Genomic DNA, 57671 nt, shown 5'->3' with positions numbered 1-57671 from the left:
TTCGCACTGGAAATTTCGCGCAGCCTTCCCATATCTAATCGTGGAATAAGGATTGCCGACATCGGCACCGGAACCGGAGCGATCCTGCTGGCGCTGTTGCACGAAATTCCCCGTGCATTCGGCACAGGCACCGACGTCAGCCCGGAAGCGTTGCGAACAGCGAAGCAGAACGCCATGGGTCTCGGCCTGACGGACCGCGCGACGTTTGTCGCCTGCAACTTTGCAGCGGCCCTCTCGGGGAAGTTCAACCTGATCGTGTCGAACCCGCCCTACATCCGTTCGGCGGACATAAAGAACCTCGCGACCGAGGTTCGAGATCACGATCCGCACCTTGCGCTGGACGGCGGCAGCGACGGTCTTGATGCCTATCGCGCCCTGATCCCGCAGGCCGCACAGCTGCTCGATCCGGGCGGGATGCTCGTCGTGGAAGCCGGCCAGGGCCAGGTTCACGATATTGAAACTTTGATGACGGCTTCGGAGTTAACGGTGGAAAGACCGGCAAAAGCCGATCTATCGGGCATTCTGAGGGCTGTAGCAGCCCGAAAAAGGCCCCCATAAAAGCTCGATTGGTCTGCAAAAAACCACTTGGAATATCCCGTGGGAACGACTACGTTCCCGGCACGACATCGGTGCAGGGCCCCGTAGGTACCACGGGCGAAAGCCGAGCTCTCTAACGTGAGAGCCGCGCCGGGTCAACGGTTCCAAGAGGCAGGTCCAGTTAAGCGCGATGGCCGGTGGAGCTGCGCTGCTTTCCGACCGCAACGTGAACGAAAGCGTGGTATTGCGCGCAACGATTTACGCAAGAGAACAGGGCTTGTTTCGGCAGGCTACATGAGGAGTTCGCCGGCGATGAACGCTGGCGGGTGGGGAGCGCGTCTTTGTGGAACGCGGCGGCTGACGACATCGACGCAATCAGGAGCGGCATCGCCATACGGTGCACGCGGCGTTGGGCCGGGCGATCTGGGCATTCTGAAGCAACGGCAATTCAACATCTCTAACTTTCAGGGCTGGAATAAAGGCAGGACATGAGAAACGGTCAGAACAAGCAGCGGATGCGCAACCGGAATAATCAGAACCGGCGCGGCCAAAATCCGATGACCCGGGTCTACGAATCGAACGGACCCGACATCAAGATCCGCGGCACCGCCTCTCATATCGCCGAAAAATATCTCCAGCTTGCGCGCGACGCGCGGTCGTCCGGAGATCCGGTTGCCGCCGAGAACTATTATCAGCACGCCGAACACTATTTCCGCCTCATCGCTGCCGCACAGGAGCAATTCCGGCAGAACCAGCCGCAGCAGCAGCAACCACAGCAGCAGCGCAGCGACGAGTCGATGGGCGATTACGGCGAGGAGGACGTTGATGGGTTCTCCTCCAGCTTCGGCCAAGAGCCCGGCTTCGTCCCGGTGCAGCAGCAGCCACAGCCTTACGTGCGTGACAACGTTCAGCGCGATCAACAGCAACCGCGCGAACATCGCGAGCGCGAGCACCGTCCGCAACCGCAGTACCAGCCCCAGTCGCCGCAACCGCAGCCCGCGGTTGCAGATACCGGCAGCGTCGATCGCCTGCCTTCCTTCATCACCGGCGCGCAGCCGCAGGTGAACGGCGGATCGGCCGGCTTCGAAGGCGGCGGCGAGCGCGAGCCGCGCGACCGCTATCCTCGCCGCCGGCGGCGGCCGCACGGCCAGCGTCCCGAGCGCGAAGCTGCGCCGGCCGCACAAGGCGATGATTTCTCGCCGGGCGAATAGCTCCCAACAGTCTCTGGATGAAACGCCCCGGCCCCTCGCCGGGGCGTTTCCTGTCTTATCCCCGCGTCGCCGTCGATGACGGCACCAGCACCGGGTCCAGCGCCGGCATCAGGCGCGCGCGCTTCTGATTGGCAGGGATTACGCGATAGACCTGCTTGGTTGCTTCCACGATGTGGACACCCGCGAACGGCAGCGACAACGCGGCACCGACGCGTTCCCAGGCCATCGCCGAGCGCAGGAACAAGCCGACCGGCGGCATGAACAGCGCTTCGCGCCATGCGGTCGGCGTGAACCAGGTCTGGCGCAACAGGTCCGTGATCTGCGAGCGCGAATAGGGCCGGCCGTGTCCGAACGGGGTATTGTCGGTACGGGTCCATACACCGCGCCGATTTGGAATCACGGCGATGACGCGGCCCGACGGGGCCAGCACACGCCACACCTCGCGCAGGAGCCCCGCGGGGTCATCCGACATTTCCAGCGCATGGACCAGGAGGATGCGGTCGACCGCCGCATCCTGCAGCGGCAGCGAGAATTGATCGACGAGCGAGGCTAGCGCCGGTCGCCCCGTCGGCCATTTCAACACCCCCTGCGCCGCCGGCATGAAGGCGAGGCAGCGCTCCGCGTCCTCCCGGAACAGGCCCAGATAGGGGGTGGGATAGCCGATACCAAGCACCCGCTGGCCCTCGGCGCTCGGCCAGCGCGCCTTGATCCCGCGATTGATCAGGCGCCGCGCCACGATCCCGAGGCGCTGCGAGTAGAAGTCGCGCAGGTCGATGACGTCGATGCTCATGACGCCAATGTAACACGCCCAAGCCGCGTCAGGGGCGCGGAATATTGCGTTGCTTGCGCAGCGTTAACGCCATATCTCTCAGGCGGGGCTGCTCGCGATGGAGATGTCATGGCCGCCGAAATTCGCACTTTCACCTGCCTGACCGACAATTTCGGATATCTCGTTCACGATCCGGCAACGAAGGCGACCGCCTCGATCGACGCGCCCGAAGCCGCGCCCATCATCACGGCGCTGGAGCGCGAAGGCTGGACGCTCACCGACATCCTGATCACCCACCATCACGGCGATCATGTCGGGGGGGCCGTTGAGCTGACGCGGAAGTATGGCTGCCGGGTGGTCGCCCCTCGCGACAAGTCGGGCAAGATCGCCAATGTCGATCTTCGAATCGCCAACGGCGACATCGTGCAGGTCGGCAATCTGCTCGCGCGCGTATTGGAAACGCCCGGCCATACGCTCGAGCACGTCGCCTACGTGTTTGACTCCGAAAAGGCGGTGTTTGCCGGAGACACGCTGTTCTCGATCGGCTGCGGGCGCGTGTTCGAGGGCACCTATCCGATGATGTGGGATTCGCTTCTGAAGCTGCGTGCGCTGCCCGACGATTTCAGGCTGTATTGCGGCCATGAATACACGGCCTCCAACGTCAAATTCGCCCTGACCATTGAACCCGACAATCCGGCCCTGCAGGCGCGCGCGGCGGAAGTAGCGAAATTGCGCGGCGAGAACAAGCCGACGATCCCCGCGCTGCTCGGCGAGGAGAAGCAGGCCAACGTGTTCCTGCGCGCCGACGATCCGTCGGTAGCCGCCAAGCTGCACATGAAGGGCGCCGATGCGGCTTCCGTATTCGGCGAATTGCGCGAACGCAAGAACAAGTCCTGAAGTCCGGCGATGCGCACCGCAGCCGAAATCATCGCGCACCTCGAACTCAGGCCGCATCCGGAAGGCGGCCATTACCGAGAAACCTTTCGCGATGCGGGCCTCGATGCCCACGGGCGCTCGCGTTCGACCGCAATCTATTTCCTGTTGGCGCGCGGCGAGCGCTCGCACTGGCACCGCATCGATGCGGCCGAGATCTGGCACTACTATGCCGGTCATCCGCTGACCTTGCGTATAGCCCATGGCGGCGGCGCGGAGCACATGGTGCGCCTCGGCCCCGATGTCGCGGGCGGCGAGCACCCGCAGGCGATCGTGCCGGCGCATGCCTGGCAGGCGGCCGAGTCGACCGGCGACTGGACCCTCGTCGGTTGCACCGTCGCGCCGGCGTTCCAATTTACAAGCTTCGAGCTCGCGCCCCGCGACTGGGAACCGTGAGCTTTCAGAGCTCGAAACGCGACCGCGCTATTTCTTTCTCCACACCATGTCCTTCGCCGCGATCAGGCCGCCGCCGGCGATCAGGATGGCGGCAAGCACGATGTTGGCGCTCGGTCTGGCAAAGCCGGCCAGGATCAGGAACGAGGTCGACAGCAGCGGCGTCGCATACGAAGCCGCGCCGAGCACGCGGATGTCGCCGCGCTTCATGCCGATGTCCCAGGCGTAGAACGCCGCGCCGACCGGGAACACGCCGAGCGCCAGGACGGACAGCCACTGCACGGCGCCGTCCGGCCATACGGTGGTTTCGATGGCCGCATGCACCAGCCCCGCCAGTACCGCGGTGACCAGGCAGAAGCCCGCGACCGCATCGGTCGGCACCGACTTCAGCCGGCGCGACAGCACCGAATAGGTCGCCCAGACGAACGCCGCGATGAAGGCGGCGAGAAGTCCCGGCAATTGGCTGGGGGCGAAACCGGCCCCGCTGCCGACGAACAGCAGCACGGTGCCGACAAGACCGAGCGTCGCGCCGATGAGGTGGTGCGGGGCCAATCGCTCGCCGGGCAGGAACGAGGAGAACAGCACGATCAGGAGCGGCCAGAGGTAGTTCAACAGGCCGGCTTCCGCCGGCGGCGCGTAACGGAGCGCGAGGAAATACAGCGCGTGATAGCCAAACAGCCCGCCGATGCCGACGATCCATACCACAGGCGGCTGCGAGAGGCTTCGCGCCGCCCTCTTTCGTCCGATCCAGGTCAATAGTCCGACCAGACCGCCGATCGCGAACGTCATCGCAGCAAGCTGGAACGCCGGGATCCTGCCGGTCGCGACCGTCATCACCGCGAGCAGCGACCACATCAGGATCGCCGTCAATCCGATCAGGGTGGCACTGCGGGAGGTCATGGATTGAGGATGCCAGGCGACGGCCGGCGATGCCCGGCCCGATGATGGGCTGTACAGAAGCAATCCATCTAGCAACTGGATTGCTTCGTAGCGCTCCTTGCAATGACGCGATGTAACAATCACACCATGTACTGGCCGCCGTTGATCGTCAGCGTCGCGCCGGTGATGGCGCCGGCCTCGTCGGCGGCGAGAAATACGACCCCGCGCGCGATCTCCTCCGGCTCGCCCAGGCGGCCGATCGGGATCTGTGGCAGGACCGATTTTTCCAGCACGTCCTTCGGGACTGCCTGCACCATCTCGGTGTTGATGTAGCCCGGGCAGATCGCGTTCACGGTGACGCCGGCCTTGGCGTTCTCGAGCGCCAGGGCCTTGGTGAAGCCGAGCTCACCGGCCTTCGCGGCCGAGTAGTTGACCTGGCCGAACTGTCCCTTCTGGCCGTTGATCGAGGAGATGTTGATGATGCGGCCGAACTTGCGCGCCCGCATGCCCTCGATCACCTGGCGCGACATGTTGAACAGCGATCCGAGATTGGTGCCTATCACCGCATTCCACTGCTCCAGCGTCATCTTGTGGAAGGCGCCGTCGCGTGTGATGCCGGCATTGTTGACCAGGACATCGATCGGGCCGAGTTCGGTCTCGATCTTCTTGACGCCCTCTGCGCAGGCGTCGAACGAACTCACGTCCCACTTGTAGACGGCGATGCCGGTCTCGCTCTTGAACTTCTCCGCCGCCGCATCGTTGCCCGCGTAGCTCGCGGCGACCTTGTAGCCCGCCGCCTTCAGCGCCTTGCTGATCGCGGCACCAATGCCCCGCGTACCTCCCGTCACCAACGCAACACGTGCCATGTCGTATTCCTTCCCTTGGACGCTTGTGCCGCCGTGAAGTTTTTAGAGTCGAATTATGCGGTCCGTTTGACGGTTATCAAGAATAAAACGCCCGGCACAGCCGGGCGTTTTCTTTAGTTCAATGCGGTCCGGCTGCGAAGAATATTCTATTTGCAACCGCCGCCTTTTTGGTCGTGTGCAATGCACATCTCAATCGCGTGCAATGCACATCGCGATACCCATGCCGCCGCCGATGCACAGCGTGGCAAGCCCCTTCTTGGCGTCGCGCTTCTGCATTTCATGCAACAGCGTCACCAGCACGCGGGCTCCGGAGGCGCCGATCGTATGCCCGATCGCGATCGCGCCGCCATTGACGTTGACCTTGGACGTATCCCAGCCGAGGTCCTTGTTGACGGCGCAGGCCTGCGCGGCGAACGCCTCGTTGGCCTCGATGAGATCGAGATCGCCGATGTTCCAGCCGGCCTTCTTCAGCGCCGCGCGCGAGGCGGGGATCGGGCCGGTACCCATGATCTTCGGATCGACGCCGGCGTGCGCCCAGGAAACGATCCGGGCCAACGGCTTCTTGCCTTCCTTGGCCGCCTGCTTGGCGGTCATCAGCACCACCGCGGCAGCACCGTCATTGATGCCCGAGGCGTTGCCTGCGGTCACCGTGCCATCTTTCTCGAAGGCCGGCCTCAGCTTGCCCATTCCGTCCAGCGTAGCGCCATGGCGCGGATATTCGTCGGTATCGACCACGACGTCGCCCTTGCGCGTCTTGATGATGACCGGGACGATCTCGTCCTTGAACTTGCCCGCCTTCTGCGCCGCCTCGGCCTTCTGCTGCGAGGACACCGCGAACTCGTCCTGCTGGGCGCGCGTGATCTGATATTGCTTGGCCACGTTCTCGGCGGTGTTACCCATGTGATAGCCGTTGAAGGCATCCCACAGGCCGTCCTTGATCATGGTGTCGACGAGCTCGAGCGGGCCCATCTTGACGCCGCCGCGCAGATATTGGGCGTGCTGGGCCGTGCTCATGGATTCCTGGCCGCCGGCAACCACGATGTCGGAATCACCGTTGAGCAGGGCCTGATAGCCGAGCGCCACCGAGCGCAGGCCCGAACCGCACAGCTGGTTGACGCCCCAAGCCGGGCTCTCCACCGGAATGCCGGCGGCGATCGAGGCCTGGCGGGCTGGGTTCTGGCCTTGGCCGGCGGTAAGGATCTGGCCCAGGATCACCTCGGAGACACGGCCCGGCTCGAGGCCGGCGCGCTCCATGGCGGCCTTGATGGCGACCGCACCGAGCTCATGGGCAGGCATGGTGGCGAACGCGCCGTTGAAGCTTCCGACCGGGGTGCGGGCGGCGCTGACGATGACGACATCGTCTGACATGGGAATCTCCTGGGGCTTGAGGATCTTGAAAACGAGGATCGGCGTGCGCCGGAAACGGCGGCCAGTCTCGCCTGCATCCTGTTAACCTCGCCGCGGCATGTCAATTGTCCAGAGGCCGGATTTTTGCCGCAGCGCACTCAAAATGACGTTCTCGGCTATTTCGGATGCAGCCTTATTGCTGCCGAATTAACCGTGGCGCACAAAACGGTAGCCGAAGCTCATTGAAAATGCTTATTTTGTTGCGTTGCGCAGCTCGTCCCGCCCTGCGGCAAAGCCGTCGGGTTCCCGTTCTCCGTGTTTTTCAAGTGAGAGCTCATGGCGAAATCAGACCAACCGACCACCATCAAGAAGTACGCGAACCGACGGCTCTACAACACCGGAACGAGCACCTACGTGACCCTGGAAGACCTCGCGGCGATGGTAAAGGAAGGCGAGGATTTCCTGGTTTATGACGCCAAGACCGGCGAGGACATCACACGCTCGGTGCTGGCTCAGATCATCTTCGAGCAGGAGAACAAGGCCGGCCAGAACCTGTTGCCGACCACCTTCCTGCGGCAGCTGATCCGATTCTACGGAGACAGCATGCAGATGGTGGTCCCGAAATTCCTCGAACAATCCATCGATACGCTGACGCGCGAGCAGGAGAAATTCCGCAAGCAGCTCGCGAACACGCTGAGCGGCACTCCCTTTGCGCCGCTTGAGGAACAGGTCCGCCGCAACATGGAGCTGTTCCAGCAGACCTTCTCGATGTTCAAGCCGTTCACGACGCGCGTTGGCGCATCGGAGCCTGAGCCGGCGAAGACGTCGGAGACCCCGCTGGAAGACACCAATATCGACGACCTGCGCCGCCAGATGAAGGAAATGCAGGAGCGGCTCGAGCGCATGTCGAAGAAGGAAGAAACGTCGAAAAAGGAAGAAGCGTCGAAAAAGGAAGAGTAGGCGCTTCTTTTGGATTGTCGTGATGCCCCGCGAAGGCACGGCATCCAGTACGCTATGCTTCTCGGCTACGCACTGCATCTGGGGTACTGGATCGTCCGCTTTCGCGGACGATGACAGTGAGTCCGCGGCACCGATTCAATCTTTCAAAACACCAGATGCGGCGATGCATTCTCGCGGCGCGTGGCGCCCGAGTTTTGCTAAACTTCCACACCCTCTTCAAGGGAGCTTCAAGACAGAGGGCGCAGGGAAGACCGGGTGCCCGCTGGCACCCGTGGCCCGCTGTGCGCAGGCTCTGCGCAAAATGCACAGCGGGAAAACCACAGGTACAGCCGGAGCAGCCCGGCCTTCCCTGCGCAGTGGTCTGACGGCTTATGCCGTGCTCTCCCCGGAGACGAATTCGTCTTGCCTCCGTCGCCCGCGAATTGACGGCTGATCAATCCGGTTGGATCGACTTCGCCTCCGCAAGCTTGACACCAGCAACGGGTGCCAGGACCACACGGTTTTGCCGTACGCGGAATTCCGCCTTCGCTGAAGCTTCGGCGCGAAAAGTCGCATCGAAGCCTCGCAAGACAAAATCTTCAGCGTCGTTCGTCCTACGCGCCGGTCGATCGCTCACGGGTCCCGGCTCAAGGCCAAGGAGCACCGCCCTGCAATTCCTTCCGCGCCGACGCTGCCGCGTCCACCGCATCCCAGCCCGCGTTTCGTGACGACTCGCGATCCGCCCCTCGTGCCGGGCGGGACGAAGCAACCATAAGCTGATTTTCGTTTCGGGAAAAGCGAAATATTTTTGCGAGCTCGGCTTGACAGGTTTTCCGCCTGATTTGCCCGTCGAGCTCGAGAAACAAGGGCCGCTCGAACGCGGTGAGCCCGATCGGCCGCCCTGAATGAATAGCAACCCCGGTCGCGCAACAGGCGCGCGGGCCCGAAATGCGCTTTTCTTCTCCGGAGTTTTCAGGGAAGATCCCACAACAACGGAATAACGCCGGTCCGCATACCAACGAGACCGCGAGGGAGGATTTGCAATGTCGCAATGCCGACGGACGATCATGCTTGCCGCCATTGGCGTACTGCTATCTGTGGCCGCCGGCGCACAGGAATACCCCACCAAGCCGATCACGCTGATCGTGCCGTGGCCAGCGGGCGGGTCGACCGACATCTCGATGCGCGCGATCGCCGACAGCGCGTCAAAGGTGCTCGGCCAGCCGATCGTGATCGACAACAAGGCGGGCGGCAGCGGCACGGTCGGCCCGGCCACCATGGCTGCGGCAGCGAAACCGGACGGCTACACCATCGCGCAGATCCCGATCACCGTATTTCGCCTGCCGCTGATGCAGGAGGTGTCCTGGGATCCGGCGAAGGATTTCACCTATATCATCCATCTCACCGGCTATACGTTCGGCGTGACCACCAGCGCCGAGTCCCAGTTCAAGACCTGGAAGGACGTGGTGGATTTCGCCAAGCAGAACCCGGGCAAGGTGACCTATGCGACACCGGGCGCGGGAACCTCGTTGCATATCGGCATGGAGCAGATCGCGGCCATGGCCGGGATCAAGCTGACGCAGGTGCCGTTCAAGGGCGGCGCCGAGACCAACGCCGCCGTGCTGGGCCAGCACACGATGCTGCAGGCCGATTCGACGGGCTGGCGGCCTCTGGTCGATGCCGGCAAGTTGCGGCTCTTGATGGTGTGGACCGCGGCACGGTCGCCGAACTACCCCGATGTTCCGACCCTGAAGGAGCTCGGCTATCCCATGGTCTATGACTCCCCGTTCGGCGTTGCCGGGCCGAAGGGCATGGATCCCAAGATCGTCGCCAAGCTGCACGACGCCTTCAAGAAGGCGATCGAAGACCCGGCCGTGGTCGCGACGCTCGCCAAATACGACATGGTGCCGAACTACAGGAATACGGAAGACTACAAGAAATTAGTCGTCGAGATCACCGAGTCCGAGCGCAAGATCATCGAGCGGCTTGGGCTTGCGAAGAAGACGAACTAAGCCGTGCGCAGCGGTGGGAACGCAAAACCCCGCCTCAACAACTCCGAACTCTGGGGCGGGCTCATCGGCCTTGCGCTTGGCGGCTTCGTGATCTGGTCGGGATTGAAGCTCAAGCTCGGCACCATCAACGATCCCGGCTCCGGCTATGTGCTGTTCTATACGGGCATCCTGATGTGCGTGTTCGCGACCGCCATCATCGTGGCGGCGATCGCCGAGGGCGGCCCGACCCTCGCCTCTCGCTGGGAGAACGCGCGCTGGACCAAGCCGGCCCTGATCATCGCCTGCCTCATCGCGTTCTCCTTGGCCCTCGAACCGCTGGGATTTCTGCTGTCGTCCATTCCGTTGATGTTGCTGTTGCTGCGCCTGATCGATCCCGTACGCTGGTCGCTCGCCATTCCGATTGCCGTGCTCGTTCCGCTCGGCATGTGGTGGGTGCTCAAACGCCTGCTTCTGATCCAGCTACCTTCGGGCGCGTTTGGCATAGGGTGATCGCGCAATGGATACCCTTGCCAATGTCGCGCATGGTTTCGGCGTCGCACTTATGCCGATCAATCTCCTGTATTGCTTCATCGGCGTCTTTATCGGCACGCTGGTCGGCGTCTTGCCCGGAATCGGGCCGATCTCGGCGATGTCGCTGCTCCTGCCCGTGACGCTGTCGGGCACGCCGGAGTCCGGCATCATCATGATGGCCGGGATCTACTACGGCTCCATGTATGGCGGCTCGACCACCTCGATCCTGGTCAACATCCCCGGCGAAGCAGCCTCTGTCGTCACCTGTATCGACGGGCACCAGATGGCGAAGCAAGGGCGCGCCGGGCCGGCGCTCGGAATCGCCGCCTTCGGCTCCTTCATCGCCGGCACCTTCGCGCTGGTCGCCTTGATGCTGGTCGCGCCGAAGCTCGCCAGCATTGCAATCGCATTCGGTCCGGCAGAATATTTCAGCCTGATGGTGCTCGGGCTCGTGGTGCTTACCTTTCTTACCCAGGGCTCGATGGCGAAGGCGCTGCTGATGGCCTGCATCGGCGTCGTGCTCGGCCTCGTCGGGCTCGACAGCATCACGGCCCAGCCGCGATTGACCTTCGGCCGCATGGAACTGATCGACGGCATCGGTCTCGTCCCTGTGGTGATGGGCCTGTTCGGCGTTGCCGAGGTCCTGCTCAACACCGAGCAGGTGATCAGGCGCGACATCATCAACACGAAGATCACGCATCTGTTGCCGAACCGGGCCGACTGGCAGGCCAGCGCGGGACCGCTGACGCGCGGGACGATGCTTGGTTTTCTGCTCGGCATTCTGCCGGGTGGTGGCGCAGTGATTTCCTCTTTTGCCTCCTACGCGCTGGAAAAGCGCCTGTCCAAGACGCCCGAGCGGTTCGGCAATGGGGCGATCGAAGGCGTTGCCGGACCGGAAGCTGCCAACAACGCCGCGGCTGGCGGCGCGTTCATCCCGCTGATGACGCTGGGCATTCCGCCGAATGTGGTGATGGCGCTCTTGCTCGGCGCGTTCGTCATTCATGGACTGCAGCCCGGTCCGCTTCTGATCACGCAGAACCCCGGCCTGTTCTGGGGCATCGTCGCCAGCATGTATATCGGCAACGTCATGCTGCTGGTGCTCAACCTGCCGATGATCGGCATGTGGGTTCAACTTCTGAAGCTGCCGTACAACGTCCTCTTCCCGCTGATCATCCTCTTCACCATCCTCGGCGTCTACTGTTCCAGCAACAACGTGTTCGATGTCTACGTCATGATCGCGTTCGGCGTGGTGGGCTATTTCATGCGCAAGCTCGGCTATGAGCCTGCCCCGCTGGTACTGGCCTTCGTGCTCGGTCCGATGCTCGAGAACAACTTGCGCAAGTCGCTGATCCTCTCGCACGGCGACCTCTGGACCTTCGTCCAGCGGCCGATCTCGGCCGCTTGTCTCGCGCTCGCGCTTGCGCTGCTGATCGCGCCGCTGTTGCCGGCGCTGCGCAAGAAGCGCGAGCTGGTCGCGCTGGATGAGGAAGCCTAGATTATCGGCTAACCCGCCGCCGGCAGCGTCGCATCGGGCAGCGTGGCCCAGGGACGTTTCGTCGAGGCCAGTCCGGTCAGGCGACCCTGGATGTAATCGCAGCCCCAGTCGCACAACAGGCGCGCGGACTCCTCGTCCTGAACCCATTCGGCCACGGTCTCGATGTCGAGCCGACGCGCCAGGTCGATCAACGTCTGCACGAAGGCACGATCGTCCGCCGAGCTAGCGATGTTCTGCACGAACGCGCCGTCGATCTTGACGATGTCGACGCCGAGCTTGCGCAGGTTCCGGAACGAGGTGTAGCCGGCGCCGAAATCGTCGATCGCGATCCGGCTGCCGAGCTTCTTGAGCCGCGTGACGAAGCTTCGCACATCCTCGATGTCCTGGATCGCAACCGTCTCGGTGATTTCCACGATCAGCCGTTCGGCCACGCCTGGGTGCGCCCGCATCAGGGATTCGATCGAGGCCCACCAGTCCGGATCGGTCGTCGTATCCGGCGAAATGTTCAGGCTGAGCCGCACGGCGGGAGATGCCGCAAGCTCGGCCACCACAAGCTCAAGCACGCGATGATCGACCAGGCGGATCAGCCCGAGCCGCTCCGCCACCGGAACGATGTCGGGCGCAAGCAGCACCTGTCCGCCGTCCTGCTGCATGCGGACCAGGCACTCATGGAAGGCCTGCTCCCTGCCGCGCACCCCGACCACCGGCTCGAACGCCAGCGCGATGCGCCGCTCGTTCAGCGCGGTGACGATCTCGTCGGTGACGCGGATGTTGACCCGGCGCTGCGCGTCGCGCGCGGCATCGGGACGCCACATCGCAAACGACCCGGCGCGGCGACGCTTGGCATGGTCGAGCGTCTCATGGGCGCGGTTAATCGCGTCGTCCGTGCTGCGGGCATGGCGCGGCGCGCTGACCGCGCCGATCGAAGCCGTCACCGACACGGGCCCGGATTTGGTCGGCACCACCTCGTCGCGGATGGCGGCGAGAAAACGCTCGGCGGCGATGCTGACGTCGTCATTGGTGCAGTTTTTCAGGATCAGGCCGAGCTTGTTGCCCGAGAAGCGGCCGAGCACGTCGCCGCCGCGCAGCCGTGCGCGAATCCGCCGCGCCACTTCCGAGATCACTCCGTCCGCCACGTCGAAGCCGAAGGCGTCGTTGATGCGCGACAGATGATCGACACCTATCAGCATGAAGGCAAAGGACGAGCGGAAGCGCAATGATTCCTCGATCGCTTCCGCCAGCGCCGCGACCAGATGGGTGCGGTTGAGTTCGCCCGTCAACGGGTCGAGCCGCGCCAGCTTGGAAAGCTCCTCGTCTCTCGCGTGGCGCTCATTGTTGATGCGGATGACGCCCTGCGCCCGCACCGGCCTGCCGTCGGGGCCCGCGAACCAGCGCCCGGTCTCCTCGACCCACAGCACCGGCGTCGAGGTGCTCGCGCGCACGCCGTATTCGATACGATACGGCGTGCCGTCGACGCCGTGGACTGCCGGGGATTGGGACAGCGCGGCGATGCGGACCGATTGCGACGGTTCGATCAGCTTGGCGAACTCACCGCCGTTGGCCAGCTTCTCCGGCGGAACGTCGGAGAATACCGCCCCGACCTCGTCGCTCCACGCGATCGAGTCGGTGGCGATGTCCCACACGAAAATGGCCTGGCCGAGCGAAGCCAGAATGTCGGACGCCTGCGGCAATGCTGATGTCAAAATCGCCTCGTTTCGGGACAGCGCCGTGATTCTAACTTGGCTGAGGATAGTTCCAATTCGGGATGTCACCCTAGGCGAAGTTCATAAATAATCTGGAAACCACGTCTCTAACCTTGTCGGAACGAAAATACCGGCGAACGGCATAAGCCTTGCGAATCCAGGGCCAGCAGAGGGTGTCGCGTCCCAAAATGCGACAGTTCAGCCGAGGCTCGGTGAGCGATGTCAGATTTCGATAGGCCAGAGCAGGCGGAAAGCGTTGGCGGCTCGCTGGTGCCGGTCACCCCGACCGTGCAATGGGTGCACAAGAACACGCTGCCGCGGCCCGACCCGACCTTCGTCACCCAGTTGATCGCCAACGCCGAGGAGGTTCCGCAGGCCCGGCGGCTACGGCGCGCAACACCCGCCGACGCGAAAACAGCGTACGCCGCGCGGCGTGAGCCCGCACGAACAGGCTTCAAGACACGCCAGCTGATATGAGCCCAGGCTAATCCTTCTCCCCATTGGGAGAGGTTTACCGCCGACATGTCGCAACTCAACCCGTCTTAAGCGATACCGTCAGCGCTGCGAGCCGTCCGGCTCGGCCGGCCTGGTCCCGTTCGGCTGCAATTGAGACGAGGGCGCTTCCGGCGAGGCTGGGGGCGGCGCGGCCTGTGCCGGCGCGGGATGATCCATCAATACCGATTCGGCGATCGACTGCGCGGTCGCTGGCCGCGGCGCAGGCTGGGCCGCTGCTGGTTGCGTTGCCGGCTGCGGGGCGGCGGCAGGCTGGGAAGGCGCCGGCTGCGGCAAAGGCGCGGGATCGAATTGCGGCTCGGCCGCGGGCACCTCGACCTGTTGCCGCCTCCGGGGCGAGACCGGCGCCGCATCGGCAACGACCGCGCGCCGCCGCGTCCGCAGTGCAACGCCGGAGAAGAAGTCGACCATCGCCAGCAGCGTCAGCAGGAAGAAGGTGGAGTTGGCGAATTTCGGCCACAGCGCGAATTCCGCCGCGGCCGCGCCGAAAACAATAAAGGATAGCAGGTGGTCGGTAAGGTATTTGGCGCCCGGTCGTGCGCCCTTGATGACCTCGAACAGCAACAGGACGATGCCGATCGCGATCAGCACATCGCTCAGCGTCACCGGCCATTCCTCGCCGGACAGCATCGGCATCTTGAACAGCGTGTCCGTGAAGGAAACGCCGGGCATGAGAAATACGATGATGTTGTAGACGGCCACCGGAATGAGAAGCAGCGGGAAACCGACCATCGCGGGTGCTCCAAACAGGAAATCCCCGGCAAAGACCGATGCTCTGCCGGGGGAACCGTGTTAACTCACTGGTTGGCCGAATTCGGGCAGCGAGCGCCGCCCACGGCTCCCCTGCCCGTCTTTACGACTCTTTTTTCTTCAGGACCTGCCGGCCCTTGTACATGCCGGTCTTGAGGTCGAGATGGTGCGGGCGGCGAAGCTCGCCGGAATCCTTGTCCTCGACATAGGTCGGCTTCTTCAGCGCATCCGCCGAACGGCGCATGCCACGCCGGGACGGCGATGTTTTTCTTCTCGGAACGGCCATATCGGTGTCCTCTAGGGGGTCTTTCGGGGGCATCCGTCCGAACCGGACGGCTCAGCACCAAAGGCGCGAGCGGGATGCCGATCAAGGCCGCGCTTATAGAGGATGGACCGCCGCAAAGCTAGGGTCGGGACACGCAAAATCCGCCCAAAAACGGCTCACTGGACCCGATTTTCGCGCCAGCAGCGCGATAAATCCGCAGCCTGCGCCCGCGCCACATAGATCGCAGCCAGGCGCCGCACCCCCGGACCGGGACTACGGGCGCTGCGCCTGACCGGATTGGGCAGGATCGCCGTGAGCAGCGCGGCCTCGCGCGGCGACACATGCGAGGCGGGCTTGCCGAAGGCGTAGGCGCTGCCCGCCTCGACGCCAAACTGGCCGCCGGGTCCGAGCTCGGCGATGTTGAGGTAGATCTCCAGTATCCGCTGCTTGGGCAACACCAGGTCGATCCACAGGGCCAGGGGAAACTCCAGCATCTTGCGGACGGGGTCGCGGCCCTGCCAGAGAAACAGGTTCTTCGCCAGCTGCTGGGTGATGGTCGAGGCGCCGCGGCTCACCGCGCCTTCCTCCTGCGCGTCGTCGATCACCTCGCGCAGCGCCCCCCAATCGATGCCATGGTGCTTGCAGAAATGCGCGTCCTCGGCAGCGATGACCGACCGCGGCAGAGACGGCGACATCTCGGACAGATCCACCCATTGCCGCGCAACCGGCGCACCGCGCAGCCAGCGCCAGGCCATCAGCGTCGAGGCCGGATGGCCTTGGCGATAGAACGGCGTGACGACATAGGGCACGAGCAGCGCGGCGAAGAGCAGGAGCAACAGGATTCGGATGAAGCGCAAATCGGGCCTTCCGGCTCAACAATACGGGGCTCAACAATCGGATCGATCGACTAAGCGTGAATTAAGCCTGTGATAATTCGGGCCTTTTTCAGCCCTTTTAAGGCACCGAAAATGCGGAAGGCGCAATTGACGAAGGCTGGCGCATAAAGGATTGTCCGGGCCGTTTTGTTCTTTGGAGCCTTGATTGGAGCCCCATTTGATGACCGGTATTCAACCGTCCGACTTTGTCAAACGCCTGGATAAGACCGCGGAGGACACCGAAGTCCTGCTCGGCAAGCTGTTGTCGGACGAGGTGCTCTCCGACGAGATCTTCCGCCCGAAGCGGCTGATCGAAGCGATGCGCTATTCGAGCCTCAACGGAGGAAAGCGGCTGCGGCCGTTCCTGGTGGTCGAAAGCGCGGCCGTGTTCGGCGTGGCGCGGCAGTCCGCACTGCTCGCGGGCGCGGCGCTCGAATGCATTCACTGCTATTCCCTTATCCACGACGATCTGCCGGCGATGGACAATTCCGACTTAAGGCGCGGCCGGCCCACGCTGCACAAGGCTTATGACGACGCCACCGCTATTCTGGCCGGCGACGCGCTGCTCACCATCGCCTTCGACATCATCACTCGCGACGAGATCCACCCCGAGGCGGGAGTGCGCCTCGCCCTCACCCGGGCGCTGGCGCGCGCCTCGGGCGTCGGCGGCATGGCCGGCGGGCAGATCCTGGACCTTGCCGGCGAAGGCCGCTTCGGCGACCGCGAGCCGGTCGATGTCGCCCGCCTGCAGCAGATGAAGACCGGGGCGCTGCTCCGCTTCGGCTGCATCGCCGGCGCCATTCTCGGCAAGGGTTCGCAGAAGGAATGCCAGGCGCTGGACGATTACGGCCGCGCGCTCGGCGAGGCGTTCCAGATCGCCGACGATCTATTGGACGTCGAGGGCGACGCCGCCGCGCTCGGCAAGCAGACCGGCCAGGACGCAGCCCTCGGCAAGACCACCTTCGTCACCCAGCTCGGCATCGAAGGCGCCAGGCAGCGCGTCCGCGATCTCCTTGCCAAGGGAGATTCCGCGCTGTCGATCTTCGGCAACCGGGCCGACGTGCTCAGGGCCGCGGCGCGCTTCGTCGCCGAGCGCAAGAATTGAACGCGTGAAGGGTAACGGAAGCTGACGATCCAGCCGTTATCCGCTTCCACAGGATGTCGCGGCCGCTAGCCGTGCTCTATGCGCGGCCGCCCACGTTCATCACTTTGGCGGCCAGCGCGTTCGCGAACTGAGCCATCAATTGCAGACCTCGGCGTTCGGGCTGGCACCGGGGCCACCGCCGCCGCGGTACACGAGACGGCACCCGGGGTGAACCTTGCGACAAATATGGTCATCGCAAATGACCTGACCGCCTGACGCGCCTCCGCCATAAGCTCCGCCATAACCGGCGCGCGCGTTCGGCTGGGGACGCGGCGAGGGCGCGCGGCCCGCGCGTTCGCCTGCGCCGTCGTCGCGCCTGGCCGTATTGGCCCGCTTGACGCGCTTCTTCTCGCACGCATTGTCGTCATTAAGGAGATACCCGTCGCCGCAAACGATCCTTGTGCAGCTGTCGCCATCGGCCTTGTAGCCGCGCTCGCAAACGAGCGGACAGACCCGCGACGGCTTCAGCTTGATGGCGTCGAGCGCATCGGTCGAGGCGACCTTGACGTCGAGCCTCGTTCCCGCATGGCGATTGAACAGCGACAGCGAGCGCCGCGAAGCCGCATTCCAGCTGCCGTCGGCCTCGCCGGTGAGACAGCCGACCCGGCGCAGCTCGGTCTGGATCGATTTGGTCAAATCGGCCTGGGAGAGCGTGGGGCTCAGCGCCGCGACCGCCGTTCCCTTGTCGGGCGTCGGCTGGGAAGTCGAGGTGCGCGCTGCGGAATTGTCAGGCCCCGGCGCAGCAGCAGCCAGATTGATGCGCTGCCGCTCGGCTTCGGTCGCCTGCTGTTGCGCCTGCGCTTGCGCCTTTTCCGCCGCGACGCGCGCCTGCTCGGCGGCCCTGGCGTCGGCGTCGGCCTTAACCTGCGCCTCCTTCTTCGCACCCTCAGCCGCAAGGCGTGCCCGCTCCTGTTCGGCCTCCCGCGCCTTTTCGACCGCAGCGGCATGCACCCGATCGGCGGCGATCTTGTCGAGCTGGAGCTTGGCAAGGTTGGCGTAGAAGCCATCCGGATGCTGCGCCAGGAAGGCGTCCCAGGCCGCCTTGTTGCCGAGCTGCTGCGCGAGCTCGTAGTCGCGGCGGGTATCGGCCTGCGGATTGACAGCTGGCGCTGTCGGCGCGGCCTTGACCGGCACCAGCGGCACGTCCTCGCCGCCAAGCGAGCCGTAGACGAAAGGCTCCTGCTTGTTGCCGGTGCTCTTGAGCACGTCATCGCGCACGAAGCCGAAGGCCCTGCGCACGTCGAGCCCGGGCGTGGTCAGGTGCCTGGACAAGGCGACCGTGAACGGGCTGTTCTTGCCGTCACCGTCGAGCGCAGCCATGCCGGCCTTGGCCGAATAGGCGATCAGCGTGTTCGGGCTGGTCGGTTCGACCTGGGCAAGGCCCCTGCTGATGGCGCGCGAGGCCACCGTGCGTTTCATGGTCTTGGCGAACGGATTGTCGCGGCAGGCGTCCAGGATCACCAGCCGAAGCTGCTTGGCGGGCTCGACCGCGACCAGGATGCGATCCAACGAAAAGGCTTCGTCGTACACGTCGGTGTCGCGCTCGAGCCTGGCGTCGACGGGGATCAGGTAGTTCGAGCCGTCGACCTCCATGCCGTGGCCGGCGTAGTAAACGACCGCGATGTCCGCAAAGCGCGCCTTGTCGGCAAAGTCGCGCAACGCGCGCCGCGTCTCCAGTGCCGGCAGATCGTGTCGGGAGTCGACAACCTCGAAACCGGCATCCTTCAATGTCTGCGCGATCGTCGCGCCGTCATTGGCGGGATTGGGCAGCGGCGGCGCGTTCTGGTACGCCGAATTGGCGAGCACCAGCGCCACGCGCTTGCCCGCGAGCGCGGGCTCAGCTGTCAGCAGCAGCGCTGCAGCGAAGAGGAAGGAACAGAGCTTCAAAAATCTTGTCATGACGGCATTTCCGGAGCTGACGGATTCGACACCCTGTTTACTGCCTAGCAAGATCGGGGGGCGATGCGTGTGAATTGGGTCACGTATCCCGCAGTGCACCCGCCGATCGGTATCGGAACCCATTTCATTAGTTTTGCCAAGCCCGCCGAGGTTCGCCCTAACCGATCCCTTGCCGATCACGTTTTTCCGGTCATGATCGGGGCCGGGAAAAGATAGGGTAAAATCGCATGGGTTATGATCGATCGAGCGTCGAGGCCGTGGTGCAGAACTATTTCGATGCCCTCTACGAGGGCGACGCGGAAAAGCTGGGGGCGATGTTCCACCGCTCCGCCGACCTGCGCTGGCTGGAAAGCGGCGAATTGCAGGTCCTGACCGTGCCGGACTGGCTGGAGCGCGTGCGCAAGCGGCCTTCGGCCAAGGCGCAAGGCCAGCCGCGCGAGGACTTCATCGTCACCATCGACCGCTCCGACGACAACACCGCCTTCATCAAGGTGCGCTGCCAGTTGCCGCCGCGCTATTTCACCGACTACCTGATCGCGATGAAGCTGAAGGACGGCTGGCAGATCGTCTCGAAGTCCTATCGCTACGATCTGCGGGAGTGAGGTTCGCTACTCCGCCGCGCTGACCGTCTCGGACGGCTTCTTGGCGCCGCTTCCGTAGCGCTGGTCGATGTAGTCGATCACCAGCGCCTTGAACTCCTCGGCGATCGTCGGGCCGCGCAGGGTGCGGAATTTCTTGCCGTCGACGAACACGGGCGCGGCCGGCGCTTCGCCGGTGCCCGGCAGCGAGATGCCGATATTGGCATGCTTGGATTCGCCGGGGCCGTTGACGATACAGCCCATGACCGCGACGTTGAGCGTCTCGACGCCCGGATACTTCGTCTTCCAGTTCGGCATCTCGTCGCGGATGAACTCCTGGATCGAGCGGGCGAGCTCCTGGAAGGTGGTCGACGTGGTGCGGCCGCAGCCCGGGCAGGCCGCAACCAGCGGCACGAAGGTGCGGAAGCCCATGGTCTGCAACAATTCCTGCGCGACCTGCACTTCCTTGGTGCGGTCGCCGCCGGGCTCGGGCGTGAGCGAGATGCGGATGGTGTCGCCGATGCCCTGCTGCAGCAGGATGCCGAGCGCGGCGGAGGAAGCGACGATGCCCTTCGAGCCCATGCCGGCCTCGGTGAGGCCGAGATGGATAGCGTAATCAGAACGGCTCGCGAGATCCTGGTAGACCGCGATCAGGTCCTGCACGGCCGAGACCTTCGCCGACAGGATGATCCGGTCCTTGGGCATGCCGAGTTCGATGGCACGCGCGGCCGACATCAACGCCGACTGCACCATCGCCTCGCGCGTCACGGCGCGGGCATCGCGCGGGTTCGGCGACGACGCGTTTTCTTCCATCAGCTTGGTGAGCAGCTCCTGGTCGAGCGAGCCCCAATTGGCGCCGATGCGCACCGGCTTGTTGTTCTTGTTGGCGATCTCGATGATGTCGGCGAACTGCGTGTCGCGCTTGTTCTTGAAGCCGACATTGCCGGGATTGATGCGGTACTTATCGAGCGCTTCCGCACAGGCCGGATATTCGGCGAGCAGCTTGTGGCCGATATAGTGGAAGTCGCCGATCAACGGCGTGTTGATGCCGCGCTTGCGCAGGCCGTCGCGTATGTGGGGCACGGCCGCCGCCGCCTCCTCGCGATCCACGGTGATACGCACCAGTTCCGAGCCGGCACGCGTCAACGCCGCGACTTGGGCGACGGTGCTTTCGACGTCGGCGGTGTCGGTATTGGTCATCGACTGCACGACAATCGGCGCGCCGCCGCCGACCGCAACATGGCCGACCATGACCTGGGTGGTCTGGTGCCGGGGCGCGGGCCCCGCAACGTCGAATTCAGGGGTCTTTTCGGGCTTGTTCATGGGTCATCGAATATCAGGTTTTGGTGACTTTCAGCAATGCGTCGCCGGCAACCGCGGCGGCCGGAGAGGGTCGGTTAACCAGGAAAAGGCCTGCAATTACAAGCAGGGCGGCGGCGCCGAACGCCAGGGTCAAGCTATCGTGCAGGATGAAATAGCTAGCCACCACGCCAAACAAAGGGGTGACGAAGGTAAAAGCGGACAATTTGCTGGCCGAATAGATCTTCACCAGCGCGAACCACAAAGTGAACGTCGTTCCGACCACCCAGATCGCCTGGAACGCCATCAGGGACAGCGCAAGGGGACCTGGAACCCTGGCGATGGTTTCGCCCGTAAGCCACGCCGCCGCCCCCAGGATCGGGACCGAGATCGCCACCTGATAGCCAAGCGCCTTTTCCGGCGGGGCAAAGCGCAGCCGCGTCGCCTTGGCGAGCAGGGTCGTCGCGGCCCACAACGCGCCGCCGCCGACGACCATCAAGTCGCCGAGCAGAACCTTGGCATCGACATCCGGTTGCGGCACGCCGATCGCGAGCGCCACGCCGGTAAAGCTCAAGCCGAGCCCCAGCCATTGCAGCGCGCCCAGCCGCTCTCCGAGCAACTGGTAGGCCCCGAGCGCGACAAAGAACGGCGCGACATAGAGAAACACCACCGCACGCGAGGCCGAGGTAAAGCGCAGGCCCTGGTAGATCAGCACGAATTCGATTCCGAACATGATCCCGGCCACAAGCCCGGGGCCCAGCGTGCCGTCGCGCTCGAAGAACTTCACGCCGCGCAGCCAGCCGATGAGGAACAGCACCGGCAAGGCCCCTGACGAGCGGATCATCGCCTGCAGCATCGCCGGAATTTCCGGCAGCACCAGCTTGACCGCGATCTGATTGAATCCCCAAGTGAAGCACAGCATGAGCATAACTGCGATGGCGCCCGCATTTAGCGGGCGCCCGGCGGACAATACGACTTTATCTGACGACATTTCTCCCCAAGCCCGGCTTGCTGCCGTTGTTTTTCTAAAGCGCGATGAGACTGGATTGATCTGAAGCCACGACGGAACTGCGCTCCCTCTCCCGCTTGCGGGGGAGGGCCGGGGTGGGGGTGCCGCTACAGACTCGGTGTTCGAGTGGATGAAGTTTTCCCCCACCCGCTGCGCTCTTCGAGCACAGCGACCTCCCCCGCAAGCGGGAGAGGTAAAACGAGCTCGGGGCCGGATAGTGCAAGCCTAAACTCATCATCCCCTACGATGCTCTCTGACAATGACCGCAGATGCCCGTGATCTCGACCACAGACAGCTTCGGCAGGAAACCGGAGGCGCGCGCCGCGGCGCTCAGGTCCTGAGCGATGGGCGTTGCCGGAATCTCGCCGACCAGGCCGCAACGCTCGCAGATCAGGAAGGCTACGGTGGCGGTCGTGTCGTGATCGTGCGCGCAGGCGAGGTAGGCATTGCGGCTCTCTATGCGATGAACGAGGCCGTTGGCCATCAGAAAATCCAGCGCGCGATAGATGGTAATGGGCGCTGGCCGCGGCATCGACTTCGCCAGTTCCTCGATCACCTCATAGGCGCCGAGCGGGCGATGGCTCGCGAGCAGCGCCTCCAGCACCTGACGCCGGATCGGAGTAAATTTCTGCGCCCGCCGTTCGCAGACCTGCTCGGCGTGCAAGAGCGCTTCCGCGGTGCAACGGCCGTGATCATGGTCGGGCGCGGGGAATGCCGATTTTGCGACGGTCATCGGCCGGTTTTCTAGCACTTAGACCCCAAATCCCAAAGCCCGGCCGGTTCCATGCCGGACAGTCATGCCCTGGGGGCAGGGCAGCCCACCGACCCGGCCGGCGTGAATAAAGTCATAAGCTTGCTTATTATGTAGAAAGCTTATTGGAGATGAAGCTTATGTCCCGTTCCGTGGAGGCGAATTTTCTGTTCACGCTCGGCGAGCTGACGCGGCTGGTGCGGGCCCACGCCGACAAGGAGGCGCGGCGCTTCGGCATCACGCGCGCGCAATGGGCCGTGCTTGCCAAGGTGGAACGCCACGAAGGCATGAAGCAGTCCGAACTGGCCGAACTTCTGGAAATGCAGCCGATCACGTTGACGCGACTGATCGACAAGCTTTGCGAAAACGACTGGCTCGAGCGCCGCAGCGACTCCGCCGACCGCCGTATCAATCGCCTCTACTTGCGGAAAGCGGGTCGCCAGCTGCTCGGAAAGCTGAGCGGATTGCGCTCGGAGCTCACGGCGACCGCGCTCGACGGCATTCATCCGGCCGACGCGCATCGCCTGCTGGCGCAGCTCGAAACGATGAAGGAAAACGTGCGCAACGCCATACAAAATACGTCGGGGGAACCGCCGCGGAGGGAACAGCGCTATGGCTGATCAGGTACTGAAGTTTCCCCCCGAGGCGAAGGACGCGCCCACCGCAAAGCCCCGCAGCAAGCTCGCCGCGGAGCCGCGCCGCCGCCTGCTGGCCGGCCTGCGGCGCTATCGCCGTTTCCTGCTGCTCGTCGTGCTGCCGCTCGCGGCCGCGATCGGCGGACTGATTTTCTATCTCGAAGGCGGCCGTTATGTCGGGACCGACGACGCCTATGTCGGCGCCCAGAAGGTTCTCATCACGACGGACATTTCCGGCAAGATCGACAAGGTCGTGGTCAAGGAAGGCCAGTTGGTCAAGCAAGGCGACGTGCTGTTCGAGATCGACCCCGTCCCGTTCCGCCTCGCGGTGGACCAGGCCAAGGCCACGCTCGATCAGGCCCGCACGACCTATGACAGCCTGAAGGCCAACATCAAGATCTACGGCCAGATGCTCGATCTGACGGAGCAGGGCATCGGGCTCAAGCAGCGCGACGTCGAACGCAAGCAGGCGCTGGTGAAGAACAATTTCGGCTCGCAGCTTGATCTCGACAATGCGGCGACCGCGCTGGTGACCGCCGGCGCGCAGGCGCAATTCGTCAAGCAGAACCTCTCGAATGCCAAGACGCAGCTGCTCGGCAATCCCGATCTGCCGTTGGAGCAATTCCCGCCCTATGCTCTGGCCAAGGCGAAGCTTGAGGAGGCCGAGCGCAATCTCGATCACACGGTGGTGCGCGCGCCGATGCCGGGCGTGGCGACCCAGGTCGAACAGATCCAGCTCGGTCGTTACATCACCGCCGGCACGCCGGTGTTCTCGATCATCGACGTGGCCCATCCCTGGGTCGATGCCAATCCGAAGGAATCCGACTTCACCTATGTCGCCGTCGGCCAGCCCGTGACGCTTGAGGTCGATGCCTTTCCGAACCACGTGTTCAAGGGCAAGATCGGCTCGCTGTCGCCAGGCACCGGCGCGCAATTTGCGATCCTGCCGCCGCAGAACGCCACCGGCAATTTTGTCAAGATCGTGCAGCGCGTGCCGGTGCGGATCTATTTCGACGAGAACGACGAACACGTGCGAAAGCTGAAGGCCGGCATGAGCGTCTATGCCACCATCGATACCGGACATCGCCGGACGCTGGCGGGCCTTTTGGGCCTTTCGTCGACGGCAAAGAAGGACTGATCCCCCGTGTCCGGTCCGCTGCCGCCCGGCCTGCGCCGCAACATGTTGACGATCTGCGCCATGACCGCGACCATCATGCAGGCGCTGGACACCACGATCGCCAATGTCGCCCTGCCCTATATGCAGGGCACGCTGTCGGCGTCACAGGACCAGATCAACTGGGTGCTGACCTCCTATATCGTCGCCGCGGCGATCATGACCGCTCCGGTGGGATGGATCTCCGACCGCTTCGGGCGCAAGCGCATCTTCATTCTCTGTTCCGCCGGCTTCACCGTGACCTCGGTGCTGTGCGGGCTCGCGCAGGACATCACCCAGATGGTGCTGTTCCGCCTGCTGCAGGGCGTATTCGGCGCGGCGCTGGTGCCGCTGTCGCAGGCGGTGATGCTCGATTCCTACACCTTGCAGGAGCGGGCGAAGGCGATGGCGATCTGGGGCATGGGCGTGATGATGGGACCGATCATGGGCCCCTCGCTGGGCGCCTGGCTGACCGAGACCTATTCCTGGCACTGGGTGTTCTTCGTCAACCTGCCGTTCGGCGCCATCACCGTGATCGGCCTCATCGTCTTCATGGATGAGACCAAAAAGGATCTCAGTCTCCGCTTCGACTGGTTAGGCTTCACGGCGTTGGCGGTCGCCATCGGGGCGCTGCAGCTCGCGCTCGATCGCGGCGAGCAATTGGACTGGCTGGAATCCAACGAAATCATCGCCGAGTTCATTATCTCGGCCGTCGGCTTCTATTATTTCTTCGCCCACTCGTTCACGACGTCGAGCCCGTTCATCCGGTTCGCGCTGTTCAAGGACAGGAATTTCGTTACCGGCTGCATCTTCATGATCGTGATGGGACTGGTGCTGTTCTCGACCATGGCGCTTGCCTCGCCTTACCTGCAGAACGTGATCGGGTACCCCATCATCACCGCGGGCTGGCTATTGGCGAGCCGCGGCTTCGGCACATTCCTTTCCATGATGATGGTCGGCCGCCTGATGCGCCATATCGAAGCCCGCACCCTGATCATCGCGGGGCTCTCCATCACCGCGGGCACGCTGTACTATATGACCTTCTGGACCGACCAGACCCAGGCGCCAGAGATTCTCGCCATCAGCATTATCCAGGGCTTCGGCTTCGGGCTGGTGTTCGTGCCGCTCTCGACGGTGGCGTTCCTGACAGTGTCGCCTCAGCTGCGCACCGACGGCGCGTCAATGCTGACCCTCATGCGCAATGTCGCAAGCTCGGTCGGCATTTCCATCGTCATCGCACAGCTCACGCAGGGGTCACGGTCGAACTACGCGATTCTTTCGCAGCATATCAATCCGTTCAACCCCGCGCTCCAGATGCCGGGCGTAACCGGCTTGATCAATCTCTCAACCGACGTGGGGCGTGCCATGGCGGACAAGATGGTGGCAGCCCAGGCGCAGATCATCGCCTTCTCGCAGGACTACCAGCTTGTGATGATCTTCATCCTGTGCACGCTTCCGCTCGCGATCATGATCGGCTCGACCAAGGCCGCGCTACGCAAGCAGGCGGCAGGCCCCGAGCATGCGGTGATGGAGTAGCGGCTTCGCGCTCCCTCGCCCCGCTTGCGGGACCGGGACGAGCATGGCTCGCCCTTTGAGGGTTGGGGTGAGTGTGGCGAGGTAAGAAGTGCCCCGCACGCTCGAGTTTGCCTTCGTGTTCGTCGCGCTCGATCATGCCGCCGCGGTGCGGCCACCGAAATTCCGGGCGATCCAGGCCGAGAGCGCTTCCTTCTGTTGGTCGTCGAGCTCGAAAGCGACATGCATCGCGTCCGCACCCTGGCCCCGCACGCGGAAGGGCAGCGCCGTTGCAAAGCTCTGGATCCGGAACGAGCCGCTGGCGCCGACCGGTATCTCGGGCTTGCAGTTCAGCCAGGCTCCGCCCACGGAGATATCGGACAGGGTCCCCTCGCGTACCGCATGCGCAGGATCGGTCACCGTGACCTTGACGTCGATGGGGTAGCGCTGGTCGTGGCGGCGATCGACTTCCGTGGTCGAGCCGCGCACGGTGCGAACCAGCGTCGACTTCAACGACGCGAGATTCGAGGACACACTGGCGATGGCCCTGCGGACTTCGGCGGCGCGTTCATTGACGGAATTGGCGTCCCGGCTCACATGGGCGATCTTGGTGGAGACCTCCTGGGCGGCCGCGGCCGATTCGGAGATTGAACGCGCGATCTCGCGCGTGGCGGCGTCCTGTTCTTCCATCGCGGCTGCAACTGACGTCGCAACGCCATCGATTTCGGTGATCCGGCCGCCCATCTCCTCCACGGCGTTCACGGCAGCTTGCGTCGAGCTCTGAATCTCCGCGATCAGGCGCGCGATCTCGTCGGTCGATTTCGCGGTCTGGTTTGAGAGCGACTTGACCTCGGCGGCGACCACGGCGAAACCACGACCGGCTTCGCCGGCGCGCGCCGCCTCGATCGTCGCGTTCAACGCCAACAGGTTTGTCTGACCCGCGATGCCGCCGATGAGGTCGCTGACCTCCGCGATCTTCCGCACCGAATCCGACAGCGCCTGGATGGTAGACCGCGCCTGCTCCCGATCGGCCACGGCCGATTTCGTCACTGTGCTCGCCCGCTCGACCTGGGTCGCGATCTCGCGGATCGAGGCCGTCAGCTCTTCCGCCGCAGCGGAGACGGTCTGCGAATTGGACAGCGCTTGCTGCGAGGCCGTGGTGACGGCCTGCGACTCCGCCGACAGCGCGTGGGCGATGTCGGAGAGACTCGAAGCCACGTGCTCGACCTCCTGTGCGGCGCTCGCCGCCATTTCCACCGAGGCCCCGGTCTCGCGTTCGACGGTGTCGGCCATGCCGAGCAGAGCCTGGCGCTTGGCCGCCGCGGCTGCTATCTCGCCGCGCTGCTGCTCCTCGCGCATGCGCGCGTTTTCGACCGCGGCCTGCTTGAAAACGGTCATGGCGCCGGCCATCGAGCCGATCTCGTCATGCCGGTCGGCAAAGGGAACGTCGGAGGCGAGATCGCCCTTCGCAAGTTTCTGCATCGCGCCTGTCATCCGGACGATCGGACGAACCACCCCGAACATCAAGCCCATGATGCCGGCGACGATAAGCGCGAGCACCACGGCCGAAACGCTCCAGACGATGTAGGAAATCGTGTTGTCGCGCCCGGCAGCCAGCTTCTCGACATCGGAATTCTGCCTGGTCGCGCGTTCGACGATCTGGTCGATGATCGCGCGATGGGCGGCGTAGACCTCCTTAAGCTGGGCATAGGCGCGCTCGGCCGCGGCGGCATCCTTGCGTGTCAAGGCCGGCAGGAGTTGATCCGCGACCAGCGTCCAGAACTTCTGCACCTCGGCATCGGATTTGGTGACCAGCGTGGTCTTCAGCTCCGGCGCGAGCGCGGACGCGCTCCAGTACGCCTTGCGATCCTCGTAATCCTTGCGCAGCTGGACCAGGCGGTCGCCATGGGCGGTCAGCTTGTCAGGTTCGCGCAAGGCGAGCGTCGCCTCGAGATAGGCTTCCAGGACGTAGGCCGGAGGCGGCAGGATATCGGCCACCAGATCGTTGCCGAGCTTGATCTCGGAATAGAGCGGCCCGCCGACCTTGAGCTCGCGCAGAGCATAGACCCCGGTCGAGACGACGGCGGTAAAGCCGATCACCAGAAGCAGGCCGAACGCAATGATTGCTGAGGAAATGGAAAGACGCAATTTCATGGGCGATCCGCACCGAGGAGCATCGATCCCCCAGATTACTGCCTAGTAGTCAACAGACGCTAAATGGGCCTGTCGGAATTCGGCAAAGGCAGTCAGATACAGACCATCGCGGCTTCGATCTGCGCAGTGCGTAGCCTGCCCATCAGTAGATTTACGAGCAAGCCAGCGCTCAGGGAGGCAGCCGATTGGCTGCTCATTTAATCGGCGCACGCGGCAGTACGGCCTCGCCCGTTTCCAGATGCCAGACGTGATCGAGCGAGTGCCAGGGTGCTCCGACCCCGGCCTCCGTCGGATGCGGAGCGTCATGGCGCACGAAATCGGCGATCAGCGGCTTTGTCACCCCGAACTGGACATCGCTGTCGAGATGCGGGTCGGCGGGATCGTAAACCTGCGAAATCAGCACCTTGAATCCCGGCTTGAAGATCAGCGTATGCAAATGCGCCGGCCGGTAGGGATGGCGGCCCTGTGCTTTCAGGAGACGGCCGACGACACCGTCGGTCGGAACCGGGTAGCCGACCATCATCACCGAGCGAAAGGAGAAGCGGCCGTCGGAGTCGGTCGTGAACTTGCCGCGCAGGTTCATCTCGGCCTGCTCCGGATCCTGGTTTTCGTAGAGCCCGACCGGCGAGGCATGCCAGACGTCGACCTCCGCGCCCGCGACCGGACGACCGTCTCTGTCGACCACGCGGCCGCTGACGAACAGCGGAGCGCCCGGCGTGTTCGAGCGCACGATCGAACCGCCGTTCTCGACCCGCGGCGAGTTCAGGCGCCAGAACGGGCCGAGCAGCGACTGGTCTGTCTCGACATTGCCCTGGTCGCCATTGTTGAGGAGGCAAACGAGGGAGGAGACGCCAAGCGAGCCCGCCATCAGCACGACTTCGTTGTGAGTGTCGGTCGTCAGCCGGCCCATTTCGGCCAGGATCGCGGTGGCCTCACGAAATTCCGCTTCGGTCAGGCGGACGTCGCGGATGAAGTCATGCAGGTGGCTCACAAGTGAAACCATGATCTGGCGCAGCCGCGGGTCGGACGTCCGCTCCATCACGGCGAGGGCCGCGACTGTGACGTCCTGCTCACGCTCGATGATCATGCGGGGGCTCCCATGCGATCCTCATGGTGAGGAGCGCCGTAGGCGCGTCTCGAAACCATGAGGCCAAAGTGGGGCCTCACCCTTCGAGACGCGCTTCGCGCTCCTCAGAGGGTCGAACGCTCAGTTCAGCTTCTCGATCGCGACCGCAACGCCCTGGCCGACGCCGACGCACATGGTGGCGAGCGCAAGCTTGCCGCCACGCTTCTCCATGCCGTGCACGGCGGTAAGCGCAAGGCGCGCTCCGCTCATGCCGAGCGGATGGCCGAGCGCAATGGCCCCGCCATGCGGATTGACGAAATCGGCATCGTCGGCAACGCCGAGCTGGCGCAGGCAGGCGATGCCCTGCGAGGCGAATGCCTCATTCAGTTCGATCAGGTCGAAATCGGTGATCTTCCGGCCGAGACGCTCCATCAGCTTGCGCGTCGCCGGCACCGGGCCGATGCCCATGATGCGCGGTGGCACGGCGGCCGAGGCAAGGCCGAGGATGCGGGCGCGCGGGGTCAAGCCGTGCTTCTTCACCGCGGCTTCGGACGCGAGGATCATGGCGGCTGCACCGTCGTTGACGCCCGAGGCATTGCCGGCGGTCACGGTGCCGGGATTGCGCACGATCGGCTTGAGCTTGCCAAGACCCTCCAGCGTGGTCTCGGGACGCGGATGCTCGTCCTTGTCCACGACGATCGGACCGGCCTTGCCGCCGGGCACCGAGACCGGCGTGATCTCTTCGGCGAAATACCCGGCCGCAATCGCCTGTCCGGCGCGCTGCTGCGAACGGATGGCGAAGGCATCCTGATCGGCGCGCGAAACCTGGAACTCTTCCGCCACGTTCTCACCGGTCTCCGGCATCGAGTCGACGCCATATTGGGCCTTGAGCAGCGGATTGATGAAGCGCCAGCCGATCGTGGTGTCGAAGATCTCGGCCGAGCGCGAAAATGCTTCCTGTGCCTTGCCCATCACGAAGGGCGCCCGCGTCATCGATTCGACGCCGCCGGCAATGGCGAAATCGATATCGCCGGCCCGGATGGCGCGCCCCGCGGCACCCACGGCGTCAAGGCCGGACGCGCAGAGGCGATTGAGGGTCTGGCCGGGAACCGAATCCGGCATGCCGGCAAGCAGAAGCGCCATGTCGCGACGTTGCGATTGTCCTCGCCGGCCTGGTTGGCGCAGCCGAAAAACACCTCGTCCACCTGCGACCAGTCGAGCTTGGGATGTTTTGCCATCAGCGCCTTGATGGGGCTTGCTGCGAGGTCGTCGGTGCGCACCTTGGCGAGAGATCCGCCGAAACGGCCGATCGGGGTCCGGACAGCATCACACACAAATACATCACGCATCGTTTCCTCCCTCGATCGGCCCGCATTTCCGCCGAATTTCTCGCACTCAGCCGAGTTTTAGGTGTGGGCCCGCGGCTGGTCAATTGACGGATTTGCACATGGGCATGCTGGGCGCGACGGGGCATTGGGCGCGGACAGCGTGGAAAACCCCGCCATGCACGGCCAGAACGATAGGACCGCGAGGAGAAATTTGGCTAGTTTGCGCCACCCATGACCATCCAGCCGTCCATGCCCTCGCCCGCCGATACCGTGCCAGCTATTGAGACGCCGGCGCGCGTTACGCCGATGATGGAACAGTACCTGGAGATCAAGGCGTCCCATCCCGGCCTGCTCCTGTTCTACCGCATGGGCGATTTCTACGAGCTGTTCTTCGAGGATGCCGAGATCGCCTCGAAGGCGCTCGGCATCATGCTGACCAAGCGCGGCAAGCACCAGGGCGCCGACATTCCCATGTGCGGCGTGCCGGTGGAGCGCTCGGACGATTACCTACATCGCCTGATCGCACAGGGTTTTCGCGTTGCGGTCTGCGAGCAGATGGAGGATCCGGCGGCGGCGCGCGCCCGCGGAGCCAAGAGCGTGGTGCGACGCGGCGTGATCCGGGTGGTGACGCCCGGCACGCTCACCGAAGACACCCTGCTCGATGCGCGGGCCAACAATTATCTGCTCGCGATCGCGCGCGCCCGCAGTTCGGCCGGCGGCGATCGTTTCGGACTCGCATGGATCGACATCTCGACGGCCGAATTCATGGTGACGGAATGCGCAGGCTCCGAGCTTGCGGCGACGCTGGCACGTATCAACCCCAATGAAGCGATCGTGAGCGATGCGCTTTACGGCGATTCGGAGCTCGCCCCCGCCTTGCGCGAACTGCCGGCCGTGACGCCCCTCACCCGCGACGTCTTCGACGGCGCCACCGCCGAGAAGCGGCTGTGCGACTACTTCGCGGTCGCGACCATGGACGGCCTCGCCCCGCTGTCGCGCCTGGAAGCGACCGCGGCCGCCGCGGCGATCACCTATATCGACCGCACCCAGGTCGGAAAGCGCCCGCCCCTGTCGCCGCCGGCGCGCGAAGCGTCCGGTACCACCATGGCCATCGATCCGGCCACGCGCGCCAATCTCGAACTGACGCGCACGTTGTCCGGCGAGCGTCGCAGCTCGCTGCTCGATGCGATCGACTGCACCGTCACCTCGGCGGGATCGCGCCTGTTGGCGCAGCGGCTGGCGGCACCCCTGACCGATCCAGCCGCGATCGCGCGGCGGCTTGATGCCGTCAGCACCTTTGTCACCGACCCGGCCGCCCGCGAAGATATCCGCAGCATCCTGCGCGGTGCGCCTGATATGTCGCGGGCGCTGGCGCGGCTCTCGGTCGGCCGCGGCGGTCCGCGCGACCTCGCGGGCCTGCGCGACGGCATCCTTGCCGCCGACCAGGCGCTGGCGCGCCTCGCCGAGCTCGAGCAGCCGCCCCAGGAGATTGCCATCGTAATGTCCGCGCTACGCCGGCCCTCGCGTGAGCTGGCGGACGAATTCTCGCGCGCGCTCGCCGAACAACTACCGCTGATCAAGCGCGACGGCGGTTTCGTGCGCGAAAGCTATGAGGCCGCGCTCGACGAAGCGCGCAACCTGCGCGATGCCTCGCGCCTGGTCGTGGCCGCGATGCAGGCGCGCTACGCCGAGGACAGCGGCGTCAAGGGCCTGAAGATCCGTCACAACAACGTGCTCGGCTATTTCGTCGAAGTCACCGCGCAGCATGGCGACAAGCTGATGTCGCCGCCGCTCAATGCAATCTTCATCCATCGCCAGACGCTGGCGGGGCAGGTGCGCTTCACCACGGCAGAGCTGGGCGAGACCGAAGCCAAGATCGCCAATGCCGGCGAGCGCGCGCTCAACCTCGAGCTTGAGATCTTCGACAAGCTCTGCGCCAAGGCGATTGCGATCAGCGACGATCTGCGCGCAGCAGCCCACGCTTTTTCGCTGCTCGATGTCGCCACTTCGCTGGCCAGGCTTGCGGTCGACGAGAACTATGTCCGGCCCGAGGTCGACTCGTCCTTGAGCTTTGCCGTCGAGGCCGGCCGCCACCCGGTGGTCGAACAGGCCCTGAAGCGCAACGGCGAGCCGTTCATCGCCAATGCCTGCGACCTGTCGCCAGCACCGGGCCAGAAGTCCGGGCAGATCTGGTTGCTGACCGGGCCCAACATGGCCGGCAAATCGACCTTCCTGCGCCAGAATGCGCTGATCGCGCTGATGGCGCAGATCGGCAGCTTTGTGCCGGCCTCGCGCGCCCGCATCGGCATCGTCGACCGCCTGTTCTCGCGCGTCGGCGCGGCCGACGATCTCGCACGCGGCCGTTCCACCTTCATGGTCGAGATGGTCGAGACCGCCGCGATCCTCAACCAGGCCGGCGAGCGCTCCCTGGTCATTCTCGACGAGATCGGCCGCGGCACGGCCACCTTCGACGGGCTTTCAATCGCCTGGGCCGCGATCGAGCACCTGCACGAGAGCAACCGCTGTCGCGCGCTGTTCGCCACCCATTATCACGAGCTCACCGCGCTCTCGGCCAGGCTGCCGCGGATGTTCAACGCCACCGTGCGCGTCAAGGAGTGGCAGGGCGAGGTCGTGTTCCTGCACGAAGTACTGCCGGGCTCGGCCGACCGCTCCTACGGCATCCAGGTGGCGAAGCTGGCCGGCCTGCCGCCGGCGGTGATCGCGCGGGCCAAGTCAGTGCTGGCGAAGCTGGAGGCGCAGGATCGCGGCCACACCGCGCGTGCGCTGGCGGACGATCTGCCGCTGTTTGCCGTACCCTCGCGCGCCGCCGCGGAAGCTGCGCCGCCGAGCGAGGCGGAACAACTGGTGCAAGCGGTCAAGGAACTGCATCCGGATGAGATGACCCCGCGCGAGGCGCTGGAGGCGCTCTATACGCTGAAGGCAAAGCTACCGAAACAGTGAGCCCCCAGGCTCTATATTCGGAAGCGCCGCCGTCCGTTCCACCACAGCGCCAGATTCCAGCCGACGCAGGTCAAGAGCGCAAGGCTCAAGCCGAGCGCAGAGCCGAACCGAAGCGCCGTGACGTGCAACACGGCAATCGCGACGCCGAAACCCATCAGACCCCACGCGCCGTTGGCGAGGACTGCCGCGGTCGCCGGACCGCCGATGCGCGGGTGCAGAATCAGCATCATGCTGGTGAAAACGATCGGATAGAGCGCAATGATCCCGCTGACGGCCGGACCTACCCAGCTTGAAGTGGTGACGACGATAGCGACCAGGGTCGCAACCAGCGAGGCCCGCAGCGGGACGTCGTACCAGCGGCGCGTGATCAGCGGCATCTTGGCATGACGATAACGCTGCAAGAGCGGCACGCAGATCGCAAAGGTCGCGACGTTGGCGAAAATGCCGGCTGGCAGCGACCAGTGGAACAGACGCACGATCGAGGCGAGCGCGACCCAGACGGCGATGGCGGCCGCACAGCTCACAATAAGGCTATGGCGCTGCGCCAGCACCACATAGGTAAGCCCCAGAAAAATGGTCGCCGCATTGATCGGCAGGCTCGCGAGCGCGCCTTCCGCGATGAAGGCGGCGTCGTGGTCGAGCGCAAGAAACACGTACGATGGCCCGGCCGAGACCGGCAGCGTCGCCACCAATGCGCCGATCACAGGCCCCGATCGCTCGGTGATGAAGGAAGCAGAGACCACGAACGCCGCCACGATCGCCATGCGTAGCGCGAGCAGCAGGAAGAACGAAAGATCGAGGGACATTCGGCTTTTCTCACCCTCCCCGCGTGGGAAGGTGCGCAATCACACGCGCTGCATCGACACCGACACCTTCGGCCCGCTTCTGATGGTCTGATAGACCACGCAGAAGCGCTCGGTGAGTTTCAGCAGCAGGTCGAGCTTGTCCTGCGGCGCGTCGGTGTCGACCTCGAACCCCAGGCGGATCTCGGCAAAGCCGACCGGCGCTTCCTTGTCGATGCCGAGCGTGCCGCGAAAATCGAGATCACCCTCGGCGAACACCAGGCCGCTCCTGAGCGGCACCTCGATCGCCGTAGCGACGGACTTCAGCGTCACGCCGGCACAGGCGACCAGCGCCTCGAGCAGCATGTCGCCCGAACAGAGTTCGAGGCCGGAGCCGCCGGCGCCCGGATGCAATCCCGCAAGCCCCAGCGCGCGTCCGGTCTCCAGCTTGCAGGCAATGTTTTCGTTGTCGATCGAGCCCCTGGCCTTCAGCGTGATCAGCGCGGCCTTGGGGTCGGCCTTGTAGCGTTCCTTGATCGGCGCCTGCAGGGCCCGCAGCTGGGCGACGTCCATGGTCGTTCTCCCACGTTTGTATGCTCTTTCGTATAAATGGCCCTTGAACCGATGTCAGCAGCGCGAGGCCGAGAGGCGGGTCTCAGGCACGGCCGCATCGCCGAAAATCGCTTCCAATTCAAAGAATTAGATAGCACTCGGGCAGACCGAAAGATCCCTTTCGCGGAGCCATGCCGAAGCCGTGAAGCAGCGGTGACACTGGATTCAGCCACAATGGCCGTGACACCGCTCTCTGCCTCTTATATCGGGTTGAGTCATGGATACTGTAGCGACGCCACCCCCCGAAACCGATGAGCGCTTCGATACCGCGCGAGTGACCGCAGCGGTGGACGCGCTCGCCGAAAAGCATGCGGGCCGCGAGGACGTGTTCCGCACCGCCGTGGCGCAACTGCTCAAGGCCGAACTGGTTGCCGCGCGCGCGACCGCCCAGGCGATCCTGCTCAAGGACCGTCACGGAAGGCGTTGCGCCGAACGGCTGTGCTTCGTGCAGGACGAGATCATCCGGATCCTGTTTTCGATGGCCATCCGCCATCTCTATCCCGCGCACATCCCCTCGGGCGCCGAGCGCATGGCGGTGGTAGCGACCGGCGGCTACGGCCGCGGCCTGATGGCACCGGAGTCGGACATCGATCTGTTGTTCATCCTGCCCTACAAGCAGACCGCCTGGGGCGAGCAGGTCGCCGAAGCCATCCTTTATTGCCTTTGGGACATGGGCCTGAAGGTCGGCCATGCCACGCGCTCGGTGGACGAATCGATCCGGCAGGCGCGCGGCGACATGACGATCCGCACCGCGATCCTGGAGACGCGGTTTCTGACCGGCGACCGGCCGCTTTACGACGAGCTGGTGGCGCGCTTCGACAAGGACGTGGTGCAGGGCACCGCGGCCGAATTCGTCACCGCCAAACTCGCGGAGCGCGAGGAGCGGCATCGGCGCGCCGGACAATCGCGCTATCTGGTCGAGCCCAATGTCAAGGACGGCAAGGGCGGCCTGCGCGACCTGCACACGCTGTTCTGGATCGCTAAGTACGTCTACCGCGTGCGCGACACCGACGAGTTGCTCGATCGCGGCGTGTTCGATGCACAGGAATACCGCACCTTCCGCCGCTGCGCCGACTTCCTGTGGTCGGTCCGCTGCAACCTGCACTTCCACAGCGGCCGCGCCGAAGAACGACTGTCGTTCGACCTGCAGCGCGAAATCGCGGTCCGCCTCGGCTACACCTCGCATCCCGGCATGCAGGACGTCGAGCGCTTCATGAAGCACTATTTCCTGGTGGCGAAGGAGGTCGGCAACCTTACGGCCATCCTGTGCGCGAAACTGGAAGACCAGCAAGCCAAGCCGGCGCCGGTGCTGAGCCGCATGATGGCCCGGCTGCGCCCGGGCACGGTCAAGCGGCGCCTGCCCGAAAGCGACGATTTCATCGTCGACAACAACCGCATCAATCTCGCCGGCCCCGAGGTGTTCAAGCACGATCCGGTCAACCTGATCCGGATCTTCCGGCTGGCCCAGAAGAACAATCTCGCCTTCCATCCCGACGCGATGCGGACGGTGACGCGCTCCCTGCGGCTCATCAACACCGAGCTTCGCGACGATCCGGAAGCCAACCGCCTGTTCATGGAGATCCTGACCTCGAACGATGCGGAAACCGTGCTGCGGCGCATGAACGAGACCGGCGTGCTCGGTCACTTCGTCAGCGCGTTCGGCAAGATCGTCTCGATGATGCAGTTCAACATGTACCACCACTATACGGTGGACGAGCATTTGATCCGCTGCATCGGCTTCCTGCAGGAGATCGAGCGCGGCGGCAGCGAGGAATTTGCGCTGGCCAGCGACCTGATCCGCAAGATCCGGCCCGAGCACCGGCCTGTGATCTATGCCGCGACGCTGCTCCATGACGTCGCCAAGGGACGGCCCGAGGATCACTCGGACGGGGGCGCCAAGGTGGCGAGGCGCCTGTGCCCGCGGCTCGGATTTTCCACCGCCGACACCGATCTCGTCGCATGGCTGATCGAAGAACACCTGACCATGTCGACGGTGGCGCAATCGCGCGACCTTTCCGATCGCAAGACCATCGAGAATTTCGCCTCGGTCGTGCAATCGGTCGAGCAGATGAAGCTGCTCACCATTCTGACCACCGCCGACATCCGCGGCGTCGGCCCCGGCGTGTGGAACGGCTGGAAGGCCCAGCTCCTGCGCTCGCTCTACTACGAGACCGAGCCGGTGCTGACCGGCGGCTTCTCCGAGGTCAACCGCGCGCAGCGCCTGGCGGTGGCCCAGGCCGAATTCCGCGCCGCCTTCACCGAATGGCCGAAGGAGGAACTCGACGCCTACATCGCCCGCCATTACCCGGCGTATTGGCTCAAGGTCGAATTGCCGCGCAAGATCCGTCACGCCCGCTTCGTGCGCGCCAGCGAACAGGCCGGCCACAAGCTCGCGGTAAATGTCGGCTTCGACGAGGCGCGCGGCGTCACCGAGCTGACGATTTTCGCCGCCGACCATCCGTGGCTGCTGTCGATCATCGCCGGCGCCTGCGCCTCCGCCGGCGCCAATATCGTCGACGCGCAGATCTACACCACGACCGACGGCCGCGCGCTCGACACGATCTCGATCTCCCGCGAATACGACCGTGACGAGGACGAGGGCCGGCGCGCGACCCGCATCGGCGAGATGATCGAGGAAGTGCTGGAAGGCAAGCTGCGGCTGCCGGAAGTCGTGGCCCGGCGCGCGGTGCGCAGCAAGGCGCGGCCGTTCGTGATCGAACCGGAAGTCATCATCAACAACCAGTGGTCCGACCGCTACACCGTGATCGAGGTGTCGGGACTGGACCGCCCCGGCCTGCTGTACGAATTGACGACGGCGATCTCGAAGCTCAACCTCAACATCACCTCGGCCCATGTCGCGACTTTCGGCGAGCGCGCCCGCGACGTGTTCTATGTCACCGACCTCCTCGGCGCGCAGATCATGGCCCCGACCCGGCAGGCCGCGATCAAGAGTGCGCTGCTCCGTCTGCTTTCGGGCGACAAGGTTGTAGTGCCGGCGGCGTGAGGCGCGCCTATCATACATCGTCATTCCGGGCTCGCGCTGCGCGCGCCCCGGAATGACGAATGGACGGTCCGGCTAAGATTGCCACGCCCTCATGCTTCAACAGCCAGCGCTTGCGTGCAAGTCCGCCACCATATTTGACCAGCGAGCCGTCGGCGCCGATCAGCCGATGACAGGGCACGACGACGCTGATCGGATTCGCGCCATTGGCATGGCCGACCGCGCGGACTGCTTTCGGCGTGTCGAGCCGCGCGGCCATCGCGCCATAACTCAACGTCGTGCCCGCCGGGATCTGCGCAAGCGCGGTCCAGACCTTGCGCTGAAAGGGCGTACCAGCGACGCGCCATTTGATCGTCTTCAGTCGATCGAGGTCGCCCTCAAAATAGTCCGACAGCGCAGCTCGAATCTGCGCCGGAGCATCCGCCTCGTTAAGGACGACGGTGCCATAATGCAGGCGCAGGAGCTCGCGCATCCGGTGCTCATGGTCCTCCCAGTCGAGCGCGCGCAGGACGCCATCGGCATCCGTAACGAGCAAGGCGATCCCGATCGGCGTCTTCAGCCGATCAAGACCGAATGTTGCAGAAAATTCGGCTGATCGAGCGGGCATGTTGCAGCCATTTAAACAGACGACCGTCTGATGTGCCACGCTGGCGGACTGCCACCCACCCGAATCCCGACAGGCAGTCCCGCGACTTGATCTGGACTGCCTGTGTCCTCGCCGCGCTGGTCATGGTTCGGCTGGCGTAACGCGCGCGGTGCGATGGCCGTCCTTGCGCCACAACAACCCTTCCTCCACAATCCTGAGGCGGCCGTGCCGATCACGGAACAGGACCGTCGACAAAATAATCAGAATTCAACAAGGGAGAAACGAACCACATGAAAAAGGGAATTCTTCATCTGGCCGTCGGTGCTGCGCTTGCCATTGCGCTCTCGGTATCGCCGGCGCTTGCGCAGAAGAAATACGATCCCGGCGCGAGCGACACCGAGATCAAGTTCGGTCAGACCGTGCCGTTCTCGGGGCCCTATTCCGTTTATGCCAACATCGGCAAGACGCAAGCCGCGTACATGAAGATGATCAACGATCAGGGCGGCATCAAAGGCCGCAAGCTCAACCTGATCCAGTATGACGACGCCTATTCGCCGCCGAAGACGGTCGAGCAGGTGCGCAAGCTCGTCGAAGGCGATGAAGTCCTCTTCACCTTCCAACTCATCGGGACAGCGGCCAATGCCGCCGTACAGAAATATCTCAATGCCAAGAAAGTGCCGCAACTCCTGTCCTCGACCGGCGCTGCCCGCTTCAACGATCCACAGAACTTTCCATGGACGATCGCCTACAATCCCAACTACGTGTCCGAGGGTCGGATCTAAGCAAAATACATTCTCGCAAATCATCCCAACGCCAAGATCGGCATTCTCTATCAGAATGACGACATGGGGCGTGACTATGTCGCGGGGTTGAAGAGCGGACTCGGCGACAAGGCGGCAAACATGATCGTCGGCGAGGTGTCCTACGAGGTTGCCGATCCAACTGTCGACTCCCAGGTCGTCAAGCTGAAGTCGCTTGGCGTCGACCTGTTCTATGATGCTTCGACGCCGAAATTCGCCGCCCAGGCCATCAAGAAGCTTGCCGACCTCGGCTGGACGCCGGTGCACATCCTCGACATCAATGCGAGCCCGGTGTCAGCGACGCTGAAGCCCGCCGGCCTCGACATCTCCAAAGGCATCATCTCGACCAATTACGGCAAGGACCCCGGCGATCCGCAGTGGAAGGACGATCCGGGCGTGAAGGCCTATTTCGCCTTCATGGACAAATATTTCCCGGAAGGAGACAAGCTCAACACGGTCAACACCTACGCTTACTCGGTGGCTGAGCTCCTGGTGCAGGTGCTGCGCCAGTGCGGCGACGACCTGACGCGTGAGAACATCATGAAGCAGGTCGCCAACATCAAGGACTACACCCCGAGCCTCGCGCTGCCCGGCATCAAGATCAACACGGGGCCGAACGACTTCCGCGTCAACAAACAGATGCAGATGATGAAATTCAACGGCGAGCGCTGGGAGCTGTTCGGCCCGATCATCGCGGACACCGGACCTGGGGGTTAGAGAAGCGCTCCGACGCTCAGGGGTAACGTCCTGGCCGGGCTTGTCCCGGCCATCCACACGTTCTTCCGCTCTTGCAAGGTGGATGTCCGGGACGAAGCCCGGGCATGACGAGATCTCGCGCCGAGAACCTACGCCGGCACCTCGCCGAAATTCTTGCCGACCGGCAGCACGGCATGGCGGATCAGGCGGGAATCTTCCACCGCAGCCTGGCGGTGTTTCACCGCCTCCCGGTAGACGGGATCGCGGATCATATCAACGAATGCGGCAACGCTGGGATATTCGGCGATGAAGCAGAGGTCCCAACGTTCCTCCTGCGGGCCGATCAACATCAGTTCGAACTTTCCCTGCCAGACGATGCGGCCGCCAAGCCGCTCGAATACCGGTCCGCTCTCCCGGCCATAAGCCGCGTAAGCCTCAGCGCCGGTGGCCTTGCGTCCGTCGGGATAGGCCGCCTCCTTGCGCAGGCGCACCAGGTTGAGCATGTGAATTGGACCTTCACGGTCGTTGGCCCGAAACTGTGCGAAGACTTCCTTGGTCGGATCGATATGGCCCATACGGTTTCCCTTCTCTTGCTACGCCGATTCTAGCCCCGGGATCGGCGACATGGAACCTTTCGGCGCTGCATCGGCCGCGCCGCCGCACCTCCTAATGCCGCGTTAAGCTTTGCGTAACGGGGCCTTAAATCGCTACCGCTAGCGTGCGGCCGGGTGTGGCCGCGAGTGCGTTGGAATGGCGTGGGGGAAAAGGAAAAGCCGCGGGCGCAAGGAACCGCTGTTCGGGCTGCCCGCCGCGCTTGCCGACCTGCGTCTTTCGCCGGCGGACAGGATTCCAGACCCCGAAGACAAGCCGAGGAAATCATCGGCCAAGCGCAAGAGCGAGGACGCGGACGACGAGCCGCCGCAGGAGCGCAAGCCTCCGGCGGGCCGCAGCGGCACCAAGCGGCGGACGAAATCGCGCGGACGGTTCAGCATCGGCCGCCTGTTCTATTGGGGCGCGGTAGTCGGCCTGTGGGGCGTGATCGCCATCGTCGGCATCGTGGTCTGGGTGGGCGCCCATCTGCCGCCGATCCAGTCGCTCGAAATCCCGAAACGGCCACCGACCATCCAGATCGTCGGCGCCGATGGCAGCATACTGGCCCAGCGCGGTGAAATGGCGGGCGCCAACGTCGCGCTGAAGGAGTTGCCGCCCTATCTGCCCAAGGCCTTTATCGCAATCGAGGACCGCAGGTTCTATTCCCATTACGGCATCGACCCGGTCGGTGTTGCGCGCGCAGCCGTTGCGAACCTCCTGCATCGCGGGGTGTCGCAAGGCGGCTCGACGCTGACCCAGCAGCTCGCGAAAAACCTGTTCCTGACCCAGGAGCGCACGCTACGGCGCAAGCTGCAGGAAGCGGAGCTCGCGCTGTGGCTGGAGCGCAAGCACACCAAAAACGAAATCCTCGAGCTCTACCTCAACCGGGTCTATTTTGGTTCGGGTGCCTATGGCGTGGAGGCGGCAGCCCAGCGCTATTTCGGCAAGTCGGCCAGGAACGTCACCCTCTCCGAAGCCGCCATGCTGGCCGGGCTCGTCAAATCGCCCTCGCGCCTGGCGCCGAACCGTAATCCAGACGGCGCCGAGCAACGCGCCCAGGTCGTGCTCGCGGCGATGGCCGATGCCAGGTTCATCACCGAAGCGCAGGCCCAAGCCTCGATCGGCCATCCCGCCATCAAAGTCAAACCCGCCGGCGCCGGAACCGTCAACTATGTGGCAGACTGGATCGGCGAAGTGCTCGACGATCTTGTCGGCCAGATCGATCAGAGCATCGTGGTGGAAACCACCATCGCTCCGAAGCTGCAAAGCGTGGCGGAGGCCGCCATTATCGACGAGCTTGCGGCCAAAAGCGTGAAGTTCAATGTCACCCAAGGTGCGCTGGTGGCGATGTCGCCCGACGGCGCCGTGCGCGCCATGGTCGGCGGCCGCAATTACGCAGAAAGCCAGTACAACCGCGCGGTGACGGCCAAGCGCCAACCCGGCTCCGCCTTCAAGCCGTTCGTCTATCTGACCGCGGTCGAAGCCGGGCTGACGCCGGATACCATTCGCCAGGACGCTCCGCTCGAGATCAAGGGCTGGAAGCCCGAGAACTACACCCACGAATATTTCGGCGCCGTCACGTTGACCCAGGCGCTCGCCATGTCCCTCAACACGGTCGCGGTACGGCTTGGGCTCGAGGTAGGGCCGAAGAACGTAGTGCGCACCGCGCACCGGCTCGGCATCTCCTCCAGGCTCGAGCCCAACGCCTCGATCGCGCTCGGCACGTCCGAAGTCTCCGTGGTCGAGCTCGTCGGCGCCTATGCGCCGTTCGCCAATGGCGGGCTTGGCGTGTCGCCGCACGTCGTGACCAGGATCCGCACGCTGGAAGGCAAGCTGCTTTATGCGCGTCAGCCGGACCAGCTCGGCCAAGTGATAGAGCCGCGCCATATCGCGATGATGAACACGATGATGCAGCAGACGATGATCTCGGGGACGGCGAAGAAAGCTGACATTCCGGGTTGGACCGCGGCCGGCAAGACCGGCACCAGCCAGGATTTTCGCGATGCCTGGTTCATCGGCTACACCGCCAATCTGGTCACCGGCGTCTGGCTTGGCAACGACGACAATTCGCCGACCAGGAAGGCGACCGGAGGCGGCCTGCCGGTGGAGGTGTGGACCCGCTTCATGCGCTCCGCCCACGAGGGCGTGCCGCCCGCTCCACTGCCGAACTCACATGGCGGTTTCTTCGGCAATCTCGCGCAGGCAGCCTCGCAAGTGAGTGCGCCCACCGCGCCCTTGACAAACGGCGGCTATCGGCCGGCTCCGACCCGCGCCGCGGTGCGGCCCGAGGCAGCGGCCGGCCTGGATGGCTGGTTCATGGATCGGCTGTTCGGGCGGAACAGGTAGGCGCCGCTTGCCGGATGGCGCGCTGATGGTGCGTCATGAGCACGTCATTGCCGGCGAAAGCGGTCAACGCGGTACGCTGCACTTCCCCAGGTCAGCTCTGAAACCCCGGAACAGGGATCGCCCGCTTTCGCGGGCGATGACGGTCAAAAGCCAATGGAATGCCTAATCGTCGATTCCGTAGCGATGCAGATCGTTCCCGCAGGTGTCGAGCCACTTCTTGGCGCGTTCGACGGACGGACAAGCCTTGCCGACCACGCGCCAGAACCGTGGTGAATGGTTCATCTCGATGAGATGCGCGACTTCGTGCGCGGCGAGATAATCCAGCACAAAGGGCGGCGCGAGGATCAGCCGCCATGAGAACGACAGCGATCCCGCCGAGGTGCACGAGCCCCAGCGGCTCGACTGGTCACGGATGGACAACCGCTTGACCCTCACGCCGAGTTCGGCGGCATAAGCCTGCGCGGATCGTTGCAGGTCGTGACGCGCCTCGCGCTTGAGATAGTCGTGGACGCGGCGGTCTATGTGCTCGACGCGACCAGCAACACAAAGAATGCGCTCGCCGCTGTCGCGCACTTCCGTCCACACCGTGCCGCGCTCGCCAGCGCGATGGACAATCCGGTGCGGCACTCCACGCAATGGCACCAGGGTACCCGGTTGGAACGGCGCTGCCTTCGGCAATCGACCAAGACGCGCTGCGATCCAGCCACCATGGCGTTGCGCAAAGTCCCGCGCCTCCGCCAACGTACCGCGCGGGGGCATGGTGAGGATCGCGTCACGATCGCTCGGATGAATACGCAGCGTGTAACGGCGCGCGCGACGGTGCCGACGCAGCCTTATCGCGAAAAATTGCGAGCCATGTTTGATGACGAGGGTCGAAGGTTCGTGAGGCCGCCGATAAAGGAGCGCGCGAGTGGCCATGTCAGTCAGTCCGGGGAGCAGGAGTTCGCCCGGATTCTGCCACAACCGCCGCCAGGGAAAGCGCTCGGCGCAAAAACAAATCATTTGCCCAATATACAGGGGCTTTGAGGTTGCCGAACCGCTACAAAATGGGGTCGAAAGGGAAAATTTCGACGGAGGGTGGACCCATCCGACCGCCTCAAGCAACGAGGAAAGATTCATTACTTCGTGGGAGCCCGAATCATCGTTCACGACTTCAGCCGACGTTCACCCGGACGCCATTTGGGCCGGACCGTCTTCAATATGCGATGAAATCAGCGCGATTTATTCAGCCGCAGCCGCCAAGGAGGCGGTTGGATGTGTCGATGCGTTGGCAGATGCCTTGGCAGACGTCTTGGGGGTCGCCGCCGAAACCATGAAATCGTGGATGCGCGGCACAATTTCCGATTTGAAACGCGAGCCGTTGAACACACCGTAATGTCCGACGCCCTTTTGCACGTAGTGCACACGGCGATGATCGGGAATCGCGGTGCATAGGCCATGCGTCGCTTCGGTCTGGCCCAGTCCGGAAATGTCGTCGTTCTCGCCTTCCACCGTCATTAGCGCCACGCGCGTAACCTTGGACGGATCGACGAGTGCGCCGCGATGCCTCATCCTGCCCTTGGGCAGCGCGTGCTTGACGAATACGGTATCCACCGTCTGAAGATAGTATTCAGCGGTCAGGTCCATCACCGCAAGATATTCGTCGTAGAAGTCGCGGTGCTTGTCGACGAGGTCGCCGTCACCCTTCACCAGATTCGCGAACAGCTGCTTGTGGGCGTCCATGTGGCGGTCGAGATTCATGCTGAGGAAGCCGTTAAGCTGCAGGAATCCCGGATAGACGTCGCGCATCATGCCCGGATGCGGGAACGGCACCTTGGTGATGACGTGGCTGCGGAACCAGTCGATGCCGCGCTCCTCGGCAAGCTTGTTGACTGCAGTCGGGTTGCGGCGGGTATCGATCGGGCCGCCCATCAAAGTCATTGACAGCGGGACGAAGGGATCGCGTCGCGCTTCCATGATCGACACGGCCGCGACCACCGGCACCGACGGCTGGCACACCGCCATGACATGCACGTTACCGCCAAGCGCGTGCAGCATTTCGATGACGTAGTCGATGTAATCGTCGAGATCGAAACGCCCCTCGCTCAAGGGCACCATGCGGGCATCGGCCCAATCGGTGATGTAAACCTCGTGGCCCGGGAGGAAAGCCTCCACCGTGCCTCGGAGCAGCGTCGCGTAATGGCCCGACATCGGCGCCACGATCAGGACGCGCGGCTGCGGCACGCGCAGCGGCCGGGTGAACTTGCGGTCGAAATAAAGGAGTCGACAGAACGGCTTCTCCCACACGGAGCGGATTTCGACGGGAACGTGGATACCGTTGACCTCGGTATCCTCGATGCCCCATTCGGGCTTGCCGTAACGGCGGGTGGTGCGCTCGAACAATTCGCAGGCAGCGGCCACGGACTTGCCAAGCTCGGTGTGCGACCAAGGATTCAAGGGGTTCTGGAACAGGATTTTCGCGGCGTCCGTCACGGCGCGCGCTGGATTGAGCGACGCATGCGCCATCTCGTACATCCAGTACATCGGCGTCGTTAGGGCCGGACTGCCTTCAGCCGCCAGAGGCGGTGCGCCGCCAAACTCACCAATCGGCATTATGGTTCATCCTCTCGCATCGCAACATAGTGCCGAAGGCGCAATAGTGCGTCAATGCACCGCTAGGAATATATATATAGGGTACCCGGATAGCGGAAACCCCCTAAATACACGGGGTCGAGGACTTATTCACCGGCGGCGAGCAGCGAGCCGTTCCGTTTGGCGCTGCGCAATAACGCAAGAAACGCCCCAAAGGATGCGACGAGCAGGCCGGCGTTGATGGCAAGGGCATGCAGCATCAGGTCGGTCCGGAAGACCTGTTCGATCAGCAGTGACCGCATGCCCTCGAAGACGTACGTCGGCGGCAGCGCCCAGGCGACGTATTGCAACCAGTGCGGCAGCACGGTCACGGGATAATAGATGCAGGCGAGTGGCATCAGCGCGAACATCATCGTCCAGACGATGCTTTCGGCGCCAAGACCATTACGCAGCACCAGTCCCGAAACGAAAATGCCGACTGCCCAGCTCGTGAAGATCAGGTTGCAGAAGAACGCGATCAGCGGCAGCCCGAGGCTGTAGAAATTGAAGTGAAAAAAGAACAGCGCCAACAGCGTCATTGGCACGATGCCGATTGCGAGCCGGATCAGGCTCATGATCATCAGCGCGAGCAGGAACTCGATTGGCTTAAGAGGGCTCATCATCAGGTTGCCGAGGTTGCGCGCCCACATCTCCTCCAGGAAGGAGATCGAGAAACCGAGCTGGCCTCGGAACAGGATGTCCCAGAGAATGACGGCACCGATCAGGGTGCCGCCGGCGCGGGCGAAGAACCCGGCGTTCTCCGCGATGTAGACCTGCAGGAAGCCCCAGGTGATGATCTGCAGCGCCGGCCAATAAATGAGTTCCAGAAGCCGCGGCCATGACGAGAGCAACAGGTACCAGTAACGGAGGATCATCGCCCCGATGCGCTGCGCCGAAAGGCCCCTGTGCAAGGCGAGTTCGTTCATCGCGCCGCCTCCTGCGCCCGACCGCGCGCGACGTCGAGAAACACCTCTTCGAGCGTTGCCCGCTTGTAGCGCGTCATGATGGCTTGCGGATTGTCGTCATCCTCGATGCGGCCGCGCTTCATGATGATGACGCGGTCGCAGAGCCGTTCGACCTCGAGCATGTTGTGGGATGCCAGAAGGATGGTCGCGCTATGGATCTTGCGGTAGTTCTCCAGGTGTCCGCGTACCCAGTCGGCGGTGTCGGGGTCGAGCGAAGCCGTCGGCTCGTCGAGCAGCAGCAGCTCGGGCTGGTTGATCAGCGCCTTTGCGAGCGCAACGCGGGTCTTTTGCCCGGCCGAGAGCTTGCCGTTGGGCCGGTCGAGGAATTCATGGAGGTCGAGATCGCCGGCAAGCCGGGCGATACGTTCGCGCAGGTCCTTCACCGCATAGAGCTTGCCGAAGATGGTGAGGTTCTGCCGCACCGTGAGCCGCATCGGCATGTCGACATAGGGGCTCTCGAAATTCATCCGCCCGAGCACTTCGGCACTGTCCTCAGGCATGGGGTGGCCGAGCACGGATACCCGCCCCGATGTCGGCAGCACCAGCCCCATGATCATGGCGATGGTCGTGGTCTTGCCGGCGCCGTTGCCGCCGAGCAGGCCCGCGATGCTGCCGCGCCCGATCGAGAACGAGATGTCGTCCACAGCGCGGGTCTTCTTGTAGACCTTGACCAGATGCTCGACTTCGATCGCGGCGGACTGGACCCGATCCGCCACGATCCCGTGCTGTGAGGCCTGGTCTGCATCCATCATTTCAAGCCCGTTCTTCGGCCATTGCGGCGGCAAGCGCAAGCCTCTGGGAGCGCGATGAGATCGGGTCGGATCGCGATCGCGTCCAGGTTTCTGATTGAACATGACCCGCGCAAACGCCTTGCGTTTGTCGCGTAGAAAACCGGTACCCACTTTTCCGGATCATGCTCTAAACTCCCCACGATGACCGACGTTGCAGCTTCCGATTTTCGCCATCCGCGGCGCCATGTGCGGCTCGATACCATCCTGCGCCTGCGCTGGCTCGCGGTGCTGGGCCAACTTGCGGCCATATTTATCGTCACGGAGGGGCTGCAGTTCGACGTTCCCGTGGTGCCCTGCATCAGCATTGTCGCCGGCTCGGCGATGCTCAACCTGGTGCTGCAGATCACGGTGAACCCGATGGAACGGCTGGAGCCGGCGTATGCGGCGGGCCTGCTCGCGCTCAATATCGTCGAGCTCGCCGGGCTCCTGTTCCTGACCGGCGGTTTGCAGAATCCGTTCTCGTTCCTGTTTCTCGCGCCGGTCCTGATCGGCGCAACGGCGGTACCGGTGCGGCTGACCGTCGGGCTCGGCTTGCTGGCGGTGGCCTGTGCCTCCATCCTTTTCTTCTTTCACCTGCCGCTGCCCTGGGATCCCGACGACCCCCTGGCGCTGCCGCCGATTTATCTGCTCGGAATCTGGCTGTCGATCGTGCTCGCGATCGGCGTCACGGGCCTTTATTCGTTCCAGGTGACGGAAGAGGCCCGCAAGCTGTCCGATGCGCTTGCGGCGACCGAACTCGTGCTGACACGCGAGCAGCATCTGACCCAGCTCGACGGGCTGGCCGCAGCGGCGGCGCACGAACTCGGCACGCCGTTGTCGACCATCTTTCTGATCTCGCGCGAGCTGGAAAAAACGGTCAAGGACGGGCCGCTTGCGTCCGATCTCAAGACGTTGCGCGAGCAGGCGCAACGCTGCCGCGACATTCTGGGCAAGATCACCCAGCTCTCGTCGACCGGCGCCCCATTCGACCGCATGAAGCTGTCGGAGCTGATCGAGGAGACGGTCGCCCCGCACCGCGATTTCGGTGTGGCACTCAAGGTGCGGATCGCGGTCACCGCCGCTCCCGAACCGATTGGCTCGCGCAACCCCGCCATCCTGTATGGCGTCGGCAATATCCTGGAAAACGCGGTGGATTTTGCCCGCACCACGGTCGAGGTGAACGCCTGGTGGAATAATGATACGGTCGAAATCGTGATCTCCGACGACGGACCGGGCATCGCACCGGACATCCTGAAGCGGATCGGCGAGCCCTATCTGTCGCGGCGGCGCGGTCCGGACGATGCGCCAACCGAAAGGCAAGGCCTTGGGCTCGGCGTGTTCATTGCGCGCACGCTTCTGGAGCGAACCGGGGCCCGCGTGTCGTTTACCAATCGAATATTTCCGGATCACGGTGCGGTGGTGCAGATTGCCTGGCCGCGGCGGCTGTTCGAGGCCGCCGAAACCGGCGTCGAATCAACTTCTTAAGCTGCGACCTTGCGCCGCACCTGCGCTTCGATCAAATATCGGCGGCCTTGGCAGGCGCACACTGCAGCGCCATATGTACGGCGCCGGAAGAAGGAATGACGCCCTTGGCCGCCCTTGCCGAACTGAATGATCAAGCCGACCGTTCGCTCCTGATCGTGGAGGATGACAAGCCTTTCCTGGAGCGCCTGTCGCGCGCCATGGAAACGCGCGGGTTTACCGTCACCTCGTGCGACAGCGTCTCCGACGGCCTCGCCCAGATCGGAAAAGCTGCGCCGGCGTTCGCCGTGGTCGATCTTCGCCTCGGCGACGGCAATGGCCTCGACGTGGTGTCCGCGCTGAAGAAGAAGCGTCCCGATGCGCGCGCGATCGTGCTCACCGGCTACGGCAACATCGCCACCGCCGTGACCGCGGTGAAGCTGGGCGCGGTGGATTATCTCTCCAAGCCGGCCGATGCCGACGATGTCGTAGCTGCCTTGCTCTCGACCGGCGCCGAGAAATCCGAGCTGCCGCAAAATCCGATGTCGGCCGACCGCGTGCGCTGGGAGCACATCCAGCGCATCTACGAGATGTGCAACCGCAACGTGTCTGAAACCGCGCGGCGGCTCAACATGCATCGACGCACCCTGCAGCGCATTCTCGCCAAGCGAGCGCCGCGGTAACTGTACTGTTTTTCCCGCGAATCTGAGGAGACGCGCGCGAGCGTGGCGTCTCCAGGAAGACTGCCGAGCTGTCGGTCGCTCATCTACTCCCAGAATTCGGCGTGACCCTGCGGATCGACCAGCCGGTTGATGCGCTGGGCCGCGGCCATGGCAAAGCGCACCGTCATCTGCTTGCGGGTCGGCGCCGGCAACCGATGCTCCGGTGCCTCGCAGTGCAGATGCGCACCATAGGCATCGGCAACAATCAGGCCGGTGTCCCTGGGGAAGATCTCGCAAGGCAGATCCTGGGTAAAGGCAAAGAACAGCCGATCGCAATGGGCGCGGTATTCGTGCCACTTCTGGTCAGCGCGGAGATCCTCGACCGAGGATTTGATCTCGACGATCCAGATTTCGCCGCGCTCATTCAGCGCCACAAGGTCCGCGCGCCTTCCCGAGGGCAGCGGCAATTCGCTGATGCAGGAAAATCCCAGCGAGCGTAACAGGCGCGCGGTTCCGCGCGCGATCGCCAGCGCCGTCTCCGACTGACGACGGTCCACCGGCACGAGGCTGATCTGTCTGGCGGGCGATTCCATGACGGGTAGCCTAGCCGATTTCGTGACATTCGCCCACAGGGGCAAAACAAGCGGCCTGCACGACGGATAGGATCAGTGCGGCGGCGCGATGATCGCGCCTTCATTGCCGCGCAGATCGAGGGTGCCTTCCAGCTTCTCGCCTTTCCGATCGAGGAATGTCGAAAGCAGGATTTCGCTGCCCGAACCGATGGCGCCTGCAGTGACCGCAACCGGCTCGGCCCCGAGATTTAAGGCTACCACGACGGACTGGCCTTGGGCCTCGCGGCGATACAGCAGCAGATCCCCTTCCGCCGCGATCGGGACATAGCTGCCGATGGCCAGCGGCTTGCATTCCTTTCGCAGCCTGATCAGCGCCTTGTACAGGTTGAGGATAGAGGTCTCGTCGGATTGAAGATTGACGACATTCTCGCGCATGAAGTCGTCGGCGAGCGGCAGCCACGGCGGCACGCTCGAGAAGCCGGCGTAACGTGTCGAATCCCATTGCATCGGCGTACGGCAGCCGTCGCGGCCGACGCCAATTCCGGGCACGTTCTTCTCGAACGGGTCGCGCACCGCCTCGGGCGCGATCGCGACCTGATGCATGCCGATCTCGTCGCCGTAATAGAGTGTCGGGGTTCCGCGCAAGGTCAGCAGCAGCATCGCTGCAACGCGCGCCTGCTCGCGACCAACCCGGCTTGCGACGCGCGGCCGGTCGTGATTGCCGAGCACCCAGTTCGGCCAGGCGCCTTGCGGCAGCGCCTTCTCGTAATCCTCGATGATCTTTTCGACGGAGCGGGCGCTCCACAGCGTCGAGAGCAGCGCGAAGTTGAACGGCATTTGCGCGCCCTTGAGGTCGTTGCCGTAATAGGCCATCAGCCGATGCAGCGGCAGATAGATCTCGCCGATCAGGACGCGCGCGCCGAAAGCATCGGTGACGCGCCGCATCTCGGCGATCACCTCGTGCACCTCCGGCTGGTCGGTGGAATACCGCGTCAGGATTGTTTCGTGCGACGGACGCCCTGCGACATGATACGGATTTGGCGGGTTGTCGCGGAATTCGGCATCCTTGATCAGGTGCCAGATCACATCGACGCGGAAGCCGTCGACGCCTTTGGCCAGCCAGAATCGCATGACGTCGTAGATCGCCTCGCGGACCTCGCGGTTGCGCCAGTTGAGGTCCGGCTGCTGCGCAAGAAAGGCGTGGTAATAATATTGACCGGTTGCCTCGTCATAGCTCCAGGCACTGCCTCCGAATTCGGAGAGCCAGTTGTTCGGCTCGCCGCCACCGGGCCTGGGATCACGCCAGATGTACCAGTCGCGCCTGGGGTTGTCGCGCGAGGACCGGCTTTCGAGGAACCAGGGATGTTGCTCGGAGGTGTGATTGGGCACCAGATCGAGGATCAGCTTGAGACCGTTGTCGTGGGCCGCCGCGAGCAGCGCATCGAAGTCGGCCATGGTGCCGAACAACGGATCGATGGCGGTGTAATCGGAAATGTCATAGCCGAAATCGGCCATCGGTGACGGATAGATCGGCGACAGCCAGATGGCGTCGGCGCCGAGATCCTTCAAGTACGGCAGGCGCTGGATGATACCGGCGAGATCGCCGACGCCATCGTCATTGGTGTCCTGAAGGGAGCGCGGATAGATTTGATAGAAGATGCCGTGCCGCCACCAGTTTTCGTCGCTTTGATCCATGCCGTCTCGTCGCGATTTCGGTTCGTCTCGCGCGGGGGCAACGCGTGATGCGCCCGCCGGTTCACACCAGCACGGGTCTCCGACATTGGTATGGCGGCCGGTATGCAACTGTTCCTCACCGATGAGCGAATCTTTCGCTTGGCGAGGTGCCAAAAATCGGCATGCTGCGGCTTATGACAGAGCAAACCGAGACCAATCCGAAAGCAGGCGCGATCATAGTTCCCGTCACGCTGTTCGAGCAGAACTGCACCATCGTCTGGGACGAGCCGACCAAGAAGGCTGCGGTGATCGACCCGGGCGGCGACGTTCAGCGAATTCTGGAGGCCATCAAGCAGACCGGCGTCACCGTCGAGAAAATCTGGCTTACCCATGGCCATATCGACCATGTCGGCGGTGCGGACGAATTGCGCGAGACACTCAAGGTGCCGATCGAAGGCCCGCATGTCGGCGACAAATTCCTGCTCGACAATGTCGTGTCGAGCGGGGCACGCTTCGGCATGACCGGCGTGCGCGATTTCGCACCCGACCGCTGGCTGGACGATGGCGATGAAGTCTCGGTCGGCGATCTGCGCTTCGAGATCCTGCATTGCCCCGGCCATTCGCCGGGGAGTGTCGTCTACTTCAACGGGGCGCTGCGCTTCGCCGTCGTCGGCGACGTCCTGTTCAACGGCTCGGTCGGCCGCACCGACCTGCCCGGCGGCAGCCATTCGATGCTGATCAATTCCATCAAGAACAAGCTTTTGCCGCTCGGTGACGACGTCGGCTTCATCAGCGGCCACGGCGCCGGCTCGAGTTTCGGCCAGGAGCGCATGACCAATCCATTCCTCACCGGCGAGGTGTGAAGCAGCTGCGGCGATATCCTGGAAGCTGCTGACGCAACGATCGCGTAGCTACTTGTTGATAAGCCCCGCCGCGGTCAGCGCGCGCGTGATCACGGCGCCGACGTCGATCGCACGCCACTTCCTTCGCTTCGGCTTCGCGGACGGCTTCTGCACGGCAAGCGGCCACAGCACCTTGGCAAGGTCGGGCATCGGCATCGGCGCGATCCCCATCGGCGGAGCGGTGGACGGCTTGGCGACGGCGCGCGTGCCCACCTTTGCAACGGGCTTGGCGGCCTTCTCCGCCGCGGTCTTGGCGACAGCCTCCTGTGCCGTTGCGGGAGCACGTATCCAGTCGGTCAATCCGAAGAACTTGGCGATGTGATAGGAGGAGGAAATTCCGGCCTCGATCAGAAAGGCGCCCCGCATGCCGTAACGCTCGTCGTTATCGGCAATGCCGATCGGCGTGCCATGCGCCATGTCGGTGATGGTGTAGGATTCGACGATGGTGTCGCCATCCTCATTCCACCAGATCTGACGCGGATAGCCGTCGACGGTTGTCTCCGACATCGGCGCCGGCGGCAGCTGATGCAGATTGAGCCACTGCTTGACAATCTCGTCGGCATTGCCGGGATTGACCGTGCGGTCGGCACTGCCGTGCCACACCGAAATTCGCGGCCACGGCCCGCGATGATCCGACGCATTTCGCACCAGATCGCCCAATTCGCGATCGGGGCGCGCGGAGGAATGAAACATCCCGTCCAGGGCTTCGCGGACGTTGGAGGCGACGCCATAGGGCAGGCCGGCAATGATGGCGCCGCCGGAGAAAACTTCCGGATAGGTCGCCAGCATCACCGAGGTCATGGCACCACCGGCAGAAAGGCCGGTGACGAAAACGCGGTGCGCATCGATGCCATGCTCAGTGGCCATTCTCGCGATCATCTGCCGGATCGAACGGGCTTCGCCTCTATCACGGCGGGCATCAGCCGGAACGAACCAGTTGAAGCATCCATTGGAATTGTTCGAAATCTTCTGCTCCGGCATCAGGAGCGCGAAGCCGTAATGCCTGGCGAGCGTCGACCATCCGGCGCCCAGATCGTAGTCCGCCGCGGTCTGTCCGCAGCCATGCAGGACCACCACGAGCGCGCGCGGCTCCTGCAACTGGTTGGGCACGAAGCTGAACATCCGCAGGTTTCCCGGATTGGAGCCAAATCCGGTGACCTCCACCAGCGGACTGCGTGAACGAGCGCTTCGCGCCGATTCGGCAAAGCGCAAGCCATCCAGCCTCGGCAGGCGCCTTAACAGATCGATATTCCTGGCGAGAGACACCGACGGGCTCCTCTTTGAGCAACGTGCAACGCGACGTGACGAAGATCGTTGCTAGGCGACTCGCAACGCAGCCCAAAGCACATAGTTGCTGCACCGCAAAATAAAAAGAGCTTGCGCATCTCAATTCCCAGGAGTGTGACCGTTGCGCACGTTTGAAGCATGCGCGCGCCGCATCCATGTCGGAAATACGACGCGGCCCATGCTCGGCGACGAAAACGGCACGAGCGGCAGCAGAAATGTCACACGCGCAGAATTTTTCGCCGCAGCAAGGATATCGAAGCGACCGAGGCGTTGACGATGTGCGCGCGGAGCCTACGGCGGAGACCTTCACCGTGGAAGTACGGGCGTGGGCGCGGCGGCGCCAAGCGCGATGATCGAAGCTGTCACAGCTTCCGCGTGGTGATAATGCTGGACGTGGCCTGATCGAGCCGCGACGTTGTCGTCGCGGCTTTCTAGTTCGGTGCAGCCGAGCCGAACTTGTAGGACAAGCCGAGGCGCACGGTTTCCATGGTCTGTCTGCCCTGACGCTCGGAGAAGGTGAAGACGGCGGGCAGGCTCGAAACCACTGTGGTCGTATCGCGGACCTTGCCGAAATCGTAGTGCAGATATTCGAGTCGGCCGATCCAGTTGGGTCCAAACGGCATCCACTCCGCGCCCGCGCCAATCACGCCGCCAACACGGTCGGCAGGCCTCGTCCCAATGAAGCTCTGATAATTCGCTCCGGTGGTGTACGTCTCGGTCCGAGTGCGCTCGAACCGCTCCCATGCGGCACCCGCGGTGGCGTAGAGCAGCACGCGATCCGTCGGCGCCCAGCCAAGCCGCGCGCGTGCGGTTCCGACATACTTGATGCGATCCTCAAGCGTTGCCGTTAGGAGCACCCCGCCCCAATCCGCCGTCGCCGGCGTGGACGCGCCCTTGACGTCAGCAAAACTGAAATCTGCCTCGAGGCCGGCGACCAGGCGGCCATATTGCCAATTGTAACCGGCATGGCCGCCGCCGAGCCAGCCGCTCGACCGAATGCCGCCCGCCTGTGTGCCGGTCGGCGGATCTATCATGGTCGTGAAATCGTCGTCGTACCAGCCATAGCCGGCATGAGCACCAAGGTAGAAGCCGGCCCAGTTCGAGGCCAGCGCGAGCGGAGTTGCGTTCGCATAACGCGTCGGTGCGGCCGCCGCCGGCTCACCCAGCTTGTACGACAGGCCCGCGCGCAGAATGTCGAGATCATGAGAGCCCGACTCATAGGCGAAGGTGCCGGCTGCGTTGTTGATCACGCCCGAGTTGTTGATCGCTCCGAAGCCGTAGTGAAGATATTCGAGCCGCCCGATCCAGTTGCCCCCCGGCAGCATGAACTCGGCGCCGAGACCGGCAACCCATCCGAACCGGTCAGCCGCCGAGTAGCTCGAAGAGTTCACGGAGCCGCCTGGCGCAATGCTGGAAAAGTGCTCGGTCGTGCCGAGGCGCTCCCAGCCAATGCCGGCGGTGCCGTAGAGCAGGACACTGTCCATCGGCAGCCAGCCAAGCCGGCCGCGCAGCGATGCCAAAACCTCGGCTTTCTCGGTTGAGCTTTGGGTGTAGGTCGTCGGCCCGATGACGTACTGGACCTGATTCGACGATCCGCCGACGTTGCCGCTGCTGAAATCCAATTCCAAACCAGTGACGGCACGATCGAACTGCCAGTTATAACCGGCCTGTCCGCCATAGACGCCGCCGCGCAGGTTGGGCCCCGCGACCTGTGTGCCCGGCCAAGGCGTGCTGACGAAATTGTCCTCGCCCCAACCATAGCCGCCGTGAACACCGAGATAGAATCCCCCCCACGATGCGGCCACCGCTGACGGCGCACTGGCATAGGCCGCCATGGGCCCTGACGGCGCACCGAATTTGTAGGAAAGGCCGGCGCGAAGCACGTCAAAGCGCTGGCGGCCCGCCTGATCCGTCAAGTTAAAAGGGAGGAAATTTGATGTCTGGCGGTTGGTCGCCTGAACGGCGCCGAAGTCATAGTGCAGGTATTCGAGCCTGCCGACCCAGTTCGGTCCGAACGGCGTCGCCTCGATGCCGGCACCGGCCACCCAGCCAAAGCGATCGAACGGCCTTGTGACAACGAAATTGGGGCTACCCGGCGAATTGGTCGTGTGCCGTTCCGTCTCCTCGACCCGTTCCCACGCGAGGCCACCAGTGCCGTAGAGCAGCACATTCGCGCTGGCAAGCCATCCCACGCGTGCTCGCGCGGTGCCGAGATATTTCAGGCGATCGGATCGATCCGCCGAAAAAAAGAGATTTCCGGCAATGACCGACGTCGTTGCCGCGCTGCCGCTGACATCGGCGGCGCTGAAGTCCAGTTCAACACCGGCAAGCGCGCTTCCGTATTGCCAATTGTACCCGGCGTGCCCGCCAACCACGCCGCCGCGCGAATCCAAGCCGTCGCGAACCAGATCGGCGTTACCGTTGATGTGCTCGCGGAAGTCGTTCTTCCCCCAGGCGTACCCGCCATGGACGCCGAGGTAGAAGCCCGCCCAGGACGACGCCATCACCGGCGGGGGTGCCTTGGTCACCAGCGGCAGATCGGCGGCAACAGCCGCAGTCGTGCCGGCCAGACCGAAAGCACAGAGGGCGATCCATGTCCTCAATTCCCCGGCGGCACGGCCGTGGCCGGTTGCCGTCACTCTCGCCCAGTCCAGCATCATCACTCTCCGAGTCGCACGAACTGGTTATAGGCTGAATGTTCTTCAATGTTTGAACGAACGTAGCGCGAGATGATCGCAAAAGCGACGATTTATGTCGGATGTTGCACGAATCACACGCTGTTTGGCCGCGATGCGAGCGACATATTCGCTTTCTGCCTGGAGCAATCGTGGAAGAGAGCTGGCGAAACGATCGGAAACCAGATGAGGGGAGGAGAGAATCACGTGTCCATGGCCAAGCTCGACGGTACCGCGCGCGAATTGATGGCGCTGCCAGCAGAGGCCGCCAGCCCAAGAGTTACACCGAGCCACCGCCGATCACGGGACACCTTGGCTCGAGGCGATTGCAGCAAGCGCATGCTGCGCGGCGTCAACCTGGTCTGGTTGACGAACTCGTGGCCCCCGATGATCGCGAAAGCGCGATCGTGGACGATCGCGGCTACAGCCTCCGCGTAGTGAGACGCTGAATGTGCCCTGGCTCGAACCGCGGCGCTTTCGCGGTTTCTAGTTCGGTGCAGCAGAATCGAACTTGTAGGACACGCCGAGGCGCACGAGGTCCATGGTCTGTCTGCCCTGACGCGCGGAGTAGGTGACGGCACCGGGCACGTTCGACGTGACCGTCTGGCCCGGGACTTTTCCGAAATCGTAGTGCAGATACTCGAGTCGGCCGACCCAGTTGGGCCCAAACGGCATCCATTCCACGCCCGCGCCGATCACGCCGCCGAAATGGTCGGCCGGGGTCGTCGTGCCGGCGGTGTTGACGTTCGCTCCGTTGATCGACGTGTATGTCTGACTTCGCTCAACGCGCCCCCAGGCGGCACCCGCGGTGGCGTAGAGCAGCACACGATCCGCAGGCGCCCAACCCAGCCGCGCGCGCGCCGTTCCGACGTATTTGGTGCGATCCTCCAACGTCCTGGTCGCTTCAGTCCCGCCCATGATTTCCGTGACCGGCGTGGACGTGCCCTTGACATCAGCAGAGCTGAGATCGCCCTCGACGCCGGCGACCGCGCGGCCGTATTGCCAGTTATAGCCGGCATGACCTCCGCCCACCCAACCGCTGGGCCGAACGCCGCCAGCGTGAACTCCGGTATAAGGGTTCACATTAGTGAAATCGTCGTTGTACCGGCCATAGCCGGCATGGGCACCCAAATAGAAGCCGGCCCAACTCGACATCGGCGCAAGCGATGCATTGGCCTGAGCAACCGGCGCCA

Annotated in this window: 48 protein-coding genes and 2 pseudogenes (2 of these 50 cut by a window edge); 22 read left to right on the top strand and 28 right to left on the bottom strand. The window is 63.9% G+C overall.

From position 1 onward, the window contains the following. Both prmC and HY852_RS01745 read left to right on the top strand, forming a co-directional pair. Positions 1–558: the 3' portion of a peptide chain release factor N(5)-glutamine methyltransferase gene (gene prmC, locus HY852_RS01750; RefSeq protein ID WP_291602085.1), read on the top strand. Its footprint begins 327 nt before the window's first position; only the last 558 of its 885 coding nucleotides appear in the window; its start codon lies off the left edge, out of view; the stop codon is at positions 556–558. Positions 559–1025: 467 nt separating this feature from the next. Continuing rightward, positions 1026–1748 carry a DUF4167 domain-containing protein gene (locus tag HY852_RS01745; RefSeq protein ID WP_291602082.1) on the top strand — a complete coding sequence of 241 codons (723 nt, stop codon included), beginning with the start codon at positions 1026–1028 and terminating at the stop codon, positions 1746–1748. Between the two features lie 55 nt (positions 1749–1803). Here the strand turns inward: HY852_RS01745 and HY852_RS01740 are convergent, their stop codons facing one another. Continuing rightward, positions 1804–2538: a methyltransferase domain-containing protein gene (locus HY852_RS01740; RefSeq protein WP_291602080.1), complete on the bottom strand. Its 735-nt coding sequence runs from the start codon at positions 2536–2538 to the stop codon at positions 1804–1806. Positions 2539–2646: 108 nt separating this feature from the next. Between HY852_RS01740 and gloB the strand changes: the two genes are divergently transcribed. Together gloB and HY852_RS01730 are read left to right on the top strand one after the other, a co-directional pair. Then, positions 2647–3414, top strand: coding sequence for a hydroxyacylglutathione hydrolase (gene gloB / locus HY852_RS01735; protein ID WP_291602078.1), 768 nt, complete (start codon positions 2647–2649; stop codon positions 3412–3414). A gap of 9 nt (positions 3415–3423) precedes the next feature. Continuing rightward, complete coding sequence (locus HY852_RS01730; RefSeq protein WP_291602077.1) at positions 3424–3846, top strand: cupin domain-containing protein; 423 nt, start codon at positions 3424–3426, stop codon at positions 3844–3846. Between the two features lie 27 nt (positions 3847–3873). Here the strand turns inward: HY852_RS01730 and HY852_RS01725 are convergent, their stop codons facing one another. From HY852_RS01725 to HY852_RS01715, 3 genes are all read right to left on the bottom strand, one after another. Further along, on the bottom strand, positions 3874–4743 hold the full coding sequence (locus HY852_RS01725; protein WP_291602074.1) for an EamA family transporter: 870 nt from the start codon (positions 4741–4743) through the stop codon (positions 3874–3876). A 119-nt stretch (positions 4744–4862) separates the two neighbouring features. Then, positions 4863–5588, bottom strand: coding sequence for an acetoacetyl-CoA reductase (gene phbB, locus HY852_RS01720; protein WP_291602072.1), 726 nt, complete (start codon positions 5586–5588; stop codon positions 4863–4865). A gap of 189 nt (positions 5589–5777) precedes the next feature. Further along, positions 5778–6956, bottom strand: coding sequence for an acetyl-CoA C-acetyltransferase (locus tag HY852_RS01715; RefSeq protein ID WP_291602070.1), 1179 nt, complete (start codon positions 6954–6956; stop codon positions 5778–5780). A gap of 315 nt (positions 6957–7271) precedes the next feature. Here HY852_RS01715 and phaR point away from each other — a divergent pair, with 315 nt between their 5' ends. The 4 genes from phaR to HY852_RS01695 all read left to right on the top strand — a co-directional run bounded on the left by phaR (position 7272) and on the right by HY852_RS01695 (position 11891). Continuing rightward, on the top strand, positions 7272–7895 hold the full coding sequence (phaR, locus tag HY852_RS01710; protein WP_291602068.1) for a polyhydroxyalkanoate synthesis repressor PhaR: 624 nt from the start codon (positions 7272–7274) through the stop codon (positions 7893–7895). 1046 nt (positions 7896–8941) lie between these two features. Continuing rightward, positions 8942–9886, top strand: coding sequence for a tripartite tricarboxylate transporter substrate binding protein (locus HY852_RS01705; protein WP_291602067.1), 945 nt, complete (start codon positions 8942–8944; stop codon positions 9884–9886). 3 nt (positions 9887–9889) lie between these two features. Further along, a complete protein-coding gene (locus HY852_RS01700; RefSeq protein ID WP_291602065.1) occupies positions 9890–10375 on the top strand; it encodes a tripartite tricarboxylate transporter TctB family protein in 486 nt (161 codons plus the stop codon). A 7-nt stretch (positions 10376–10382) separates the two neighbouring features. Beyond that, positions 10383–11891, top strand: a complete 1509-nt coding sequence (locus HY852_RS01695; RefSeq protein ID WP_291602063.1) for a tripartite tricarboxylate transporter permease — start codon at positions 10383–10385, stop codon at positions 11889–11891. A gap of 8 nt (positions 11892–11899) precedes the next feature. Here the strand turns inward: HY852_RS01695 and HY852_RS01690 are convergent, their stop codons facing one another. Next, positions 11900–13594 carry a bifunctional diguanylate cyclase/phosphodiesterase gene (locus HY852_RS01690; RefSeq protein ID WP_291602062.1) on the bottom strand — a complete coding sequence of 565 codons (1695 nt, stop codon included), beginning with the start codon at positions 13592–13594 and terminating at the stop codon, positions 11900–11902. A 219-nt stretch (positions 13595–13813) separates the two neighbouring features. Between HY852_RS01690 and HY852_RS01685 the strand changes: the two genes are divergently transcribed. Continuing rightward, positions 13814–14071, top strand: a complete 258-nt coding sequence (locus HY852_RS01685; RefSeq protein WP_291602061.1) for a hypothetical protein — start codon at positions 13814–13816, stop codon at positions 14069–14071. 78 nt (positions 14072–14149) lie between these two features. Here the strand turns inward: HY852_RS01685 and HY852_RS01680 are convergent, their stop codons facing one another. The 3 genes from HY852_RS01680 to mtgA all read right to left on the bottom strand — a co-directional run bounded on the left by HY852_RS01680 (position 14150) and on the right by mtgA (position 15979). After that, entirely contained in the window at positions 14150–14839 is a 690-nt protein-coding gene (locus tag HY852_RS01680; protein WP_291602059.1) for a hypothetical protein, read from the bottom strand. Positions 14840–14960: 121 nt separating this feature from the next. Continuing rightward, positions 14961–15143, bottom strand: coding sequence for a 50S ribosomal protein L32 (rpmF, locus tag HY852_RS01675; RefSeq protein WP_024509484.1), 183 nt, complete (start codon positions 15141–15143; stop codon positions 14961–14963). A gap of 155 nt (positions 15144–15298) precedes the next feature. Continuing rightward, on the bottom strand, positions 15299–15979 hold the full coding sequence (gene mtgA / locus HY852_RS01670) for a monofunctional biosynthetic peptidoglycan transglycosylase (protein ID WP_291602051.1): 681 nt from the start codon (positions 15977–15979) through the stop codon (positions 15299–15301). Positions 15980–16178: 199 nt separating this feature from the next. Here mtgA and HY852_RS01665 point away from each other — a divergent pair, with 199 nt between their 5' ends. Further along, positions 16179–17102, top strand: a complete 924-nt coding sequence (locus HY852_RS01665; RefSeq protein ID WP_291602048.1) for a polyprenyl synthetase family protein — start codon at positions 16179–16181, stop codon at positions 17100–17102. Between the two features lie 135 nt (positions 17103–17237). Here the strand turns inward: HY852_RS01665 and HY852_RS01660 are convergent, their stop codons facing one another. Then, entirely contained in the window at positions 17238–19040 is a 1803-nt protein-coding gene (locus HY852_RS01660) for a caspase family protein (protein ID WP_291602046.1), read from the bottom strand. 227 nt (positions 19041–19267) lie between these two features. On the opposite strand from HY852_RS01660, the gene HY852_RS01655 reads away from it, so the two are divergent. Then, the gene (locus HY852_RS01655) at positions 19268–19642 is read left to right on the top strand and encodes a nuclear transport factor 2 family protein (protein WP_291602044.1); all 375 of its coding nucleotides are present in this window, start codon (positions 19268–19270) and stop codon (positions 19640–19642) included. A 6-nt stretch (positions 19643–19648) separates the two neighbouring features. On the opposite strand, the gene ispG is transcribed toward HY852_RS01655, so the two are convergent. The 3 genes from ispG to HY852_RS01640 form a co-directional block, all read right to left on the bottom strand. After that, complete coding sequence (gene ispG / locus HY852_RS01650) at positions 19649–20941, bottom strand: flavodoxin-dependent (E)-4-hydroxy-3-methylbut-2-enyl-diphosphate synthase (RefSeq protein ID WP_291602043.1); 1293 nt, start codon at positions 20939–20941, stop codon at positions 19649–19651. 13 nt (positions 20942–20954) lie between these two features. Then, positions 20955–21908, bottom strand: a complete 954-nt coding sequence (locus HY852_RS01645) for a DMT family transporter (RefSeq protein WP_291602042.1) — start codon at positions 21906–21908, stop codon at positions 20955–20957. 259 nt (positions 21909–22167) lie between these two features. Then, positions 22168–22659, bottom strand: coding sequence for a Fur family transcriptional regulator (locus tag HY852_RS01640; protein WP_291602041.1), 492 nt, complete (start codon positions 22657–22659; stop codon positions 22168–22170). 158 nt (positions 22660–22817) lie between these two features. Here HY852_RS01640 and HY852_RS01635 point away from each other — a divergent pair, with 158 nt between their 5' ends. The 3 genes from HY852_RS01635 to HY852_RS01625 are packed head-to-tail and all read left to right on the top strand — an operon-like array spanning position 22818 to position 26001. Then, positions 22818–23297 (top strand): MarR family transcriptional regulator, encoded by a 480-nt coding sequence (locus HY852_RS01635; protein ID WP_291602040.1) that lies wholly within the window; start codon positions 22818–22820, stop codon positions 23295–23297. Next, positions 23290–24450 (top strand): HlyD family secretion protein, encoded by a 1161-nt coding sequence (locus tag HY852_RS01630; protein WP_291602039.1) that lies wholly within the window; start codon positions 23290–23292, stop codon positions 24448–24450. The genes HY852_RS01635 and HY852_RS01630 overlap by 8 nt, the downstream gene beginning before the upstream one ends. 42 nt (positions 24451–24492) lie before the next feature. Then, the gene (locus HY852_RS01625) at positions 24493–26001 is read left to right on the top strand and encodes an MDR family MFS transporter (protein WP_291602125.1); all 1509 of its coding nucleotides are present in this window, start codon (positions 24493–24495) and stop codon (positions 25999–26001) included. 132 nt (positions 26002–26133) lie between these two features. On the opposite strand, the gene HY852_RS01620 is transcribed toward HY852_RS01625, so the two are convergent. The 3 genes and pseudogenes from HY852_RS01620 to pcaF form a co-directional block, all read right to left on the bottom strand. Continuing rightward, the gene (locus tag HY852_RS01620; protein ID WP_291602038.1) at positions 26134–28131 is read right to left on the bottom strand and encodes a methyl-accepting chemotaxis protein; all 1998 of its coding nucleotides are present in this window, start codon (positions 28129–28131) and stop codon (positions 26134–26136) included. 193 nt (positions 28132–28324) lie between these two features. After that, the gene (locus tag HY852_RS01615; RefSeq protein ID WP_291602036.1) at positions 28325–29218 is read right to left on the bottom strand and encodes a dioxygenase; all 894 of its coding nucleotides are present in this window, start codon (positions 29216–29218) and stop codon (positions 28325–28327) included. A gap of 120 nt (positions 29219–29338) precedes the next feature. Continuing rightward, positions 29339–30546: pseudogene (gene pcaF / locus HY852_RS01610) on the bottom strand (3-oxoadipyl-CoA thiolase). Positions 30547–30756: 210 nt separating this feature from the next. Here pcaF and mutS point away from each other — a divergent pair. Next, complete coding sequence (gene mutS / locus HY852_RS01605; RefSeq protein WP_291602035.1) at positions 30757–33486, top strand: DNA mismatch repair protein MutS; 2730 nt, start codon at positions 30757–30759, stop codon at positions 33484–33486. Between the two features lie 11 nt (positions 33487–33497). Here mutS and HY852_RS01600 read toward each other — a convergent pair whose 3' ends face one another. Together HY852_RS01600 and HY852_RS01595 are read right to left on the bottom strand one after the other, a co-directional pair. Next, entirely contained in the window at positions 33498–34292 is a 795-nt protein-coding gene (locus tag HY852_RS01600; protein ID WP_291602032.1) for a hypothetical protein, read from the bottom strand. A gap of 39 nt (positions 34293–34331) precedes the next feature. Further along, positions 34332–34841 (bottom strand): OsmC family protein, encoded by a 510-nt coding sequence (locus tag HY852_RS01595; RefSeq protein ID WP_291602031.1) that lies wholly within the window; start codon positions 34839–34841, stop codon positions 34332–34334. A gap of 256 nt (positions 34842–35097) precedes the next feature. Here HY852_RS01595 and HY852_RS01590 point away from each other — a divergent pair, with 256 nt between their 5' ends. Then, on the top strand, positions 35098–37884 hold the full coding sequence (locus HY852_RS01590; RefSeq protein ID WP_291602030.1) for a [protein-PII] uridylyltransferase: 2787 nt from the start codon (positions 35098–35100) through the stop codon (positions 37882–37884). A gap of 10 nt (positions 37885–37894) precedes the next feature. Here HY852_RS01590 and HY852_RS01585 read toward each other — a convergent pair whose 3' ends face one another. Further along, positions 37895–38488: a methylated-DNA--[protein]-cysteine S-methyltransferase gene (locus tag HY852_RS01585; RefSeq protein WP_291602029.1), complete on the bottom strand. Its 594-nt coding sequence runs from the start codon at positions 38486–38488 to the stop codon at positions 37895–37897. A 269-nt stretch (positions 38489–38757) separates the two neighbouring features. Here HY852_RS01585 and HY852_RS01580 point away from each other — a divergent pair. Then, positions 38758–39984: pseudogene (locus HY852_RS01580) on the top strand (ABC transporter substrate-binding protein). Between the two features lie 128 nt (positions 39985–40112). On the opposite strand, the gene HY852_RS01575 reads toward HY852_RS01580, so the two are convergent. Then, positions 40113–40538 (bottom strand): DUF1330 domain-containing protein, encoded by a 426-nt coding sequence (locus HY852_RS01575; protein ID WP_291602027.1) that lies wholly within the window; start codon positions 40536–40538, stop codon positions 40113–40115. Positions 40539–40713: 175 nt separating this feature from the next. On the opposite strand from HY852_RS01575, the gene HY852_RS01570 reads away from it, so the two are divergent. Beyond that, positions 40714–42900 carry a transglycosylase domain-containing protein gene (locus HY852_RS01570; RefSeq protein ID WP_291602025.1) on the top strand — a complete coding sequence of 729 codons (2187 nt, stop codon included), beginning with the start codon at positions 40714–40716 and terminating at the stop codon, positions 42898–42900. Positions 42901–43062: 162 nt separating this feature from the next. Here the strand turns inward: HY852_RS01570 and HY852_RS01565 are convergent, their stop codons facing one another. The 4 genes from HY852_RS01565 to HY852_RS01550 all read right to left on the bottom strand — a co-directional run bounded on the left by HY852_RS01565 (position 43063) and on the right by HY852_RS01550 (position 47227). Next, complete coding sequence (locus tag HY852_RS01565) at positions 43063–43902, bottom strand: M48 family metallopeptidase (RefSeq protein WP_291602123.1); 840 nt, start codon at positions 43900–43902, stop codon at positions 43063–43065. 219 nt (positions 43903–44121) lie between these two features. Beyond that, on the bottom strand, positions 44122–45492 hold the full coding sequence (locus HY852_RS01560; protein ID WP_291602024.1) for a polyhydroxyalkanoate depolymerase: 1371 nt from the start codon (positions 45490–45492) through the stop codon (positions 44122–44124). 125 nt (positions 45493–45617) lie between these two features. Then, on the bottom strand, positions 45618–46436 hold the full coding sequence (locus HY852_RS01555; protein ID WP_291602022.1) for an ABC transporter permease: 819 nt from the start codon (positions 46434–46436) through the stop codon (positions 45618–45620). Further along, a complete protein-coding gene (locus HY852_RS01550) occupies positions 46433–47227 on the bottom strand; it encodes an ABC transporter ATP-binding protein (protein WP_291602020.1) in 795 nt (264 codons plus the stop codon). The genes HY852_RS01555 and HY852_RS01550 overlap by 4 nt, the downstream gene beginning before the upstream one ends. 180 nt (positions 47228–47407) lie before the next feature. Between HY852_RS01550 and HY852_RS01545 the strand changes: the two genes are divergently transcribed. Both HY852_RS01545 and HY852_RS01540 read left to right on the top strand, forming a co-directional pair. Then, positions 47408–48730 (top strand): ActS/PrrB/RegB family redox-sensitive histidine kinase, encoded by a 1323-nt coding sequence (locus HY852_RS01545; RefSeq protein ID WP_291602018.1) that lies wholly within the window; start codon positions 47408–47410, stop codon positions 48728–48730. 104 nt (positions 48731–48834) lie between these two features. Then, positions 48835–49389 carry an ActR/PrrA/RegA family redox response regulator transcription factor gene (locus tag HY852_RS01540; RefSeq protein ID WP_291602122.1) on the top strand — a complete coding sequence of 185 codons (555 nt, stop codon included), beginning with the start codon at positions 48835–48837 and terminating at the stop codon, positions 49387–49389. Between the two features lie 83 nt (positions 49390–49472). On the opposite strand, the gene HY852_RS01535 is transcribed toward HY852_RS01540, so the two are convergent. After that, complete coding sequence (locus tag HY852_RS01535; RefSeq protein ID WP_291602015.1) at positions 49473–49961, bottom strand: MmcB family DNA repair protein; 489 nt, start codon at positions 49959–49961, stop codon at positions 49473–49475. A gap of 72 nt (positions 49962–50033) precedes the next feature. Continuing rightward, entirely contained in the window at positions 50034–51635 is a 1602-nt protein-coding gene (locus tag HY852_RS01530) for an alpha-amylase family glycosyl hydrolase (RefSeq protein ID WP_291602013.1), read from the bottom strand. A 173-nt stretch (positions 51636–51808) separates the two neighbouring features. On the opposite strand from HY852_RS01530, the gene HY852_RS01525 reads away from it, so the two are divergent. Further along, entirely contained in the window at positions 51809–52477 is a 669-nt protein-coding gene (locus tag HY852_RS01525) for an MBL fold metallo-hydrolase (RefSeq protein WP_291602010.1), read from the top strand. A gap of 48 nt (positions 52478–52525) precedes the next feature. Here HY852_RS01525 and HY852_RS01520 read toward each other — a convergent pair whose 3' ends face one another. Both HY852_RS01520 and HY852_RS01515 read right to left on the bottom strand, forming a co-directional pair. After that, positions 52526–53782: a PHB depolymerase family esterase gene (locus tag HY852_RS01520; RefSeq protein WP_291602008.1), complete on the bottom strand. Its 1257-nt coding sequence runs from the start codon at positions 53780–53782 to the stop codon at positions 52526–52528. 452 nt (positions 53783–54234) lie between these two features. Continuing rightward, positions 54235–56460 (bottom strand): hypothetical protein, encoded by a 2226-nt coding sequence (locus tag HY852_RS01515; protein ID WP_291602006.1) that lies wholly within the window; start codon positions 56458–56460, stop codon positions 54235–54237. Positions 56461–56691: 231 nt separating this feature from the next. Between HY852_RS01515 and HY852_RS01510 the strand changes: the two genes are divergently transcribed. Further along, entirely contained in the window at positions 56692–56916 is a 225-nt protein-coding gene (locus HY852_RS01510) for a hypothetical protein (RefSeq protein ID WP_291602004.1), read from the top strand. Positions 56917–56964: 48 nt separating this feature from the next. Here the strand turns inward: HY852_RS01510 and HY852_RS01505 are convergent, their stop codons facing one another. Then, positions 56965–57671, bottom strand: the 3' end of a protein-coding gene (locus tag HY852_RS01505; RefSeq protein WP_291602002.1) for an outer membrane beta-barrel protein. 1429 nt of this gene lie beyond the right edge of the window; the window shows 707 of its 2136 coding nt (coding positions 1430–2136); its start codon lies off the right edge, out of view; it ends in the stop codon at positions 56965–56967.

This window comes from Bradyrhizobium sp. (genome assembly GCF_016213215.1).
Lineage (GTDB): Bacteria > Pseudomonadota > Alphaproteobacteria > Rhizobiales > Xanthobacteraceae > Bradyrhizobium.
This window is presented reverse-complemented; position numbering and strand designations above follow the sequence as displayed.

Bases quoted from the DNA above. Each gene is read 5' to 3' on its own strand.
- ispG (WP_291602043.1), bottom strand. From the start codon at position 20,941: ATGAACAAGCCCGAAAAGACCCCTGAATTCGACGTTGCGGGGCCCGCG.
- HY852_RS01715 (WP_291602070.1), bottom strand. From the start codon at position 6,956: ATGTCAGACGATGTCGTCATCGTCAGCGCCGCCCGCACCCCGGTCGGA.
- HY852_RS01645 (WP_291602042.1), bottom strand. From the start codon at position 21,908: ATGTCGTCAGATAAAGTCGTATTGTCCGCCGGGCGCCCGCTAAATGCG.
- phbB (WP_291602072.1), bottom strand. From the start codon at position 5,588: ATGGCACGTGTTGCGTTGGTGACGGGAGGTACGCGGGGCATTGGTGCC.
- HY852_RS01725 (WP_291602074.1), bottom strand. From the start codon at position 4,743: ATGACCTCCCGCAGTGCCACCCTGATCGGATTGACGGCGATCCTGATG.
- gloB (WP_291602078.1), top strand. From the start codon at position 2,647: ATGGCCGCCGAAATTCGCACTTTCACCTGCCTGACCGACAATTTCGGA.
- phaR (WP_291602068.1), top strand. From the start codon at position 7,272: ATGGCGAAATCAGACCAACCGACCACCATCAAGAAGTACGCGAACCGA.
- HY852_RS01745 (WP_291602082.1), top strand. From the start codon at position 1,026: ATGAGAAACGGTCAGAACAAGCAGCGGATGCGCAACCGGAATAATCAG.
- HY852_RS01665 (WP_291602048.1), top strand. From the start codon at position 16,179: ATGACCGGTATTCAACCGTCCGACTTTGTCAAACGCCTGGATAAGACC.
- HY852_RS01620 (WP_291602038.1), bottom strand. From the start codon at position 28,131: ATGAAATTGCGTCTTTCCATTTCCTCAGCAATCATTGCGTTCGGCCTG.
- HY852_RS01625 (WP_291602125.1), top strand. From the start codon at position 24,493: ATGTTGACGATCTGCGCCATGACCGCGACCATCATGCAGGCGCTGGAC.
- HY852_RS01640 (WP_291602041.1), bottom strand. From the start codon at position 22,659: ATGACCGTCGCAAAATCGGCATTCCCCGCGCCCGACCATGATCACGGC.
- HY852_RS01595 (WP_291602031.1), bottom strand. From the start codon at position 34,841: ATGGACGTCGCCCAGCTGCGGGCCCTGCAGGCGCCGATCAAGGAACGC.
- HY852_RS01575 (WP_291602027.1), bottom strand. From the start codon at position 40,538: ATGGGCCATATCGATCCGACCAAGGAAGTCTTCGCACAGTTTCGGGCC.
- HY852_RS01730 (WP_291602077.1), top strand. From the start codon at position 3,424: ATGCGCACCGCAGCCGAAATCATCGCGCACCTCGAACTCAGGCCGCAT.
- mutS (WP_291602035.1), top strand. From the start codon at position 30,757: ATGACCATCCAGCCGTCCATGCCCTCGCCCGCCGATACCGTGCCAGCT.
- HY852_RS01555 (WP_291602022.1), bottom strand. From the start codon at position 46,436: ATGAACGAACTCGCCTTGCACAGGGGCCTTTCGGCGCAGCGCATCGGG.
- rpmF (WP_024509484.1), bottom strand. From the start codon at position 15,143: ATGGCCGTTCCGAGAAGAAAAACATCGCCGTCCCGGCGTGGCATGCGC.
- HY852_RS01705 (WP_291602067.1), top strand. From the start codon at position 8,942: ATGCTTGCCGCCATTGGCGTACTGCTATCTGTGGCCGCCGGCGCACAG.
- HY852_RS01535 (WP_291602015.1), bottom strand. From the start codon at position 49,961: ATGGAATCGCCCGCCAGACAGATCAGCCTCGTGCCGGTGGACCGTCGT.
- HY852_RS01600 (WP_291602032.1), bottom strand. From the start codon at position 34,292: ATGTCCCTCGATCTTTCGTTCTTCCTGCTGCTCGCGCTACGCATGGCG.
- HY852_RS01660 (WP_291602046.1), bottom strand. From the start codon at position 19,040: ATGACAAGATTTTTGAAGCTCTGTTCCTTCCTCTTCGCTGCAGCGCTG.
- HY852_RS01530 (WP_291602013.1), bottom strand. From the start codon at position 51,635: ATGGATCAAAGCGACGAAAACTGGTGGCGGCACGGCATCTTCTATCAA.
- HY852_RS01655 (WP_291602044.1), top strand. From the start codon at position 19,268: ATGGGTTATGATCGATCGAGCGTCGAGGCCGTGGTGCAGAACTATTTC.
- HY852_RS01590 (WP_291602030.1), top strand. From the start codon at position 35,098: ATGGATACTGTAGCGACGCCACCCCCCGAAACCGATGAGCGCTTCGAT.
- HY852_RS01550 (WP_291602020.1), bottom strand. From the start codon at position 47,227: ATGATGGATGCAGACCAGGCCTCACAGCACGGGATCGTGGCGGATCGG.
- HY852_RS01680 (WP_291602059.1), bottom strand. From the start codon at position 14,839: ATGGTCGGTTTCCCGCTGCTTCTCATTCCGGTGGCCGTCTACAACATC.
- HY852_RS01565 (WP_291602123.1), bottom strand. From the start codon at position 43,902: ATGATTTGTTTTTGCGCCGAGCGCTTTCCCTGGCGGCGGTTGTGGCAG.
- HY852_RS01570 (WP_291602025.1), top strand. From the start codon at position 40,714: ATGGCGTGGGGGAAAAGGAAAAGCCGCGGGCGCAAGGAACCGCTGTTC.
- HY852_RS01585 (WP_291602029.1), bottom strand. From the start codon at position 38,488: ATGCCCGCTCGATCAGCCGAATTTTCTGCAACATTCGGTCTTGATCGG.
- HY852_RS01545 (WP_291602018.1), top strand. From the start codon at position 47,408: ATGACCGACGTTGCAGCTTCCGATTTTCGCCATCCGCGGCGCCATGTG.
- HY852_RS01560 (WP_291602024.1), bottom strand. From the start codon at position 45,492: ATGCCGATTGGTGAGTTTGGCGGCGCACCGCCTCTGGCGGCTGAAGGC.
- HY852_RS01695 (WP_291602063.1), top strand. From the start codon at position 10,383: ATGGATACCCTTGCCAATGTCGCGCATGGTTTCGGCGTCGCACTTATG.
- HY852_RS01525 (WP_291602010.1), top strand. From the start codon at position 51,809: ATGACAGAGCAAACCGAGACCAATCCGAAAGCAGGCGCGATCATAGTT.
- HY852_RS01635 (WP_291602040.1), top strand. From the start codon at position 22,818: ATGTCCCGTTCCGTGGAGGCGAATTTTCTGTTCACGCTCGGCGAGCTG.
- HY852_RS01685 (WP_291602061.1), top strand. From the start codon at position 13,814: ATGTCAGATTTCGATAGGCCAGAGCAGGCGGAAAGCGTTGGCGGCTCG.
- HY852_RS01510 (WP_291602004.1), top strand. From the start codon at position 56,692: ATGGCCAAGCTCGACGGTACCGCGCGCGAATTGATGGCGCTGCCAGCA.
- HY852_RS01630 (WP_291602039.1), top strand. From the start codon at position 23,290: ATGGCTGATCAGGTACTGAAGTTTCCCCCCGAGGCGAAGGACGCGCCC.
- HY852_RS01740 (WP_291602080.1), bottom strand. From the start codon at position 2,538: ATGAGCATCGACGTCATCGACCTGCGCGACTTCTACTCGCAGCGCCTC.
- HY852_RS01515 (WP_291602006.1), bottom strand. From the start codon at position 56,460: ATGCTGGACTGGGCGAGAGTGACGGCAACCGGCCACGGCCGTGCCGCC.
- HY852_RS01615 (WP_291602036.1), bottom strand. From the start codon at position 29,218: ATGATCATCGAGCGTGAGCAGGACGTCACAGTCGCGGCCCTCGCCGTG.